This window comes from Paenibacillus lautus NBRC 15380, from assembly GCF_004000945.1.
GTDB classification, from domain to species: Bacteria; Bacillota; Bacilli; order Paenibacillales; family Paenibacillaceae; genus Paenibacillus_AQ; species Paenibacillus_AQ lautus.
In genome coordinates this window covers 1-57,671 of sequence record NZ_BIMF01000001.1, presented here as the reverse complement: position 1 = coordinate 57,671, position 57,671 = coordinate 1, and the positions used below count along the sequence as shown (strand labels likewise).

Annotated in this window: 51 protein-coding genes, 1 tRNA gene and 1 other annotated feature (1 of these 53 running past the window's edge); of the genes, 51 read left to right on the top strand and 1 reads right to left on the bottom strand. The window is 50.1% G+C overall.

The features are described 5' to 3' along the window. On the top strand, nucleotides 1-1,251 hold the 3' end of the coding sequence (locus PLA01S_RS00260; protein WP_246059256.1) for a DEAD/DEAH box helicase family protein. The gene continues 1,530 nt to the left of window position 1, outside the view; only the last 1,251 of its 2,781 coding nucleotides appear in the window; the start codon falls outside the window, past its left edge; the stop codon is at nucleotides 1,249-1,251. A gap of 561 nt (nucleotides 1,252-1,812) precedes the next feature. Here the strand turns inward: PLA01S_RS00260 and PLA01S_RS00255 are convergent. Continuing rightward, nucleotides 1,813-1,886 (bottom strand) — tRNA-Arg (locus PLA01S_RS00255). Nucleotides 1,887-2,247: 361 nt separating this feature from the next. Between PLA01S_RS00255 and PLA01S_RS00250 the strand changes: the two genes are divergently transcribed. From PLA01S_RS00250 to PLA01S_RS00005, 50 genes are all read left to right on the top strand, one after another. After that, nucleotides 2,248-3,090: a hypothetical protein gene (locus PLA01S_RS00250; RefSeq protein ID WP_127589533.1), complete on the top strand. Its 843-nt coding sequence runs from the start codon at nucleotides 2,248-2,250 to the stop codon at nucleotides 3,088-3,090. Between the two features lie 145 nt (nucleotides 3,091-3,235). Beyond that, nucleotides 3,236-4,558 (top strand): trigger factor, encoded by a 1,323-nt coding sequence (gene tig, locus PLA01S_RS00245; RefSeq protein ID WP_127589532.1) that lies wholly within the window; start codon nucleotides 3,236-3,238, stop codon nucleotides 4,556-4,558. 275 nt (nucleotides 4,559-4,833) lie between these two features. After that, the gene (clpP, locus tag PLA01S_RS00240; protein WP_006208779.1) at nucleotides 4,834-5,424 is read left to right on the top strand and encodes an ATP-dependent Clp endopeptidase proteolytic subunit ClpP; all 591 of its coding nucleotides are present in this window, start codon (nucleotides 4,834-4,836) and stop codon (nucleotides 5,422-5,424) included. Between the two features lie 14 nt (nucleotides 5,425-5,438). Further along, nucleotides 5,439-6,704 carry an ATP-dependent protease ATP-binding subunit ClpX gene (gene clpX, locus PLA01S_RS00235; RefSeq protein ID WP_100540795.1) on the top strand — a complete coding sequence of 422 codons (1,266 nt, stop codon included), beginning with the start codon at nucleotides 5,439-5,441 and terminating at the stop codon, nucleotides 6,702-6,704. A gap of 113 nt (nucleotides 6,705-6,817) precedes the next feature. Then, on the top strand, nucleotides 6,818-7,927 hold the full coding sequence (gene ispG, locus PLA01S_RS00230) for a flavodoxin-dependent (E)-4-hydroxy-3-methylbut-2-enyl-diphosphate synthase (protein WP_071223433.1): 1,110 nt from the start codon (nucleotides 6,818-6,820) through the stop codon (nucleotides 7,925-7,927). Nucleotides 7,928-8,547: 620 nt separating this feature from the next. After that, entirely contained in the window at nucleotides 8,548-10,257 is a 1,710-nt protein-coding gene (gene lonB / locus PLA01S_RS00225; RefSeq protein WP_371860377.1) for an ATP-dependent protease LonB, read from the top strand. Nucleotides 10,258-10,341: 84 nt separating this feature from the next. Next, nucleotides 10,342-12,678 carry an endopeptidase La gene (gene lon, locus PLA01S_RS00220; protein ID WP_127589530.1) on the top strand — a complete coding sequence of 779 codons (2,337 nt, stop codon included), beginning with the start codon at nucleotides 10,342-10,344 and terminating at the stop codon, nucleotides 12,676-12,678. A gap of 17 nt (nucleotides 12,679-12,695) precedes the next feature. Then, a complete protein-coding gene (yihA, locus tag PLA01S_RS00215) occupies nucleotides 12,696-13,340 on the top strand; it encodes a ribosome biogenesis GTP-binding protein YihA/YsxC (RefSeq protein ID WP_127589529.1) in 645 nt (214 codons plus the stop codon). Nucleotides 13,341-13,554: 214 nt separating this feature from the next. After that, nucleotides 13,555-14,145 carry a hypothetical protein gene (locus PLA01S_RS00210; protein ID WP_015734002.1) on the top strand — a complete coding sequence of 197 codons (591 nt, stop codon included), beginning with the start codon at nucleotides 13,555-13,557 and terminating at the stop codon, nucleotides 14,143-14,145. 290 nt (nucleotides 14,146-14,435) lie between these two features. After that, nucleotides 14,436-14,834: an adenosylmethionine decarboxylase gene (gene speD / locus PLA01S_RS00205; protein WP_006208786.1), complete on the top strand. Its 399-nt coding sequence runs from the start codon at nucleotides 14,436-14,438 to the stop codon at nucleotides 14,832-14,834. A gap of 339 nt (nucleotides 14,835-15,173) precedes the next feature. Beyond that, nucleotides 15,174-16,580 (top strand): glutamyl-tRNA reductase, encoded by a 1,407-nt coding sequence (hemA, locus tag PLA01S_RS00200; protein WP_127589528.1) that lies wholly within the window; start codon nucleotides 15,174-15,176, stop codon nucleotides 16,578-16,580. An 18-nt stretch (nucleotides 16,581-16,598) separates the two neighbouring features. Continuing rightward, nucleotides 16,599-17,429, top strand: a complete 831-nt coding sequence (gene ccsA / locus PLA01S_RS00195; RefSeq protein WP_127589527.1) for a cytochrome c biogenesis protein CcsA — start codon at nucleotides 16,599-16,601, stop codon at nucleotides 17,427-17,429. Nucleotides 17,430-17,435: 6 nt separating this feature from the next. After that, entirely contained in the window at nucleotides 17,436-18,095 is a 660-nt protein-coding gene (locus PLA01S_RS00190; protein WP_100540802.1) for a precorrin-2 dehydrogenase/sirohydrochlorin ferrochelatase family protein, read from the top strand. A gap of 3 nt (nucleotides 18,096-18,098) precedes the next feature. Then, complete coding sequence (hemC, locus tag PLA01S_RS00185) at nucleotides 18,099-19,055, top strand: hydroxymethylbilane synthase (protein ID WP_100540803.1); 957 nt, start codon at nucleotides 18,099-18,101, stop codon at nucleotides 19,053-19,055. A 4-nt stretch (nucleotides 19,056-19,059) separates the two neighbouring features. Further along, entirely contained in the window at nucleotides 19,060-20,616 is a 1,557-nt protein-coding gene (cobA, locus tag PLA01S_RS00180; protein ID WP_127589526.1) for a uroporphyrinogen-III C-methyltransferase, read from the top strand. Between the two features lie 55 nt (nucleotides 20,617-20,671). Continuing rightward, a complete protein-coding gene (gene hemB / locus PLA01S_RS00175) occupies nucleotides 20,672-21,670 on the top strand; it encodes a porphobilinogen synthase (RefSeq protein WP_127589525.1) in 999 nt (332 codons plus the stop codon). Between the two features lie 36 nt (nucleotides 21,671-21,706). Beyond that, nucleotides 21,707-23,002 carry a glutamate-1-semialdehyde 2,1-aminomutase gene (gene hemL / locus PLA01S_RS00170; RefSeq protein ID WP_127589524.1) on the top strand — a complete coding sequence of 432 codons (1,296 nt, stop codon included), beginning with the start codon at nucleotides 21,707-21,709 and terminating at the stop codon, nucleotides 23,000-23,002. Beyond that, the gene (locus PLA01S_RS00165; protein ID WP_127589523.1) at nucleotides 22,999-23,931 is read left to right on the top strand and encodes an RluA family pseudouridine synthase; all 933 of its coding nucleotides are present in this window, start codon (nucleotides 22,999-23,001) and stop codon (nucleotides 23,929-23,931) included. The genes hemL and PLA01S_RS00165 overlap by 4 nt, the downstream gene beginning before the upstream one ends. A gap of 139 nt (nucleotides 23,932-24,070) precedes the next feature. Then, entirely contained in the window at nucleotides 24,071-25,429 is a 1,359-nt protein-coding gene (locus tag PLA01S_RS00160) for a LysM peptidoglycan-binding domain-containing protein (RefSeq protein WP_127589522.1), read from the top strand. A gap of 250 nt (nucleotides 25,430-25,679) precedes the next feature. Next, nucleotides 25,680-25,979, top strand: a binding site (T-box leader). 112 nt (nucleotides 25,980-26,091) lie between these two features. Next, the gene (locus tag PLA01S_RS00155) at nucleotides 26,092-28,761 is read left to right on the top strand and encodes a valine--tRNA ligase (RefSeq protein WP_127589521.1); all 2,670 of its coding nucleotides are present in this window, start codon (nucleotides 26,092-26,094) and stop codon (nucleotides 28,759-28,761) included. A gap of 7 nt (nucleotides 28,762-28,768) precedes the next feature. Then, nucleotides 28,769-30,166, top strand: a complete 1,398-nt coding sequence (locus PLA01S_RS00150) for a bifunctional folylpolyglutamate synthase/dihydrofolate synthase (RefSeq protein ID WP_127589520.1) — start codon at nucleotides 28,769-28,771, stop codon at nucleotides 30,164-30,166. A 6-nt stretch (nucleotides 30,167-30,172) separates the two neighbouring features. After that, the gene (gene murC / locus PLA01S_RS00145; protein ID WP_127589519.1) at nucleotides 30,173-31,549 is read left to right on the top strand and encodes a UDP-N-acetylmuramate--L-alanine ligase; all 1,377 of its coding nucleotides are present in this window, start codon (nucleotides 30,173-30,175) and stop codon (nucleotides 31,547-31,549) included. A 216-nt stretch (nucleotides 31,550-31,765) separates the two neighbouring features. Further along, nucleotides 31,766-33,157, top strand: coding sequence for an SPOR domain-containing protein (locus PLA01S_RS00140; protein WP_127589518.1), 1,392 nt, complete (start codon nucleotides 31,766-31,768; stop codon nucleotides 33,155-33,157). A 127-nt stretch (nucleotides 33,158-33,284) separates the two neighbouring features. After that, nucleotides 33,285-33,527 carry a DUF4321 domain-containing protein gene (locus PLA01S_RS00135; protein ID WP_076323127.1) on the top strand — a complete coding sequence of 81 codons (243 nt, stop codon included), beginning with the start codon at nucleotides 33,285-33,287 and terminating at the stop codon, nucleotides 33,525-33,527. 25 nt (nucleotides 33,528-33,552) lie between these two features. Then, nucleotides 33,553-34,164: a Maf family protein gene (locus PLA01S_RS00130; protein WP_127589517.1), complete on the top strand. Its 612-nt coding sequence runs from the start codon at nucleotides 33,553-33,555 to the stop codon at nucleotides 34,162-34,164. An 85-nt stretch (nucleotides 34,165-34,249) separates the two neighbouring features. Continuing rightward, complete coding sequence (radC, locus tag PLA01S_RS00125; protein ID WP_100540813.1) at nucleotides 34,250-34,939, top strand: RadC family protein; 690 nt, start codon at nucleotides 34,250-34,252, stop codon at nucleotides 34,937-34,939. 38 nt (nucleotides 34,940-34,977) lie between these two features. Next, nucleotides 34,978-36,012: a rod shape-determining protein gene (locus PLA01S_RS00120; protein ID WP_009593998.1), complete on the top strand. Its 1,035-nt coding sequence runs from the start codon at nucleotides 34,978-34,980 to the stop codon at nucleotides 36,010-36,012. 56 nt (nucleotides 36,013-36,068) lie between these two features. Next, entirely contained in the window at nucleotides 36,069-36,944 is an 876-nt protein-coding gene (gene mreC / locus PLA01S_RS00115; RefSeq protein ID WP_127589516.1) for a rod shape-determining protein MreC, read from the top strand. A 1-nt stretch (nucleotide 36,945) separates the two neighbouring features. Further along, on the top strand, nucleotides 36,946-37,470 hold the full coding sequence (mreD, locus tag PLA01S_RS00110; RefSeq protein WP_127589515.1) for a rod shape-determining protein MreD: 525 nt from the start codon (nucleotides 36,946-36,948) through the stop codon (nucleotides 37,468-37,470). A gap of 83 nt (nucleotides 37,471-37,553) precedes the next feature. After that, a complete protein-coding gene (locus PLA01S_RS00105; protein WP_127589514.1) occupies nucleotides 37,554-38,216 on the top strand; it encodes a septum site-determining protein MinC in 663 nt (220 codons plus the stop codon). Nucleotides 38,217-38,219: 3 nt separating this feature from the next. After that, nucleotides 38,220-39,014 (top strand): septum site-determining protein MinD, encoded by a 795-nt coding sequence (gene minD / locus PLA01S_RS00100; RefSeq protein ID WP_009594006.1) that lies wholly within the window; start codon nucleotides 38,220-38,222, stop codon nucleotides 39,012-39,014. Between the two features lie 170 nt (nucleotides 39,015-39,184). Continuing rightward, nucleotides 39,185-40,093 carry a M23 family metallopeptidase gene (locus tag PLA01S_RS00095; RefSeq protein WP_127589513.1) on the top strand — a complete coding sequence of 303 codons (909 nt, stop codon included), beginning with the start codon at nucleotides 39,185-39,187 and terminating at the stop codon, nucleotides 40,091-40,093. Further along, on the top strand, nucleotides 40,086-40,949 hold the full coding sequence (locus tag PLA01S_RS00090; RefSeq protein WP_100540817.1) for a M50 family metallopeptidase: 864 nt from the start codon (nucleotides 40,086-40,088) through the stop codon (nucleotides 40,947-40,949). The genes PLA01S_RS00095 and PLA01S_RS00090 overlap by 8 nt, the downstream gene beginning before the upstream one ends. A 118-nt stretch (nucleotides 40,950-41,067) precedes the next feature. After that, on the top strand, nucleotides 41,068-42,303 hold the full coding sequence (locus PLA01S_RS00085; RefSeq protein WP_127589512.1) for an Rne/Rng family ribonuclease: 1,236 nt from the start codon (nucleotides 41,068-41,070) through the stop codon (nucleotides 42,301-42,303). A 161-nt stretch (nucleotides 42,304-42,464) separates the two neighbouring features. After that, a complete protein-coding gene (gene rplU / locus PLA01S_RS00080; protein WP_006208810.1) occupies nucleotides 42,465-42,776 on the top strand; it encodes a 50S ribosomal protein L21 in 312 nt (103 codons plus the stop codon). A 13-nt stretch (nucleotides 42,777-42,789) separates the two neighbouring features. Next, entirely contained in the window at nucleotides 42,790-43,122 is a 333-nt protein-coding gene (locus PLA01S_RS00075) for a ribosomal-processing cysteine protease Prp (protein WP_076323135.1), read from the top strand. A gap of 17 nt (nucleotides 43,123-43,139) precedes the next feature. Next, nucleotides 43,140-43,451, top strand: coding sequence for a 50S ribosomal protein L27 (rpmA, locus tag PLA01S_RS00070; protein ID WP_015734021.1), 312 nt, complete (start codon nucleotides 43,140-43,142; stop codon nucleotides 43,449-43,451). A gap of 169 nt (nucleotides 43,452-43,620) precedes the next feature. Next, nucleotides 43,621-44,361 (top strand): Spo0B domain-containing protein, encoded by a 741-nt coding sequence (locus PLA01S_RS32325; RefSeq protein WP_246059255.1) that lies wholly within the window; start codon nucleotides 43,621-43,623, stop codon nucleotides 44,359-44,361. A gap of 13 nt (nucleotides 44,362-44,374) precedes the next feature. Then, nucleotides 44,375-45,685 (top strand): GTPase ObgE, encoded by a 1,311-nt coding sequence (obgE, locus tag PLA01S_RS00060; protein WP_127589511.1) that lies wholly within the window; start codon nucleotides 44,375-44,377, stop codon nucleotides 45,683-45,685. Between the two features lie 289 nt (nucleotides 45,686-45,974). Continuing rightward, entirely contained in the window at nucleotides 45,975-47,282 is a 1,308-nt protein-coding gene (locus PLA01S_RS00055; protein WP_127589510.1) for an SPFH domain-containing protein, read from the top strand. Between the two features lie 20 nt (nucleotides 47,283-47,302). Beyond that, nucleotides 47,303-48,061, top strand: a complete 759-nt coding sequence (locus PLA01S_RS00050) for a hypothetical protein (RefSeq protein ID WP_127589509.1) — start codon at nucleotides 47,303-47,305, stop codon at nucleotides 48,059-48,061. Between the two features lie 24 nt (nucleotides 48,062-48,085). After that, nucleotides 48,086-48,838, top strand: a complete 753-nt coding sequence (locus tag PLA01S_RS00045) for a hypothetical protein (RefSeq protein WP_127589508.1) — start codon at nucleotides 48,086-48,088, stop codon at nucleotides 48,836-48,838. A 45-nt stretch (nucleotides 48,839-48,883) separates the two neighbouring features. Next, nucleotides 48,884-49,537: a hypothetical protein gene (locus PLA01S_RS00040; protein WP_127589507.1), complete on the top strand. Its 654-nt coding sequence runs from the start codon at nucleotides 48,884-48,886 to the stop codon at nucleotides 49,535-49,537. A 276-nt stretch (nucleotides 49,538-49,813) separates the two neighbouring features. Further along, on the top strand, nucleotides 49,814-50,251 hold the full coding sequence (gene thrR, locus PLA01S_RS00035) for a transcriptional regulator ThrR (protein ID WP_009594028.1): 438 nt from the start codon (nucleotides 49,814-49,816) through the stop codon (nucleotides 50,249-50,251). Between the two features lie 54 nt (nucleotides 50,252-50,305). Further along, nucleotides 50,306-51,592, top strand: coding sequence for a homoserine dehydrogenase (locus PLA01S_RS00030; RefSeq protein WP_100540825.1), 1,287 nt, complete (start codon nucleotides 50,306-50,308; stop codon nucleotides 51,590-51,592). A gap of 62 nt (nucleotides 51,593-51,654) precedes the next feature. Then, on the top strand, nucleotides 51,655-52,728 hold the full coding sequence (gene thrC / locus PLA01S_RS00025) for a threonine synthase (RefSeq protein ID WP_076323143.1): 1,074 nt from the start codon (nucleotides 51,655-51,657) through the stop codon (nucleotides 52,726-52,728). Next, entirely contained in the window at nucleotides 52,725-53,693 is a 969-nt protein-coding gene (gene thrB / locus PLA01S_RS00020; protein ID WP_127589506.1) for a homoserine kinase, read from the top strand. The genes thrC and thrB overlap by 4 nt, the downstream gene beginning before the upstream one ends. After that, nucleotides 53,690-54,577, top strand: coding sequence for a prephenate dehydratase (gene pheA / locus PLA01S_RS00015; RefSeq protein ID WP_127589505.1), 888 nt, complete (start codon nucleotides 53,690-53,692; stop codon nucleotides 54,575-54,577). Before thrB ends, pheA begins: the two co-directional genes overlap by 4 nt. Next, on the top strand, nucleotides 54,578-55,462 hold the full coding sequence (gene ilvE / locus PLA01S_RS00010) for a branched-chain-amino-acid transaminase (RefSeq protein WP_127589504.1): 885 nt from the start codon (nucleotides 54,578-54,580) through the stop codon (nucleotides 55,460-55,462). A 163-nt stretch (nucleotides 55,463-55,625) separates the two neighbouring features. Next, nucleotides 55,626-57,359, top strand: coding sequence for a LysM peptidoglycan-binding domain-containing protein (locus PLA01S_RS00005; RefSeq protein ID WP_127589503.1), 1,734 nt, complete (start codon nucleotides 55,626-55,628; stop codon nucleotides 57,357-57,359). Nucleotides 57,360-57,671 lie beyond the last annotated feature (312 nt).

The window sequence follows — 57,671 nt, the reverse complement described above, 5'->3', positions numbered from 1 at the left end:
TTATCGGAGCGTCCCCTTGAACACGACAGCCGCTATGTAACGGTTGAGGTTCGTGATACGAATCGTTCGGCTATTGTCGCAATCATAACGGAAGTGTTTTCCGAGGGAGAAATCAAGGTGCTGATCGGTACGGCGGCTCTTCTGGGTGAGGGTTGGGATGCTCCCGGAATCAATTCCTTGATCATGGCATCGTATGTAGGCTCGTTCATGCTATCTAATCAGATGAGGGGACGGGCGATTCGCGCCCAGCGCGGGAACCCGGATAAGACCGGAGCGATTTGGCATCTGGCATGCGTAGATACAGCCAAGATCGATGGCGGCGAAGATTTGAGCTCGCTTGGGCGAAGATTTCGTTCTCTCGTCGGTTTATCGATCTCGCACCAGACTATAGAGTCGGGCATGGAGCGCATGGGGCTTGATCTTCGGAAAGGGCAAACCACAGGAAGCATTAACGACTATAACCGCGACACATGGGAGCGAGCGAGGCAGCGGCATCTTCTGAAGGAACGTTGGGATTCGGCGATTGCCCTTCACAGCTCCATGACGGAAGAACTGACGGCGGATCGAGAGAGTATCCCTAGGCCTGTAGTGTTTGCTCATACGGTGAAAGCCGTCCTCATTTTTGCCGTTGGTTTGGGGCTTGGTACCTTCACCGAGGCGATGACGTCACCGCGTTTGCTTCAATCGGACGCGCCGGTCTGGTTCAACATGCTAATCCCAGTTGCCGTTGCCTTGCTCGTATCAAGTCCTTGGATATATAAAGCCATCAAAATGCTGGTGCGGCATCAGTCGCTGGAGCGGAGTATCCGGGAGGTTGCTCTTGTCGTTTATACGACCCTGTTCGATATGAAGCTGGTCGAATCCGAGCCAAGCATTCACCGGTTGAAAGCGGAGGAAGAGGGGGGGACCGTTGTGTGTTGGCTGAAAGACGGAACCACGCAGGAGAAAACACTCTTTCTGAATTCGCTGCAGCAGGTGCTGGACCCGATCGAGAACCCGCGTTACCTTTTATACCGTGAATCGCGCCGCTGGTTTGTGATCAAACGGGATTACCATGCCGTGCCGGAGGAAATCGGTCGTCGAAAAGAGCATGCCGAGCAGTTTGCCCAATTGTGGCGTAAGCATATCGGTCCGGCCGAACTGGTTTACACCCGTACCCCCGAAGGAAGGAAAATACTTCTGACCGCGCGAGCGAAAGCGTTGTCCTCTATTTTCGTGAAGAAATCGGATCGGGTTAGTGCTTGGCGGTAGTACACCGACTGTTTGCAGAAGATGTAGAGCAAGTGGTGAGGGCTGCGTTGCCTTAACGGACTCAGGAGCCGTTAATTGGGGGAAAAACACTCCTACAGATATGGTAGCGGACCTGAAGGCCGTTATTTACGAAAAAAGAGGGTAATTTGCCTGTGAATTAGCTAAATAACGGCTGTGGTGTCCGTTAAATTCTAAATTGGACCGTTTTTTCTGAAATAACGATCCTATGGTCCGTTAGAGTTTGTGGTGGGATGTTGGGGCACTGCTATGGAGTCATATGCCCGACTGTACCTCAGAAGGGATACGGCCTTGCAGGCCGACTGCGAAGTAGTCCTAACGAAGCGTAGGCTCCGACGAACCCCTACCAGGGGTTCTCATCCCCATGGACGCAAAAACACCGCCCCTAAGAGGCGGTGCCTTTTTACGTCCCAGAAGGGATACGGCCTTACAGGCCGACTGCGCAGCAATCCTTCCGAAGCATAGGCTCCGACGCCCCCCCTACCAGGGGTTCTCATCCCCATGGACGCAAAAACACCGCCCCTAAGAGGCGGTGCCTTTTTACGTCCCAGAAGGGATTCGAACCCCTGACCGACGGCTTAGAAGGCCGTTGCTCTATCCAGCTGAGCTACTGGGACATAGAAATTTTTCAAGCAAAAAATATATTATCACATACGTCGGAGAAATTCAATCATTATTTTAAGATGCAAAGATTTTTGGATTTGCGAGATTATTCGAGTATCATATCGGGTTATATTGATAAAATATACGCAAAAAATGAATGGGAATCGTCGTCTTTATGTTGCCAGGTGCTTGAAAGACGCAGGCCGTGCGTCCTTTTTTAAACTTGGCAGTACATATGCTATAATCAACGAATACGAAAAACAGGACTAGAAAGGAGGTGTCCTTATCAAGGACTCTTACTCCCAAGAACAAGAGGACAAGAACATCATCCTGTTTCCGAAGACGCTGGATTATTACCAGATTCAGCTTACGGTTATGCTCGAGAATGAACGTTACGGTGAAGCGATGGAGGTTCTGCGCTTTCTGCAGAAATGCGGCGGACAGAATGAACGGCATTATGAAGAGTGGAATTCGCTCCTCGACTGGCTTGAAGCTGCATTTCCGGAACAGGCTGTACCCCGTTCGGATGATTCCGAAGCAGAGCCCGAGGAGGATGATCCGGACGAAGCGGAAATGGCGAGGCAGATGGTTAGGGACAAAGTTGCCCAGGATGCCGGATATGCCGACAAGCTGCTGGCTTCGGTCATGAACGGACCGCTGACGGAGCAGACCATTTTGGCGCTGGAACAGCTTGCTTATTTGGACCGTCCGGAGATCGACGCTATTTTGGTCGAGTGGCTGCATGATACGCCGCTTCATCCGCTGCTGCAATTTCGGGTGCTGCAAACGCTCCGGAGAAGAGGAATGGAAGGGCATGTGAGCCTTCATCGCGGGCAGGAAGCCGTCGAGATTGAGATCGATACGGTTCCCCTGGATCCGGGAAGTTTCCCGGACGCCATTACAAAAATTTTGGAGCGTGTTGCCGATCAGACTGAGGTGCATGAGCCGACACTGTTTTATTTTGCACAGGAATTATGGTCTCAGTTCATCATGGCGATTTACGGCACCGAAGATTACCATTCCATGCTGGATGAAGAAGAATCCACGCTTGACATATGGGCGGCTGCGCTGCATGACATTGTATCGGAGAGTCTGAAAGGGTTTCGCAATGAGGAGGAAATCCGCCCGCTCTACGGCATCACGGACACCATGCGGTTCCGATATGAGGGAGCCTACCGATCTCTGAAGCAATTTGTTGCTGCTGGTGTGGAAGATTAGCCAGAGTTGGAAAACGTTTACGGTATCGTAGCATAAGGGTTCGCCCTTGAAAAAGAATTTAATGTTGTTTATACTATAGTGGTTATTCGGTACGTGATACATTATTGCGTCGACCACGTGAATTATTTTGGAGGGGAAAGCATAAATGAAAGCAACTTGGGAAAAAATAGAGAAGAACCTTGGCGTTCTTGACGTTGAGGTTGATGCGGAGCGCGTTGCATCCGCCCTCGACAAAGCTTTTAATAAAGTAGCTAAAAAAGCAAATGTACCTGGATTCCGTAAAGGTAAAGTACCTCGCTCAATCTTCGAAGCTCGCTTTGGCGTTGAGAGCTTGTACCAGGATGCAATCGACATCCTTCTTCCAGAAGTATACAGCGAAGCTGTAGAACAAGCGGATATCTTCCCTGTGGATCGTCCGGAAGTGGACATCGAGCAATTCGCTAAAGGCGAAACTTTCAAGTTCAAAGCAAGAGTAACTGTGAAACCAGAAGTTAAACTTGGCGAATACAAAGGTATCGAAGTTGCTGCAGTAGCTGCAGAAGTTTCCGACGAGGAACTGAGCGAAGAGCTCGTGCGTCTGCAACAACGTCATGCTGAGCTTACCGTTATCGACGAAGGTACTTCCCAGTCTGGCGATATCGTTGTGATTGATTTTGACGGTTCCGTTGACGGCGTTCCTTTCGAAGGTGGACAAGCTGAGCGTTATTCCCTTGAGCTTGGAAGCAACACATTCATTCCAGGCTTTGAAGACCAAGTGATCGGAATGGCTACTGGAGACTTCAAAGACGTGGAAGTGACATTCCCTGAAACTTACCATGCTGAAGAATTGGCTAACAAACAAGCGATCTTCAAAGTGAAAGTTCACGAAATCAAACGCAAACAGCTTCCTGAGCTGGATGATGAATTCGCTAAAGACGTAAGTGAATTCGACACGCTTGATGAGTACAAGGAAGATCTGAAGAAACAATTGCTGACTCGCAAGGAGCAAGAAGCACAAGGCGTTCGTGAGAACGAAGCCGTTGAAAAAGCAGCAGCCAACGCTGAAGTTGAAATTCCTGACGCTATGATTCAATCCGAAGTTCAAAACATGATGCGCGATTTCGACAACCGTCTTCGCCAGCAAGGCATGAACCTGGAAATGTTCCTTAGCTTCTCCGGCCAAACGAATGCCGATCTGGAAGGTCAAATGAAAGACGATGCTGCAAAACGCGTTCGCAACAACCTCGTGCTTGAGCAAATCGCAAAAGAAGAAAAACTCGAAGTATCTGAAGAGGAAATCAACAAAGAGCTGGAAAACATGGCTGACACGTACAAACGTCCTGCCGATGAAATCCGCAGCATCCTGGGTGCTAACGGTTCCCTTGACAGCCTTCGTGAAGAACTGCTTCTTCGCAAAACAATCGACTTCTTGCTGGAAAACAGCGTAGAAGGCGCTCCTGTTGAGAAGAAAGAAGCAACTGAAGAATAATAAATAGGCAGCTGCGAAAAGCTGCCCTCACATTAGATAAGGCACGTACATTTCATGCGTGCCTTATTTTTAACTAAGAATAGCCAATTTACTACTAATTGTGACATGAATTGGTTATTAATTTCGACATACATAATGAGACAAGTTGGCAGGATATAATTCTTGGCAAGTTCATAGAATGTAAGCAGGGTTAAAAAATGACATCGTGCTGTGAACATGTTAGAATAACTTTTGTAACGCTGTAGTATATTTTTCAAGGAAAAGAGGTTGGTCGCATGAGTCTTGTACCTATGGTTGTGGAACAAACCAGTCGAGGCGAAAGATCTTACGATATCTACTCAAGATTACTGAAGGATCGCATAATATTCCTCAGCAGTGCGATCGATGACGATGTTGCCAATCTTGTCATTGCCCAGCTTCTGTTTCTAGCTGCGGAAGATCCGGAAAAAGACATCTCTTTGTACATCAATTCCCCTGGCGGTTCGGTTACAGCCGGGATGGGTATATATGATACGATGCAGTTGATCAAGCCTGATGTGTCCACGATTTGCGTTGGTATGGCTGCCAGCATGGGATCACTGTTGCTTACTGCAGGAGCGCCAGGCAAACGCTATGCTCTCGAGAACAGTGAAGTGATGATTCATCAGCCGCTCGGAGGTATTCAAGGCCAGGCATCCGATATCCAAATCCATGCAGATTGGATCATCAAGACCAGACATAAGCTGAATCAAATCTATGTGGAGCGCACGGGTCAGCCCCTTGAAAAAATCGAACGCGATACGGACCGCGACTTTTTCATGAGCGCGGAGGAAGCGAAGGCGTACGGTATAATTGATGATGTTCTGTCTTCACCGACCAAATCTTAAGGGGTGGTAAAAGCATGTTTAAATTTAACGATGACAAAGGGCAGCTGAAGTGCTCCTTCTGCGGAAAATCGCAGGAGCAGGTCCGCAAGCTGGTTGCGGGGCCCGGTGTTTATATATGTGACGAGTGCATTGACTTGTGTTCAGAGATCGTTGAGGAAGAACTCGGCCATGAGGAAGAAGTGGATCTGAAGGATATTCCGAAACCACGTGATATTCGTGACATTCTGGATCAATATGTAATCGGTCAGGATCAAGCGAAGAAATCCCTTTCCGTCGCCGTGTATAACCACTATAAACGTATCAACACCCAGAGCAAAATTGAGGATGTTGAATTGCAAAAGAGTAATATTTTGCTGCTCGGACCTACAGGTTCCGGTAAAACATTGCTCGCGCAAACCATGGCCAAAATTCTCAACGTGCCGTTTGCTATCGCCGATGCAACTTCACTGACCGAAGCTGGTTACGTAGGTGAGGATGTTGAGAACATTCTGCTGAAGCTGATTCAAGCAGCGGATTATGATGTGGAAAAAGCGGAACGCGGCATTATCTATATTGATGAGATCGATAAAGTGGCTCGTAAATCGGAGAATCCGTCCATTACTCGTGACGTTTCCGGTGAAGGGGTTCAGCAGGCCCTGCTGAAAATTCTTGAAGGCACCGTTGCTTCCGTGCCTCCGCAAGGTGGACGCAAGCATCCGCATCAGGAATTCATCCAAATCGATACTACGAACATCCTGTTTATTTGCGGCGGAGCATTTGACGGGCTGGAGCAGTATATTAAACGCCGGATCGGTAAAAAGGTCATCGGCTTTAATGCATCCGGAGAAAACCAGAAGGATCTTAAGCCAGGTGAATACCTGACGATGGTTCTGCCGGAAGATCTGCTGAAATTCGGCTTGATTCCGGAGTTCGTCGGTCGTCTGCCTGTTGTGTCTACGCTCGAACCGCTGGATGAGGCAACATTGGTACGAATTCTGTCCGAGCCGAAAAACGCGCTGACGAAGCAGTACCAAAAGCTGCTTGAATTTGACAACGTAAACCTCAAATTTGAGCCAGGCGCGTTAGAAGAGATTGCCCGCGAAGCTATTAAGCGCAATACCGGTGCGCGCGGACTGCGTTCCATCATTGAAAGCATCATGCTGGACGTGATGTACGAAGTGCCGTCCAGAGATGACATTAAGGATTGCGTCATTACGGAGCAGGTCGTTCGTGATAAAGTGATTCCTGAACTGCAAGCCAAAAGTAACGAAGACGACAAGAAACAAGAAGAAAGCGCCTAATGTGCTCTAGTACATTAGACGTGGAATAAATCTACGTTGATTCTCCACTTCCAATTATACCCAGTCGGGTTGATTGGAGTGGAGCTTTGGCGTTATATGGGAGAGATCGTACCATGTTTTTGAGACAAGACACACGGCCCGTCAAGGTGGGGAATCTTACCATTGGGGGAAAGAACGAAGTCATTATTCAAAGCATGTGCACCACCAAAACAGCAGATGTAGAGGCGACCGTTGCCGAGATACTCCGTCTGGAAGAAGCGGGATGTCAGATCGTTCGGGTAACGGTGAACAATGAGGAAGCAGCTGCGGCCATTAAGGAAATCAAGAAACGCATTCATATTCCGCTTGTGGCGGACATTCATTTTAACTACAAACTTGCCCTGATGGCGATCGAGAACGGTATCGATAAAGTCCGGATCAATCCAGGTAACATCGGTAAGCGTGAAAAGGTCGAAGCTGTCGTGAAAGCATGCAAAGAGAAGGGGATTCCGATTCGGATCGGGGTTAACGCCGGTTCCTTGGAGAATCATCTCCTTGAAAAATACGGGTACCCGACACCGGAAGCCATGGTCGAGAGCGCTTTGTATCATATCGGAATCCTGGAAGAACTGGATTTCCATGATATCATCGTTTCGCTTAAAGCGTCTGATGTACCGATGGCGATTGCAGCTTACACTAAGGCTGCAGAAGTGATTCCGTACCCGCTTCACCTGGGCATTACCGAAGCAGGTACCCTGTTCTCGGGTACCGTCAAGAGTGCCGCCGGACTTGGCGCGCTGTTGTCCCTTGGAATCGGCAGCACGATGCGTATTTCCTTGAGTGCCGATCCTGTGGAAGAGATCAAGGTCGGCCGGGAGCTGCTAAAATCCTTCGGTCTGATCTCGGATGCGGCAACCTTGGTATCTTGCCCGACCTGCGGACGGCTGGATATCGATTTGTTCTCCATTGCCAATGAGGTAGAGGAGTACATCTCGAAGATTAAAGTCCCGATCAAGGTTTCCGTTCTCGGCTGTGCCGTAAACGGTCCCGGAGAGGCCAGAGAAGCCGACATCGGTATTGCCGGCGCTCGGGGTGAAGGTTTGCTGTTCCGATACGGAGAGATGATCCGTAAGGTACCGGAAGAGACCATGGTTGAAGAGCTTAAGAAAGAAATCGATCATATCGTGAAGGTGTACGAGGAAACGGGCGAAATCCCGGGCCGAAAGCACAAATCCACGGTCTGAGCTGGATAACTAAGTTGTAAGAATATCTCGGCTTATATAAAAACGGCAGTCTCTGGATTCAAGAGACTGCTGTTTTGTTGTTTTTAAGAGTTTAAGTAGTCCAAGGCGTGGCTTTAAACGGATTAAAGTACAACAGAACCAAATAAAGTAATCCATTGATTTCTGACAGAAGTAAGATTTTTTAGGGTCTGTTCACAGTATTTTGCAGTCCCTTGTCTTTTGATCTTAAATCGAGCTTCTTTGTTATGAAGCTCAGCCCTCACACTTCCCCACCCTCATGATTTAGAAGGATGCCATGCGCCGCACCAGCGGAGCGGACGAATCGATTCCGGAGAAGCGGATGCGTTCGCCTTTGTTTCCGAATTTCTACATTGGTACTCGTCATTCATGAAATTTGGAAACAACAGCGATCGGAGGAACGATACGTACGGGGAGCGTCTCACCATCGCTTTTTACGGCTTCGTCAATGTATCCTAATCTAATCATCCCCTCTTTTACAATTTGTTCCCCCTCCAGCGTTTTACCATCCGAGGAATCGGCAATACTACCATGTATTAACGTTTGGATGAAGACATAATGGAGTACAGGAGGAATGACTTGTGAATTTAAGTATCGTGATTATGCTGGTGCAGCTGTTTTTTGCGGTCATCATCGGCATTTATTTTTGGAATTTATTGCGCGGGCAGAAGACAAGCAAAACAGCGGTGGATCGGGAATCGCGCAAGGAGCTCGATAAACTCCGCAAACTCCGGTCGATATCGCTAACGAAACCGCTCGCTGAGAAAACAAGGCCGCAAACGATGGATGACATCGTGGGGCAAAAGGACGGCTTGCGCGCCTTAAAGGCAGCGCTATGCAGCGCAAATCCCCAGCACGTGATTGTATATGGCCCGCCGGGAGTCGGTAAGACGGCTGCTGCCCGCGTGGTGATGGAGGAAGCCAAGAAGAACCCGCAATCACCTTTTAAATATGACGCGAAGTTCACGGAGATTGACGCCACGACGGCCCGCTTCGACGAGCGCGGGATTGCCGATCCGCTCATCGGGTCTGTTCATGATCCGATTTATCAAGGTGCCGGTGCCATGGGGGTAGCGGGCATTCCTCAGCCGAAGCCGGGAGCGGTGACCAAGGCCCATGGGGGGATCCTGTTTATTGATGAAATTGGGGAATTGCATCCGATTCAGATGAATAAGCTTTTAAAAGTGCTGGAGGACCGCAAGGTGCTGCTCGAAAGTGCATATTATAATTCGGAGGATGCCAATACACCTGCCTATATACACGATATTTTTCAAAATGGCCTTCCAGCAGACTTTCGTCTGGTGGGTGCTACGACACGTTCGCCCGAAGAGATTGCTCCTGCGCTTCGTTCACGCTGCATGGAGATTTTTTTCCGTCCGCTTTTGCCTGAAGAAATTGGAAGGATTGCAGAGGATGCCATTCAGAAAATTGGTTTGAATGCAGCGCCTGAAGCGGTTGAAGTTGTGAAGCAGTACTGCTCTAACGGACGGGAAGCGGTCAATATGATTCAATTGGCAGCCGGTCTTGCATTGACGGAGAAGCGAGATTCGCTGCGAGCGGCGGATGTGGAATGGGTAGCCAGCAGCAGCCAGCTTCAGCCAAGGCCCGACCGGAAAATACCGGAGAAGCCTCAGATTGGCGTAGTCAACGGATTGGCCGTATATGGCCCGAATATGGGGGCACTGCTTGAAATTGAAGTATCTGCGGTTCCTGTCGAGAAGGGCCGGGGTACCTACAATATCACCGGGGTTGTCGATGAAGAGGAATTTGGCGGAGGCTCGCGCAAGCTGCGCCGCAAGAGCATGGCTAAAGGCTCGATCGAGAATGTCCTAACCGTGCTGGGGTCGATGGGCTTTACGCCTAAAAACTATGAACTGCATATCAATTTCCCCGGAGGAACACCGATTGACGGTCCTTCCGCCGGTATTGCAATGGCCACGGCAATCGTATCCGCCATGAAAGGAATTGAAGTCGATAACAAGGTCGCCATGACCGGCGAGATGAGCATTCATGGAAAAGTAAAACCGATAGGCGGGGTCATCGCTAAAGTGGAGGCGGCATTTCAAGCAGGTGCTACCCGCGTGATCATCCCTAAAGACAACTGGCAGACGCTGTTCCAGGATTTGAGCGGCGGTTTGAGAGTAATTCCGGTAGAATCGGTGGATGAAGTATTCGGCCATATTTTTGGCGGATCATTCGCTCCGGAGGTTGTACAGCTCCCTGCAAACGAGGTTTTTCCATCCTCTTCCGCTTCATTGCTGCAGGCGACGCCACCGCGAAATGGTAAAATAACGGACGCCGGAGGATGTTAAGCTTCGTTTGGTTGGTTTTTTATACGCAGATTTGATAAAATAGGAATAGTGTCAACATTGAGAGCCATTGGAGGTGCGAAAGCGATGGGACCCAGTAAATCTAAAGGTCGTCGTTTTCCTTTACTGCCTTTGAGAGGTCTTTTGGTTTATCCAAGCATGGTGCTTCACTTGGATGTAGGCCGGGAGAAATCGGTAAAGGCTTTAGAAAAGGCGATGGTTGAAGACAATTTGATTCTCCTATGTTCTCAATCGGAAGTGAACATTGAAGAACCGATGCAGGATGATATTTTTCGGATTGGCACAGTAGCGAATGTACGCCAGATGCTTAAGCTTCCAAACGGTACCATACGTGTGCTAGTGGAGGGTATGGAACGGGCGGAAGTTATTGAATATACGGATCAAGAGGAATACTATGAGGTCATTGCTCGGGAACTTCCCGAAGAAGAGAATCATGACCCTGAAGTTTCCGCATTAATGCGAACCGTACTGTCTCAGTTTGAGAATTATATCAATCTGTCGAAGAAGGTGACACCAGAGACACTGGCGGCCGTTTCCGATATTGATGAGCCGGGCCGACTTGCAGACGTCATCACGAGTCACTTGTCACTGAAGATCAAGGATAAGCAAGAAATTCTCGAAACAATTGATGTTCGCAAACGGCTCGAGAAACTTCTAGATATACTGAATAACGAGCGTGAAGTGCTGGAGCTGGAGCGCAAGATCAACCAGCGGGTCAAGAAGCAAATGGAGAAGACCCAGAAGGAATACTATTTGCGCGAACAGATGAAGGCCATCCAGAAAGAGCTTGGCGACAAGGAAGGCCGTGCCGGGGAAGTAGAGGAACTCCGAAGTCAGCTTCAGGAGCTTGAACTGCCGGAGCGCGTACATGAGAAGGTAGAGAAGGAAATCGACCGACTCGAGAAAATGCCGGCGAGCTCTGCGGAGGGCGGCGTGATTCGAAACTATGTCGATTGGCTGTTGGCGCTGCCGTGGACTAACAAGACCGAGGATGATCTGGACATCGTCAAAGCGGAGCAAGTGCTGGACGAGGATCATTACGGTCTTGAGAAGCCGAAGGAACGCGTGCTGGAATATCTGGCGGTCCAAAAGCTGGTGAAGAAGATGAAGGGGCCTATTCTATGTTTGGTTGGTCCTCCAGGGGTCGGTAAAACATCACTGGCCCGGTCCATTGCTCGATCTTTGGAACGCAAGTTCGTTCGTGTTTCATTAGGCGGGGTAAGAGACGAGGCGGAAATCCGCGGTCACCGACGCACTTATGTTGGGGCTATGCCGGGACGGATCATTCAAGGCATGAAAACGGCGGGTTCGATGAATCCTGTGTTCCTGCTGGATGAAATCGATAAGATGGCATCCGACTTCCGCGGCGACCCGTCTTCCGCACTGCTTGAGGTACTTGACCCTGAGCAAAACAATACGTTCAGCGATCATTTCGTGGAAATTCCTTTTGATCTGTCCAACGTCATGTTTGTAACGACGGCGAACGTGCTTCACAACATTCCAAGACCGCTCCTGGACCGGATGGAAGTGCTGTACATTCCAGGCTATACGGAGCTGGAGAAACTGCAGATCGCCAATCGTTATTTGCTGCCCAAGCAGAAGAGTGAGCATGGGCTTACGCCGGAGCAGTTGATTCTGGACGAGGAAGCGCTCATGAAGGTGATCCGGGAGTATACCCGTGAATCCGGGGTGCGGAATCTGGAGCAGCAAGTGGCTGCGCTGTGCCGCAAAGCCGCCAAACAGATCGTCACCAATCAATCGGAATCCATTGAGATTAAGGCAGACGATATTAAGGAATATCTCGGTATTCCGAAGTTTCGCTATGGCATGGCCGAGCTTGAAGATCAAGTCGGCACGGTAACAGGACTTGCATGGACGGAAGTGGGCGGCGAGACGCTGACCATTGAGGTTACCGTGGTGCCTGGTACCGGCAAGCTGACCTTGACAGGTAAACTGGGTGATGTGATGAAGGAATCGGCTCAAGCCGCCTTCAGTTTTACCCGCTCGAAAGCGGTAGAACTGGGCATTGATCCGGATTTCCACGAGAAGCTTGATGTCCATATCCATATCCCGGAGGGAGCCATTCCGAAGGACGGCCCTTCAGCCGGCATTACGATTGCGACGGCTCTTATTTCATCTTTAACCAAACGGCATGTAGCCCGTGATGTGGCCATGACGGGGGAGATTACACTTCGGGGACGCGTTCTTCCGATTGGTGGCTTGAAAGAAAAATCCCTGGCAGCCCACCGTGCCGGCTACAAAAAAATATTACTCCCTAAGGATAACGAACGTGACCTGCGTGATATTCCTGACAGCGTGAAGAACGACGTTGAGTTCGTTCCGGTATCCCATATGGATCAGGTTCTGGAGCATGCGCTCGTTGAACAAGCGGGAGTGCACTAGAGAGGAAAGTCTAAATTATGAAAGTTACGAAAGCCGAGTTTGTCATCAGTGCTGTCGTACCTGCTCAATATCCTGAAGACGCCTTGCCGGAAATTGCTCTGGCAGGGCGTTCCAATGTGGGCAAGTCATCACTGATTAACCGTATGATATCCCGTAAGAACCTGGCCCGTACCAGTGCAACACCAGGGAAAACCCAGCAGCTCAACTATTATCGGGTGAACGACGACCTGTATCTGGTCGATTTTCCCGGCTATGGTTATGCAAAGGTATCCAAGACCCAGCGTGCGGCATTTGGCGAAATGATTGAGAGATATTTGCTCAGCCGGGAAGAACTGAAGCTTGTATTACTAATTGTGGACATGCGTCACCCGCCTTCAAAAGACGATATCAGCATGTATGAATGGCTGCAGCATTATAACCGGCCGGTATGCGTGGTCGCGACCAAGGCGGATAAAATTCCGAAAACACGCCGCCAGAAGCACGTCAAGATCGTGAAGGAAACACTCGGCTTCAAACCCTATCATTCCTTTGTCATGTTTTCATCCGAGCTCGGTCTGGGTAAAGATGAGTTATGGGCAATTATGGAGTCCCACATGGGGACTAAGAATGACGAGGAAGAGACATATCTGGATTCGGAAACGGATGGCTATGATCAAGCTTGATCCGGTTGATTTGGTGATATTTTTTTCAAGGGTAATATAGGGAATCGGTGTATTCTTTATAGGAAAGTGAGCATCTTGCGGGAAATATCGCTCTGATTCCGGCTAATTCCGTTTTTTTATGAAATATGATGGATATTCTCATTCGAACGGCAGGAAAGACCGCTTGGATCTGCTGTATAATGGTAGTAAGTTAAAAGAATTGAGGGAGATTTTTATGGCTCAGCGGTTAGCCACAGAATATGTTAATGCCACAATGCAAATGACGGATATTCAAATGGATCAATTTCTGCAGTATACCCAAGCTTTCCGGGTTACTAACCGGGTAAAAGTCATGGATAGCGGAGAGCAGGAGTTCGTGCTCGAAGATGAGAGCGGGGAAGAAGTTCATTTGCCCTTTGAACGCAAGAATGGCTTGTACGTCTGTGAGCTGTCGTGCCGATTGGTTACTCCCCATCTGACAAATGCCGTACGTAAACTGTTTGCGGCTTTTAAGGGATCAGGTAAAGTGAATCGGATTTATCGCGGCTTTACGATGAGCTACGACTACCATGCGGGAACGGTGCACAGAATTACGCAAGTCGCCGGGAACGACAGCATTGTCATTTATGAGTACAAGAATACGGCAGGAGAGCTGCAGCGACTCTTCAACAGCAATGAGGCAGAGAAAGAGATCGAATCCATCCAGCATCATATTAACGTGCTTCTGGACCAGCGGATTGCAGCAGGGAATGATAAACTTATTACGAAGACAATAGATGAGCGGCTGCGACGGTTTAATCAACGCCTATTCGTGCTAGAAGCCTAAGGAGGCTGCCCTGTAAAAGGGCGGCTTTTTTTATTCATGGATCCATGACACCAAGCAGTTCAGACGAACATATATTGAGCTGTAAAATATTTATGGGTTATTTTCGAAAAAGGTGTTGCATTTAAGCGTCATAGATGTTATTTTTAATCTCGTTGAAAAGAATATAGGAACCAGGATTCACTCAGGACATGTAATGTTGCGAGAGATTATTCCCTCGGGAAGTGAATGACGTAGGTCCTAGCGGATGAAATTTTCAAACATTTTATTCCTAGGAAGGGGGAAACCGGAAGATGGAATACTCAACTTTCGGAAGACACGTTGCTGTTGATACTTGGGGAGTCGATTTTGAACTATTGAACAGTGCAGAATTTTTACAAGCTCAGATGGTGGAAGCCGCTGAGGCATGTGGAGCAACGGTATTGTCCGTCCAATCCAAGCAGTTTGAACCACAAGGTGCGACTGTGCTGGTGTTGCTGTCGGAAAGCCATCTCTCGATTCACACTTACCCTGAGAGAGGTTTTGCTGCGATTGACTGTTATACCTGCGGGGAGACAGTAGATCCGCAGTTGGCTATTGACTATCTGGTATCCGCTTTGAAACCTGAAAAATGCTATGCCAAGAAACTCGTGCGCGGACTCGGTGAAATGACCGTGGAAACGCCTGAGATGAAACAGGCTGAACTCGTTTAATCCAGCCTTCTAAAAAAACGCTTATACTGATAACCATGGATTTTTCCATGGTTATTTATTTTGAGGACATGAGAAGATCGGCGAAATTCCAGGCATTCGTTCTCTGAAATGAGATTTCGTAGTAAATAACACGTATATCTACAGTGTTCTATATCCACAATAGTAAGGTGCGGTCTACAGGTAGAAATCTTCATGAATGGAATGAAGAAGTATGGGGATTTCATAAACATTTCATAAAATAGACAAGGCTGTTCAGCATACTGTGATATAATGAACAAGGTCAAGGAAGTCCGTTGTGAACGGCAAAACTACTCGGAGAAATAGGCAGGTGAACATGCAATGCACATCGTCGTTGTTGGGTTGAACTATCGCACGGCGCCTGTGGAAGTCAGAGAACGCTTTACCTTCTCGGAAGAAGACATGCCAAAGGCGTTAGAGCAGCTTAATTCGACCAAGAGCGTATTGGAGGGCGTCATTGTCGCTACCTGCAACCGAACTGAGATTTATGTTGTGGTAGACCGCCTTCATATGTGCGGCTACTTTATCCGCAGTTTTATGGAACAGTGGTTCGGCATTAATCGTGAAGAATTTACACAGCACCTCTATATATATGAAGATGAACAAGCCATTTCCCATCTGTTTAAGGTTACCTGCGGTTTGGATTCCATGGTCATTGGAGAGACGCAGATCCTGGGACAGGTGCGCAATGCTTTTTTGATGTCGCAGCAGCAGAATGCGACCGGTACTTGGTTTAATATGTTGTTTAAGCAGGCCGTTACGCTCGGCAAGCGGGCTCATTCCGAGACATCGATCGGGGAGAGTGCCGTTTCTGTCAGCTATGCTGCGGTGGAACTGGGTAAACGGATTTTCGGTACGTTTAACGACAAAAAAGTAATGATTCTCGGTGCAGGCAAGATGAGTGAACTTACCGTGAAGCACCTTTATGCCAACGGTGCTGCGGAAGTGATAGTGGCTAACCGTACGCTTGGCCGTGCGGAGGAACTTGCGCGCAAGTTCAAAGGAACGCCGTGCACCATTGCCGAAGCCAAGAACTTGCTGAATGAAGTCGATATCATTATTAGCTCCACGGGCTCGAATGAATATGTTCTGAATGCGGAGCGGGTTAAAGAGAGCATGAAGAAACGTCAGTCCCGCCCGTTGTTCATGATTGATATTGCTGTGCCACGGGACATTGATCCGGCGGTTGGGGAACTCTCCAACGTGTTCTTGTACGATATTGATGATCTGGAAGGTATCGTAGAGACCAACATGGAAATGCGCCGGGTGGAAGCAGCGAAGATTGAAGTGATGATTCAAGAAGAGATGGATGCATTCCACACATGGCTGAAGACACTCGGTGTCAGACCGGCGATTCGTGCCTTGCAGGAGAAGTCGAATGCCATTCATGAAGAAACGATGGAAAGCTTGTTCAACAAGCTTCCGGAACTCGATGAACGCCAGCGAAAAGTCATTCGTCGTTTGACCAAGAGCATCGTTAACCAGATGATGCACGATCCCATTAACCGGATTAAGGAAATGACGGGCGGCAAGCAGGGCAATGAAGCACTGGATTATTTTTCACAAATCTTTGCGCTGGAAAGCTTGATCCATGAGAATGAGCAGGAAGCCCGCAGCCGCAACAAAAAAGCAACTGCACCCGTTAAAGCTGAACGGACGAAGAATGCTGTAGATCAGCAGGCAGAAGAGAAGCCGCTTAAGGTGTCTCTGGCCCCAGCCACCCTTTGAGGAGGGTGAGTACAACCCATGCTGTTAAACTTAATTTATATCACCGGCATTTGTATCTATGCCCTGAGCCTTCTGTTTTATATCTCGGATTGCATTTCACGCAATTCGGTGGCGAAGCGGATAGGCACAGGGCTTCTTGTTATTACTGCGCTGTTACAATTCACCGGAATCGGCATCAGAGCGATGGAGGGCGGGCATTTCCACTTTCCGGTATTTACGCTGTTTGATTTCCTGTTCCTGTTGGCGTTCTGCATAACGATCACTTCGATTGCCCTGGCGTATATGAAGCGGTCGGAATTTGCCGTCTTGTTGATGAACCTCGTCGGGTTTAGCGTCATGCTGGTCAATCGGTTATGGTTCACAGCCGGAGACAATGCATTGTACAGCTGGGAGACGGAACATCGTCTCTTGCTCATTCATATTGCCCTGGCGAGTGTCAGTTTCGCCGCTTTGACCGTCGGGGCTGTATTTGCGGCGATTTATATGTTCCTGCACAGGAAGCTGAAGCACAAGCAATGGAATGATATGATCCGCAGGCTGCCAAGTCTGGAGAAGCTTGATGTTTATTCTTATAAAGCACTGATGGCCGGGACGATTATTCTGGTCATGTCACTCATCTTGGCCGTGATGTCGGTGGCTATGGCTGGACGGTGGACCCTGTTTTTGGATATCAAAGTATTGTCCACCCTGACGGCGCTTGCGATGTATATGGTTTATTTCATCAAACGCCGCTTGTGGAGAAGATCTGGCAGGGAAGCAGCCATATGGGCTTTAATCGGGTATGGATTCATCATTTTGAATTTCTTTCTCAATACGTGGTCCGCTTTCCATAGTTGGTCAGGAGTGTGATGGCAGATGGCGTATGATGATCATTATGTGCCCGTCCTGCTGAATTGCAGGGGACGTATATGCTTGATTGTCGGCGGCGGCAAGGTGGCGGAACGTAAAGCCGTCACTCTGCTGAATGCCGGGGCAAGCGTACATATTGTTAGTCCCATATTACGAAGCGAAATGCTTCAACGTTTGGCGAATGAGAATGCTCTTCGCTGGACGAAGCGGAAGTATCAATCAGACGATCTGACAGGCGCTTTTATGGTCCACGCGGCAACGGATGACAGCAAGCTGAATCTGAAGATAGCGGAGGATGCCGATCGTCTTGGCGTGTTGGTTAACGTGGCCAGTAACGGCGAGGCCGGGACGTTTATCAACCCGACGGTTCTCCGGCGAGGGAGGCTTACGCTGGCTGTATCCACATCAGGAGCAGGGCCGATGGCCGCACGCGATATACGCGACGAGCTCGAAGAACAGTTCGGGCCTGAGTATGAGGACTACTTGGATTTTTTATATAGAATGCGTTCGATGATCAGGGAAGAGGTGGAGTCCGCTGACGCACGCAGGCGGCTTTTGCACAAGGCATACCGCATGGATATGCTCGGAGAGATTCGCCGCGGAGGTTATGTGCCCTGGAGTGAGGACAAAATCAAGCAGTGGATTGCGAATAATCAGGAGGAATGAAAGATGCGCACAATCGTAGTTGGCAGTAGACAAAGTGCTCTGGCACTGACACAGACAGGACAGGTTATCGATGATTTAAAGCGTTTAGCCAAGGAGCACGGTCTGGACTATGACTTCACCGTCAAAAAAATCGTCACCAAGGGCGACCGTATATTGGATGTGACTCTCTCCAAAGTAGGCGGCAAAGGATTGTTTGTCAAAGAAATCGAGCAGGCGATGATGGACGGGGAGATTGATATGGCGGTTCATAGCATGAAGGACATGCCTTCTGTTCTGCCCGAAGGTTTGGTGTCCGGCGCGGTGCCGGCAAGAAAGGATCCTCGGGATTGCTTGATCTCCAAAGAAGGGACAACGCTCGATGACCTTCCTGCGGGTGCCAAGGTGGGGACAAGCAGTCTGCGCCGGTCCAGTCAGCTCAAGGCCTACCGGCCGGATCTGCAGATCGAGTGGATTAGGGGGAACATCGATTCACGAATTCGCAAAATGGAAGACGGTGAATTTCAGGCCATCATTCTGGCGACCGCCGGTCTTCAGCGCATGGGCTGGGAAGACCGGATCACGTCGTACTTGCCGATTGAAATTAGCCTTCCTGCCGTTGGCCAAGGTGCACTCGGTATTGAATGCCGCGAAAACGATGCAGAGCTGCTGCATTTGCTCTCTCTTTATAATGATGAGGTTACTGCACGAACCGTTGCGGCTGAACGCAAGTTTTTAAGCGAGCTGAACGGAGGATGCCAGGTGCCGATCGGGGCTTACGCTGTCCTGAAGAATGTGGATGCCGGAGATTCCCGCGGAGAACAAAACGTTATACAATTAACAGGAATGGTAGGCTCTCCTGATGGCGAAATCGTATTGAAGGAAAGCGCCGAAGGAACCGACCCTGAATCGCTCGGAGTGGAAGTGGCTGCAAAGCTGAAGGCTAAAGGAGCGGAGAAGATACTGGCACAAGTTAGGGGTTGAGGGGATGGCAGGCAAGGTTTATTTGGTGGGAGCAGGACCGGGCGATGCACGCCTGATTACGATTAAAGGCAAGGAATGCATTGAAAAAGCGGATGTCGTGGTGTATGACCGATTAGCCAGCCCTCGGCTGCTGCGGTGGATGAAGTCCGGAGCCGAGAAGGTCTATGTAGGCAAGCTCCCGGATCGGCATACGATGAAACAGGAGCAGATCAATCAGCTGCTGGTTGATTATGCTTTGGAAGACAAGACGGTCGTCCGTTTAAAGGGCGGCGATCCAACCATCTTCGGTAGAGTGGGCGAAGAAGCGGAGCTGTTGTATCGTCATGGCATCATGTACGAGATTGTGCCGGGGATCACCTCGGCGATCAGTGTTCCCGCTTATGCCGGGATTCCGGTGACGCATCGTGACCATGCTTCGTCTTTATCTATAATTACCGGCCATGAAAGTCCTGAAAAGCTGGATCGGATGATTCAATGGGATAAGGTGACCAATGCAACGGGAACTTTGATTTTTATGATGGGTGTGGCCAAGATCGGCTATATCAGTCGTCAACTGATCAAGCATGGCAGACCGCCGGAAACCCCGGTGGCTCTTATTCGATGGGGAACCCGGGCGGAGCAGGATACGCTGACGGGAACGCTGGCGGATATCGAGGACAGAGTCAAGGCAGCTGATTTTCAGCCGCCTGCCGTTATCGTAGTCGGACAGGTGGTGCTTCAGCGGGAGCACCTGAAGTGGGCAGAGCGGCTGCCTCTGTTCGGTAAACGGATTCTGGTCACGAGGGCCCGAAGCCAGGCCAGTGCATTGGTATCCCAAATCGAGGAGCTGGGCGGAGAGCCATATGAGTTTCCTGTCATCGAAACCGTCATGCCTTCGAAGGAGGAGATGCTTGCCGGAATTCAACAAGCGCTGGACAAGCTGAGTACGTATGACTGGGTGTTCTTCACCAGCGTGAACGGAGTCGAATTCTTTTTCCGCCACCTGAAGGAGAGTGGGCACGATATTCGCTCCTTGGCCTCGGCCCGCATCGTCGCGGTCGGCCCCGCAACAGCCGATGCTCTTGGTAATTACGGTATATCCGCCGAGGCTATTAAGGAGCGTTACCAGGCGGAAGGCCTTATCGATGCTTACGGTTCAGAGCTCCAGCCGGGCCAGCGCGTGCTGCTGCCTCGCGGCGATCTGGCACGCAAGTGGCTGCCGGAGAAGCTGACGGAAATGGGACTGCACGTGACGGAAGCCGTGATCTATGAGAACGTGCTGTGCGGCGAGGATGATGATGAGCTGCTGAAGCTGCTTCAAGATGGCGGCATTCACGCGGTTACGTTTACCAGTTCCTCTACCGTTACGAATCTGCTGAAGGTGCTGAAGGGGATGGGCGTGGCAGATCCAGCCGAACTGTTGAAAGGATCGACGATTGCTTGCATCGGACCTTTGACCGCGCAGACGGCTGAGGAAGCCGGTCTGCACGTATCTCTCCTCGCCGAGGAATCGACGGTCGACAGTCTGGTGAAGGCCTTGTGCATTTGGAATGAGAACGATCCACGCCGTGTTGCGCCATAATATCCTTATCTTTTAAATACATGATCAAAAATGACATCATCTGGAGGTACACGTCATGAGTTTTCCAATCGTACGCCATCGTCGGCTGCGTCAAAATGCCGGCATTCGCAGCATGGTCCGCGAGACCGTGCTTCATACGGAGGATCTGGTTCAGCCGATCTTCGTTACCTATGGCAGTGGTGTGAAATCCGAAATTTCCTCCATGCCGGGCGTCTATCACTTTTCGCTCGACACCTTGAAAGAGGAAGTAGACGAAATCGTAAGTCTAGGCATTCCAGCTGTGCTCCTGTTCGGAATTCCTGAGACCAAAGACAGCGTGGGCACATCCGGTTTTGCCGATGACGGGATTGTTCAAGAGGCTACCCGTCTCATCAAGTCGTGGCATCCCGATCTTCTGGCGATTGCTGATACGTGCCTGTGCGAATTTACCGACCACGGCCACTGCGGCATGGTGCATACCTTCGAGCGCGACGGTCACACCTGCGGCGACGTCTTGAACGACGAGTCGCTGGAGCTGCTCGTTCGCACGGCGGTATCCCAGGCGAAAGCGGGAGCCGATATCATCGCACCTTCCAATATGATGGACGGTTTTGTCCAAGCCATTCGTTCTGGACTGGATGAAGCCGGGTTTTATAACGTGCCGATTATGTCTTACTCGGTCAAGTACGCTTCGGCCTTTTACGGACCCTTCCGTGAAGCTGCCGATTCTGCTCCGCAGTTCGGTGACCGTAAAACCTATCAGATGGATCCAGCCAATGTGAGAGAGGCGCTTCGCGAGGCGGAGACGGACGTGCTGGAAGGCGCCGATATGCTGATGGTGAAACCGGCGATGGCTTACCTGGACGTTGTCCGTTTGCTGAGAGACCAGTTTGATCTTCCGATTGTTGCATACAACGTGAGTGGTGAGTATTCCATGATTAAAGCGGCTGCTCAGCAGGGATGGATCAGTGAGCAGGCGATTGTGATGGAGCTGCTGACCGGGATGAAGCGTGCCGGTGCTGACATTATCATTACGTATTTCTCGAAGGACGCAGCACGCTGGATGCGCGGCTAGTAACCATTAACGATGAAAGAGTTAGGAGTGCATACGATGAGCCAAGATTTGCGAAAAGAAGATTTGTCGCGTTCTGCTTTTGAAGAAGCGAAGTTATATATTCCCGGCGGCGTTAACAGCCCGGTACGTGCGTTTAAATCCGTGGGACTAACCCCGATTTATATCGATCGCGGAGAAGGCAGCCGGGTGTATGATATCGATGGCAACAGCTTTATCGATTACGTAGGTTCCTGGGGACCGCTAATTATGGGCCACGCGCACCCTGAGGTCGTTGAAGCGCTTCAGGAGACGGCTGCCAAGGGGACCAGCTTCGGCGCGCCAACCCTATTGGAAACGAAGATGGCGAAGCTCGTCTGCGAGCGCGTACCGTCGATCGAGGTCGTGCGGATGGTGAATTCCGGCACGGAAGCTACCATGAGCGCTATCCGCCTCGCGCGCGGTTATACCGGACGCAGCAAAATCATCAAATTCGAGGGCTCCTATCACGGTCACGCCGACAGCCTTCTGATCAAGGCGGGATCGGGGATCGCAACGCTTGGGCTTCCCGATAGTCCGGGTGTCCCTGAAAGCGTGGCTTCCAACACCATTGCGGTTCCTTATAACGACCTGGAGTCGGTACAGCTTGCCTTCGAGCGGTTCGGCGAAGAAATTGCAGCGGTAATTGTTGAGCCCGTGGCAGGCAATATGGGCGTGGTTCCGCCGCAGCCAGGATTCCTGGAAGGTCTTCGCAAGGTCACTTCTGATTATGGCAGCGTGCTTATTTTTGACGAGGTGATGACCGGATTCCGCGTTGACCTGAACTGCGCGCAAGGACGTTATGGCGTTACGCCGGATTTGACATGCCTTGGCAAGGTGATCGGCGGTGGTCTGCCAGTCGGTGCTTATGGAGGCAAGCGTGAGCTGATGGATCAGATTGCTCCGGCAGGGCCGATCTATCAAGCAGGAACGTTAAGCGGAAATCCGCTCGCCATGGCGGCCGGCTACACCACCCTGAAGCTGTTGACGCCTGCCGTTTATGAACAGCTGGAGGAACGGGGAGCCCGCCTTCAGGCGGGATTTGAGCGTAACGCTCAAGAATTCGGTATCCCGCTTACGATCAATCGGATCGGGTCCATGGTATGTCCTTTCTTCACGAATACGCCGGTCGTCAATTTCGATACGGCCAAGACTAGTGATCTGGATCGTTTCCGTCGATATTTTGCAGCGATGGTTCAAGAGGGAGTCAGCGTACCTCCTTCCCAGTTCGAGGGCATGTTCATCTCGGGAGCTCATACGGTGGAAGATATCGATGCTACCATCGAAGCCAACTACAACGCCTTCAAGAGCCTATGAGCTACGGGGGCAATTGGAGCAAACGCGGCGAATGGCTGGAGATGACGCCGGGCAAGGCGCTGCTTAGTCAGCCGGATCGGAACGAGGCCGCTGCCAAGTGGCTTATGGAAACGGTCGGTATGCCCGAGAAGCTGTATCGCAAGCTTCATCATGAACAGGGGATACAATGGAGAGGGGACCGGCTTCGGCTGGTCCTTTTTCCTTATCGGGATTACGGCATTGAACCGAGATGGCAGGAGCTTGATGTATTGTACGAGGACGATTTCTGCCTGGTCGTGAACAAACCGGCCGGCATGGCGGTCCATCCGGACAACGAGAGCCGGGAGACGACACTGAATCATGTGGTAGCCGCATATTACGAAGCCGAAGGAATTCATACGGCAGTCCGGCATATTCATCGGCTGGATAAGGATACAACCGGTCCCGTACTGTACGCCAAGAATGAATATGCGCAGCTCAAGCTTGACGAGGACATGCGGGAGAAGAAGATCGTCCGGATGTACGCGGCTATCGTTCAGGGAAGGGTCTCGCAGGATCTGAGGAGAATTGATCTGCCGATAGGCAAAGACCGCTATCATGCAAGCCGCCGGAGGGTTTCATTAACCGGGCAGGCTGCGATCACGCATATTCTCTCATCTGAGGTGTATCCCAAAGCCAGCCTGCTGCACATTCGCCTGGAAACCGGCCGTACGCATCAGATCCGGGTACATCTAAGTCATATGGGACATCCTCTTCTGGGAGATTCCTTGTACGGAGGACCAGGGGTGTTTCCGCGCCAAGCGCTGCATGGCGAGCGTCTGTTGTTTATTCATCCTCTCTCGGGTGAGAGGATTGAGGTGAATGCGCCTTGGCCTCAGGATATGATGGAGTTAAGAGAGCGGATCATAGAGGCTCTGACCGATAAGAAATACTTGCAAAATCCTGAATGAACCTGTAACTTTCACGCACAAATCGCAAAAAAGTCATGCTCTCCTATTTTCGGCATATAGATAAATTGAGTGGCAAAACTTAGGCTCATGCCGTGATAACAGATCACGGATAGTATATGCCAAAAAGGAGGACATTCCCGTGTTTGACCAGTCCTACGGATTGCGGTTCGATATTTACGAGCGTATTAATTTAACGGAAGATTTGCCGGGAATCGAAGAATTGGAAGAGGCGGAGTTGATCCCGCATATTCAGGTGATCAGCCAGCAGGACCAGGCCACGCTTCGGGGTCATCTGCTTCTTGCAGGCCTGTATAAAGGTGACACCGAAGCAGGAGAGACGGAGCCGCTCGAACACTGGATTCCGGTCGAAATCACGGTCCCGCTGAACCGGGTATCATCATTGGATGACATCGCCGTCGAGATCGAGAATTTTGACGTGGATTTGTTATCCAAGCGCAGCTTGAACATTACAGGGGTTCTGTCGCTCAAAGGAATTCAGGCGGCAGCTCCGGGAGCCCGTGACCAAGTATGGGCCAATGAGGAATTCACAGTGGTACATGCTCCTGAAGCGAATGATTTTTATTCGAACGGAGAGCAGCAGTTCGCAGCCAACCCGTATGACCAGCTTCATGGCGGCGGAGTTCATGCAGATGCTAACTCGGCTTCACCTTCTTTCTTCAACGAGGCTCAGCCCAAAGCCCAAGAGTCGGAGACGGATGCGCGCACGCAGCAGTATCTGGCATCCTGGGCACAGTACGAGAACCAAACACGGGATTCACAGGACTCCGACAGCACCATAAGCATATCAAGTGCGCCTGAAGCCCGGGATACGGTCGAATATGCCTTACATAACGAGACGGAAGCTCAGACAGTTGAGCCGTCGATTCCAAGTGTATGGCAATTCGAACGGGCAGCCGCCCAGCCGGATCCGGAACCGGAAGATCCAGCAGCCGGTTTCCCGGGTGTCATTGAGCGTAAGGGCGAAGAAGTTGAAGCCGTACCGGTACTGGAATCATCGGAAACGGAGGAGATCCAGCCTGTTTTTGCTGAGGAAGCAGTGCCTTCGGAGAATATTGATGATATAACGGAGGAGGTTTCCGTTAAAGCCGAAGAGGTTCCGACCAAGCCGGAGTTAAAGGTGGCCTTCAACACGAAGAACAGCAGCACAAACAGCACATCGGGTGTAGGCTTCTCTTCTTTGCTTCAATCGAGCAGAACGGTTCAGGATCAGGATCAAGCTGCTCGAGACGAGGAAGAGGCAATCGAAGAATCGGTGGATTCCGCATCGGCCGAGGATGTGGAATGGAAGAGTCTGTTCCTGGGCAACCGCCGCGAGGAAACGCCGTTCCGCAAGGTACGGATGTGCATTGTTCAGCGTGAGGAGACACTTGACGTGATAGCCGAGCGTTATCAACTGACGCCGCGAGAGCTTTTGTTATACAACCGCATGTCCGAGCAGAATGTGGAAGAAGGCCAGGTATTATACATTCCCCAGTAATCGGTGGGGGGAGCCATCGCGTAAGAACAAGCAGGTCAAGGTAGGAAATCCTTGGCCTGCTTTTTGTTTGGCGGGGATTTGGTTAGGAGAAGAGAGGGATGGGACGAGCTGGGGCTTCTTTTCACAACGTATAAGATTTATTTGGATCGACAGGTATGATGTCTAAATCGTTCGGAAACACTCGAAATATTGACTATATGCAACAACCACGGTATATTTGAATAGAATATGTACAGGTATTTCATAAGCTAGAACAACGTTGAACGGGAAGAGTAGGAAGGTATGGCCTTCAGAGAGCGGAATTGCTATCAAAGCGCTGTGAGATTCCGCAGGAACCAGCTTGCCGAAGTCGCCCCGGAGTTGCGGACTTGAGACAGAGTAGGGATCAATTGCTACCCTGGTTAGAGTTCGCCGGCCGCAGCCGTTATCTGCGTAAAGTGTCGTGCTTGATCGTAAGCCTTTCATGTTCTTCATGGGAGGACACGATGGATGAATCATGTAAGCACGAAACAAAGGTGGTACCGCGAGAGAACAGTCTTTCGTCCTTTGAGGACGAAGGGCTTTTTTTGTTTCATGCCAAACATGGATATCCATGGCCACGCCCGGAGGCTAAAACATTTCGGGTTGGCAAAACTGATTAACAGTATCGGAGGTACGAAAATATGGATCAAAAACAAAACCAATCCCAGTTAGAAATGCCGACGACGTATGATCCGAAGGCAGCCGAACAAAAATGGTATCCGTACTGGAAGGAAGGCGGCTTTTTTGAAGCTGGCAAACGACCGGACGCGGAGCCGTACACGATTGTTATTCCTCCACCAAACGTTACGGGAATGCTTCATATCGGCCATGCCCTTGACTTTACGCTGCAGGATATCCTGATCCGCGTAAAGCGGATGCAGGGCTATGATGCGCTGTGGCTGCCGGGCTCTGACCATGCGGGCATCGCCACGCAAACCAAGGTCGAACAGAAACTTCGCGAAGAAGGCGTTACCCGATACGATCTGGGACGTGAAAAATTCCTGGAGAAAGTGTGGGAATGGAAAGATCTATATGCGAATACGATTCGTGACCAATGGTCCAAGATCGGCCTGTCCCTCGATTACTCCAGAGAACGTTTCACGCTCGACGAGGGGTTGTCGGAAGCGGTTCGGGAAGTATTCGTCAAGCTCTACGATAAAGGGCTCATATATCGCGGAAAACGCATCATCAACTGGGACCCGGCTGCTCGTACGGCGTTGTCCGATATTGAAGTGGAGTACAAAGAGGTCAACGGCCATTTGTATCACTTGCAATACCCGCTGAAAGACGGCAGCGGCTCCATAACTGTAGCAACCACCCGTCCGGAGACCATGCTTGGCGATACGGCGGTAGCCGTTCATCCGGAAGATGAACGCTATAAAGACATGATCGGCAAGACATTGGTCCTGCCTATTGTCGGCCGCGAGATTCCGGTAATTGCCGATGAGTATGTGGAGAAGGATTTCGGCAGCGGAGCGGTTAAAATTACGCCGGCGCATGATCCGAATGACTTTGAGATGGGTCTGAGACATGATCTGCCGCAAATCACCGTGATGGATGAATCCGGAACGATGAATGAGTTTGCCGGCAAATACCAGGGTCTTGACCGCGCAGAATGCCGCAAGCAGATCGTAAACGATATGAAGGAATCTGGCGTACTGCTCCGCATCGAAGATCATGTCCATCAGGTTGGCCATAGCGAAAGATCCGGCGCAGTGGTCGAGCCTTATCTGTCCACGCAATGGTTCGTTAAGATGCAGCCGCTTGCGGAAGCAGCCGTGGATGCGCAGAAATCCGGCAAGGGCGTTAACTTCGTGCCTGACCGGTTCGAGAGAACCTACCTGCACTGGATGGAGAATGTCCGCGATTGGTGTATTTCCCGTCAATTGTGGTGGGGCCACCGGATTCCGGCCTGGTATTCCGAATCCACGGGCGAAGTGGTTGTTGCCATGAATGAAGAGGAAGCGCGCGCGAAGCTGGGCAAGGACGATCTGAGACAAGATGAGGATGTGCTGGATACTTGGTTCAGCTCCGCATTGTGGCCGTTCTCGACCATGGGCTGGCCGAATCTGGACAGCGAGGATTTCAAACGTTATTATCCGACAAGCGTTCTCGTAACGGGTTATGATATTATTCCGTTCTGGGTATCGCGGATGATTTTCCAAGGGCTTGAATTTACGGATCAAATGCCGTTCAAAGATACGCTTATCCATGGTCTGGTCCGGGATAGCGAAGGCCGCAAGATGTCCAAGTCGCTCGGCAACGGCATCGACCCGCTTGAGGTTATTGAACAGTATGGCGCAGATGCCATGCGGTATATGATATCGACCGGCAGTACGCCGGGCCAGGATCTTCGTTTCCGCTGGGAACGCGTGGAGCAAGCGCGTAACTTCGCAAACAAGATCTGGAATGCATCACGCTTTGCGCTCATGAACCTGGAGGGCTTCACGGCGGCGGATATCGACATTTCCGGAGAGCTGGGAACGGCCGACCGGTGGATTTTGCATCGTCTGAACGAAACTTCCCGCGACATTACGCGTCTAATTGATGCCTACGAATTTGGCGAAACCGGTCGACTGCTCTACAATTTTATCTGGGATGATCTGTGTGACTGGTATATTGAGTTTGCCAAGCTGTCCCTGTATGGCGAGGATCAAGCGGCCAAGAAAAAGACGCAGTCGGTGCTTGCCTATGTACTGGACCGCACGATGCGTTTGATCCATCCGTTCATGCCGTTCATCTCCGAAGAGATCTGGCAGCATTTGCCGCATGAAGGCGAGACGGTGATGTTGGCTTCATGGCCGACCTATGACGAGGAATTTGAGAATACGGAAGCCGTTACCGAAATGAACCTGCTGATGGATGTCATCCGAGCTGTACGAAACATCCGGGCGGAAGTAAACGTACCGATGAGCAAAAAAGTGGAACTGCAATTGAAGCCGGTAAGCGGGCAAATTGCCGGCATTATCAATCGCAATGCGGATTATATTCGCCGCTTCTGCAACACGTCGGAGTATCAGTCCTCCCTTGCGCTTGAGGCGCCGGATAAGGCGATGACCGCTGTGGTTACAGGTGTTGAAATGTATCTGCCGCTTGCCGGGTTGATCGATATCGCTCAGGAGATCACACGTCTGGAGAAGGAAATTCAGCACTTGAACAGCGAAGTCGAGCGTGTGGAGAAGAAGCTGAACAATCCTGGTTTCGTATCGAAAGCACCGGAAAAGGTGATTGAAGAAGAACGGGCGAAGCTTGCGGATTACTCGGACAAACGCAGTAAAGTGATCGCGCGCATCGAAGAATTGAGAGGCTGAGGGCAAGATGAATCTGGACCAGAAGGTGAGAATGATGGTTGATCATTCGGCAGCTGCAGCTCCGTTCCATACCTATGAAGAAGCGGTAGCTTGGATCAACGGGCTGATTCCGTTTGGAATCCGCCCCGGCATGGATAGAATTCAGCGATTGATGGAGCTGCTGGGCCATCCGGAACGGCGGTTGAAATTTATTCACGTGGCCGGAACGAATGGAAAAGGCTCCACATGCGCTTTTTTAACAAAGGTTCTGCTTCAAGGGGGATTCACGGTTGGCACCTACACGTCCCCCTATATTACGAAGTTTACCAATCGGTTTCAGTATAACGGCGAAGACATACCGGAAGAGACGCTGCTGGCGCTCGCGAATCGCTTAGAACCGCTTGTTGCCGAAGTTGCGAGCTCCGGGCTCGGATCACCAACGATGTTTGAGGTGTCCACCGCCCTTGCGATCCTGTATTATGGCGAGGTATCTTATCCGGACGTGGTGGTGTGGGAGACGGGACTTGGCGGTCGTCTTGACGTGACCAATATCGTTCATCCCATCATTTCGGTGATCACGAATATCGGAATGGACCATACCGACGTTCTGGGTGATACCATTCAGGAGATCGCCACGGAGAAGGCCGGCATTATCAAGCCCGGAGTCCCTGTAGTGAGCACGGTAACTCAGCCTGAGGCTGTCGAAATTCTGAAACAAACGGTAGAAAAAAACCGTACAAGTTTGTATCTCGTAGATGAACAATTCTCCTATGAGCGGTTGCGTGGGGACGAAGAAAGCCAGACTTTCCGTTTTAAGGGTCCTTTCCGGGACATGGATCTGGACATCTCAATGCAGGGCGAGCACCAATGTGCCAATGCCGCGCTTGCCATGATGACGCTGGAAGTGCTTCGCCAGTACATGGCTTTTATCGTGGATGAAGAAGAATTGCGTACAGGGTTTAAGGATACTTTCTGGGCGGGAAGACTGGAACAAGTGCAGTCCTCCCCTCGGATTGTTCTCGATGGTGCGCACAACCCCGAAGGGGCTGAAACCTTGGCCAAAAGTTTGCCGCAGATCTATAAGTATCGGAAACTGAACTTAATGATGGGAATGCTGGCAAATAAGCATCATGAATCGTATTTGCAGCATATACTGCCAATAGTGGATACGCTTATCCTGACTGAACCGGATTTCCGGAAGAAACTGGACGCCAAGGCGCTTGGTGACATCGTAGAGCAGGTAAGGGAGAAATACGCCAAACATACACTGCAAATCATCATAGAACCAAATTGGAAAAACGCACTTGAAGAGTTGAAGTCACGGACGGAAGCGGAGGATCTTGGGGTGGTGTCGGGCACGTTGTACCTGATTGCCGACGTGCGTTCCAACCTCCTGGGCCTTTCCGATTCTGAAAAAGGTTGGTGATATCTGTTGAATACATCGGAACATGTTCATTTTATAGGAATTGGCGGCTACGGGATGAGCGCCATTGCAAGAGTTATGCTGGAGATGGGTTATAAAGTCACGGGTTCTGACGTGGCATCGCAAGAATTGACAGAAAAGCTGGCGGCCAAGGGCGCCAAAATATACATCGGACATACTGCCGAGCAAGTCAAGGGCGCTGACCTTGTGGTTTACTCCACGGCATTGTCCAAAGACAACGTGGAGCGGGTCGAAGCAGAGAAGCTGAACATTCCTGTCCTTCACCGTGCGCAGATGCTGGCACGTCTTTTGAACGAACGCAAAGGCGTCGCCGTAGCGGGTGCGCACGGCAAGACAACCACTTCATCCATGATTGCGCTCGTGATGGAAGAATGCGGCGTCGATCCGACATTTATCATCGGCGGGGAAATTATGAACGTTGGCACGAATGCCAAAGCCGGTGAAGGTGAGCATGTGGTGGCCGAAGCCGACGAGAGCGACGGCTCATTCCTGCAATACCATCCATGGCTGGGCGTTGTTCTGAATATCGAAGCCGATCACTTGGAGAATTACGAAGGGGATTTCAATCGTCTTAAGGCGGCCTACGTACAATTCCTCAGCCAGATCAAGGCAGACGGTACGGCCGTGGTTTGCGCGGACGATAACAACATCCAGGCTATTTTGCCTGACCTAAAATGCAGTGTGACCACATACGGCATTCATGCGGATGCGGAGTATACGGCAACGAATCTGGTGCTCGGCGACCGTCACGTCAGCTTTAAGATGCTTCATAACGGCATGGAGCTGGGCACCGTGGAACTGTCCGTACCGGGTAAACACAATGTCTACAACGCCATGGCTACGGTGATATGCTGCTTGAAAGGCGGAATCTCGTTTGAAGCGATTGTCGAGGCCATTGTCAAGTTCAACGGAGCTAAGCGCCGCTTCCAGGTGCTGGGCGAAGCAGAAGGCATTCTGGTCATTGACGACTATGCGCATCATCCGACGGAGATCGAGGCTACGATCAGTGCCGCTAAAGCTACAGGCAAACGGATTATCGCCGTATTCCAGCCGCAGCGGTATTCGAGAACCTTTTTCCTTCTAGATGCGTTTAGCCGCGCGTTCGGGGAAGCGGATGAGGTGATCATCACCGATATTTATTCGCCTGCCGGCGAGAAGCAGATCGAGGGTATCAGTTCCGGTAAGCTGGTGGAGCTGATTGTCCAGAACAGCAATGCCGGTGCCCGCTATTTGCCTACCAAAGAAGATGTCCTGAACGATCTCAAGGGTCGTGTAAAAGAAGGCGATCTGGTCCTCACGATGGGGGCGGGCGATATTTGGAAAGTCGGCGCTGCTTTAGCAGAGTCTATTAAAGGCAAGAAGTAAATGGATTGCGCGCATGCTTTGCTGCTTCGCTGCAGCAGGGGATCGCATGGGCTTTTGTCTTTCGGACGGAGGAAAAGCAAGCGGAATCGATAAGTATAAAACAGGCTGATCAAGATGCTTTCTTGATCAGCCTGTTTGTTTTGTTTTACGCACACTCATAAGTTGCCAAGCTTGATCATATAGCTAGGTGTAGAAGGACAAGTGAGGTGTGTGGATATGAATAAAGCAAGGATGACGATTCGTTTCGATCATGATCCGCCGAAAGACAGTCGCAAGGATCGTCTGCGTGAGGAACGGGATTCGCATCAAAAAGATCCGGCAAAGCACAATGGCCAAGTCGATGACCGCAATCTCGTATTCGACGAGTTTGACACAACGGCAGATCGGTTTACCGATGCGGGCACTTCGTTCGAGCATAGGAGCAGCATGCAACATGATCATCTGCGCGTCGTTCCTCCGCTCCGGGATGAGGGGGACACCCGGGATGTGAACGGTCATGAGTGGGGAACATCGCGTCAAAACCGGTCCAAGGGGCGATTAGCTGAGGAAAGACGGCGTCTGGATCATGTCCACAATGACGGGGCGTTCGGTGACGGGCTTGATCATACCGATACATATGACGATTTACGTGAGCGTGAGGATCTTTACGATCTTCATGATGACGGGTATTCCGGAAAAATGGACCCCGAAGCGAATGACTCCAACTGGAATCTCGGCCCCGGGTCGGATCTATATGAATCATCTGCTGATGATTACAGTTATTATCGCTCTCGCAAACCTACCTCCTTCTGGAAAATGGCTGTGTCCGTGACAGCGGCTGTTGTTACGGGGTTGCTGTTTGGGTATATGGTGCTGTCTATGTTTAACGGCGGTAATGCAGGTGAGGATCCTGCATCGGGGCAGCTTGAAAGCCATGATGCAGTTAATCAAGCACCGGCTGATTCATCCGGAGGAACGGGAGCATCACTCGCACCCGATTTAACTGAATCGACAGTACGCATTCCGGGTCAAGTCTTTTATATGCTTCAGTACGGTGTGTTCAGCACGCCGGAACGGGCAGAACAGGCCAAAGGGGAGCTGCTGCAGTCCGGTATTGCCGCCGGCGGAGATTTGGATGAGGAGAACCGGGTGTATGCGGGCATATCACCGGATCGCGAGCAGGCCAAGCTGCTCAGCAATCAGTTAAAGGCCGAAGGCGTCGAATTATACGTAAGAGAAATCGCGCTGCCTGATATAGAGTCAGCTGTCTTTGCGGGCGAGGAGCAGACGCTGACGGACTATTTTACGATAAGCGGGCAGCTTGTATCAGAGTTGAGTACGCTGTCGGCATCGCTGCTGGGGAAGCAGGAGGCGGGCGCGGTGGCGTCAGAGAGTATGACTACGATCACAAATCTGCACCAGCAGTGGATCCAATCGATGAAGCTGCTGTCCGCCGGCTTGGGTCCGGAGACCGGGGCTTTGCTTCCGGCGATGGAGCAATCCATGAACAGTTCAATCACAGCGCTCTCCGAATATAACAAAAATCAATCCAAGGGGCATTTGTGGGAGATTCAAACGGGCATGATGAACTATGTCATGGGCCAAAAGAAACTCCTGGATGGCCTATAAATTCAAATTTACGTCAAATCCGGCTCGGAACTGGAAATAGTTCCCCCTGCCGGATTTCTGTTTGTATTGCTTATCGATTCACCGTATAATAATTAGGGTGTCAAAATATGGCGAGGGAAGAGGATGCATGAAGAAAAACAAAGGAATGCTCATCTTGTTTTTGCTGCTGGGGTGGCTGACGGGAACATGGCTGGCCAAGGCGCTTCAACCTGTTAAGGCTTTGTCGTTTTTAACGTCTACTACACCGATTAAGTGGTCGCCTCGAGCTGATTTTGACATTATTCGTTATGACATTAACCTTGAACTTAACTTTTGCCTGCTCAGTCTGCTTGGCATTATAGCAGCGCTTTGGTTATACCGCAGGCTCTAAGACATGACAAAGGAGATTATCCCCTTTGAATGAGAAGAGAAACCGCCGTATCATATTGGCCTCCACCTCTCCTCGGCGTCAGGAATTGATTGCCTCCCTTCGTATCCCATTCGAGATTATGCCTAGTGAAGCTGACGAGGACACCCCGCAAGGGTGGTCGCCAGAGCGAATTGTGGAGTCACTGGCACTACGTAAAGCGGAAGCGGTTCGCCGAAAGCTGACGGATGATCCGGGAGATGGTATCATTGTGGGAAGCGACACGATTGTGGTCGTAGATGATCATGTCCTCGGGAAACCGGAGGATCATGCTGACGCGGCAAGGATGTTGTCCATGCTTCAAGGACGGGCTCACCTCGTGTACACGGGCGTGGCTTGTGTCGACCGGGAATCTGGTCGTACCAAGGTCGCTCACCGTGTGACAACCGTAAAGATGAAATCGTTAAGTGATGATGCGATCGCGGCTTATGTAAAGAGCGGGGAACCTGCTGACAAAGCAGGCTCGTATGCGATTCAAGGCTTGGGTGCAACCATCGTGGAAGGAATCGAAGGCGACTATTTTAACGTTGTCGGCCTGCCGCTTTCTCTGCTGTCGGACATGCTGTCTGAAATGGGGATGGATGTACTCACCGATTCATAGATATAGAACAACGGCTTGCGAAATGTAGGGGTATCCTGAAGTTTCGGTGACCTGCTGATTTAAATCTTAGAAAAGAGGGGAATATATGGAGTCGCCAACGCTATTGCTGCGCGACATCCCCCATGATGAACGACCAAGAGAGCGCATGATGCAATATGGGGCGAGCGCTTTAAGCCATGCAGAATTGCTGGCGATATTGCTTCGGACCGGAACCCGCCAGGAATCTGCCGTACATATAGCCCAGCGGCTGCTGGGGGAAGCAGGCGGCATCCGGCAGCTCGTTGATCTTAGCATTGAGGAAATTACGAAAATCAAAGGAATTGGAACCGCTAAGGCTGTTCAGCTGAAGGCTGGCATCGAGCTTGGACGGCGCTTAGCCGCATCGAGACATGTAGAGCCGGTTATTATTCGCAGTCCGCATGACGCGGCAGAACTGCTCAGTGAACAGATGCGCTATTTACAGAAAGAGCATTTTGTCTGTGTATTTTTAAATACGAAAAATCATGTCATTGCCCAGGAAACGTTATCGATGGGAAGCCTTAATGCTTCTATCGTTCATCCCCGCGAGGTGTTCAGAGCGGCCATCAAATGCAGCAGTGCATCCCTGGTGTGCGCGCATAACCATCCTAGCGGAGATCCGACGCCCAGCCCGGAAGACATATCGCTGACTGCACGTTTAGTGGAGGCAGGACAGATTGTCGGGATCGACGTGCTGGATCATCTGATCATCGGGGACGGATCGTTTGTAAGTTTGAAGGAACGGGGCTTGATGTAATATAATAGTTCAGATTGACGAAGAAAGGGAGATACATCATGTTAGGTGGTTTTACGAAAGATTTGGGAATCGATTTGGGGACGGCAAATACGCTGGTTTATGTTCGTGGGAAAGGAATTGTCGTAAGAGAGCCTTCCGTGGTTGCTCTGCGTACAGATACGAAGAGCATTGAAGCTGTCGGAGAATCGGCTAAGAAAATGATTGGACGCACACCAGGCAATATTCGTGCCATTCGTCCGATGAAAGACGGCGTCATCGCTGATTTTGATACAACAGCTACGATGATTAAATACTTTATTCGTCAGGCACAGAAGCAGCGTTCCATATTCCCCCGTCATCCGAACGTGATGGTATGCGTGCCTTCCGGCATTACGGCGGTAGAGCAGCGTGCGGTGGAAGATGCTACCAAGCAAGCGGGAGCACGCGAAGCTTACACGATCGAGGAGCCTTTTGCAGCTGCAATCGGTGCCGATTTGCCTGTGTGGGAACCTACGGGCAGCATGGTCGTTGACATCGGCGGAGGTACGACCGAGGTTGCGGTCATTTCGCTTGGCGGTATTGTAACCAGCCGCTCTGTACGCGTTGCAGGCGATGAGATGGATGAATCTATTATCTCCTATATCAAACGTCAATATAACTTGATGATCGGTGAGCGCACATCCGAGCTGCTTAAGATGGAAGTCGGCTCCGCCATGCCGCTGGAGACCGTGGAAACGATGGAAATTCGCGGCCGTGATTTGGTGACGGGTCTGCCGAAGACAATTACCATTACTTCGGATGAGATTAGCGAAGCGTTGGCAGATACCATTAATGCGATTGTTGAAGCCGTTAAGGTTACGCTTGAGAAATGTCCTCCGGAGCTTGCTGCGGATATTATGGACCGGGGCATCGTGCTTACGGGAGGCGGCGCATTGCTTCGCAACCTGGACAAGCTGCTTGCTGAGGAGACCGGCATGCCGGTGATCGTTGCGGAGAATCCGCTGGATTGCGTAGCCATTGGCACAGGTAAAGCGCTCGAGAACATTCATTTGTTTAAATCCCGGAGCAGCTCTGCCGTCCGTTCCAAACGGTAGAAATCGAATAGAAGTGTAAACCCCTAATGTTGGGAGAGAAAACAGTAAGTTAGAGGGTGTTGCAACTGTTTAAGCTGCTAGGCAATAAGCGTTTGTTTATTATGCTCATCGGGCTGGTAGCGTTTATCGCTATTATGGGATTTACGCTCGGCCCGAGAGCTTCTTTATCTTGGCCTGAAAAATTTGTCAAAGATACGGTCGGTTTTGTGCAAAGTGTGTTTTATAAGCCCGCTGCCTATATAGCGGGTTTCTTTGAAGATGTACGGAACATGAAGGAGATCTATGAAGAAAATGAGGAGCTGCGGAGAGCCGTAGCCCAATACTCCCGAGAGAGCGCTAATTACAATAACATGAAAGCAAATTACGAGAAGCTTCAAGATTTACAGGGCTTTACAGAGAACCAGAAAAATCGTTACAAATACGAATACCGTACTGCCCAGGTGCTAAGTGTCAACTCGGACCCGAATAACCGGACACTTGTCGTCGATCTGGGCGAGCGCGATGGGGTTCGCCCCAATATGTCGGTCACGACAGTGGACGGCATGGTCGGCATCATTAGCAGCGTAAGTAATTTCACCTCCACGGTGAAGCTGTTGACAACGATGGACGCCCAGGATCCGAATCCGCAGCCGATTTCGGTAACGGCCATCGGGAAAGAGGATAAAACGTTTGGCGTCGTCGAGAGCTACGATGAGAAGACCAACACGCTGCTCATGACGCGGATTTCGGAAGATGATCCGATTAAGAAAGAAGATAAGATCGTTTCATCAGGTGATGGAGGCGTTATTCCTCAAGGCATGATCATCGGTGAAGTCATAAGCGTTCAAACAAGCCAATACGGCCAGAGCAGAACAGCTACGATTAGACCAGCGGCCAAGTTTGATGACTGGAAATATCTGATCATCGTCTTTACGCCTGAGGAGCCGGAATAAGATGGCACGTAAACAGATTCTGGTCCTGTTGCTGTTCGTGCTGTTTATCCTGCAGGGCACGGTGGTCTTCTGGTTAACGCCAAGCTCGCTGCAGCTTCAGATTTATCCCAATTTTGTATTGGTCTGCTTGTTTTTTGTATCGATTTATTATCATCGCCACACGGGGCTGGTGCTCGGACTTATATTCGGCATGCTTCACGATATCGTGTATTACGGCGAGATGATTGGCACTTATTCGTTTGCTATGGGCGTATCCGCATATTTGGTGGGGCTTGTCTTCAAGTCCCCGCGGGCGCCGCTGCCCATGATGATGACCATTGTCATTCTGGGGAGCTTGTTGTTTGACAGTACGCTTTTTGGCATATATAAGGTGTTTCGACTCAATCCGACTTCTTATAATTGGTCACTGCTTCATCATATGCTACCCAATCTCCTTGTTCATTTTGCCTTTGCTCTGGCGATTTACGTTCCTCTTCGCAAGCAGATTGAGTTGGTTACGAAGAATCAGAGAAGGAAGGCATCTTGAACCCTCCAATATGACATTTTACTAGACTAGCAGGAACTTGAAGGTTTGAGCGCGAAATGTATAGGGATGGGAGGGACAGGCTTATGGCTGTAAAATCCAATCATGTGACGATTAAGGGCATCAAAGATGGCCTGGTATTCCTGCTTGATGACCAGTGTGAGCTGGAAGAGTTGCTCAGCGAGCTGCGCTATAAGCTGGAGCACAGTCATCAGAATATATTGACCGGCCCCATCATTCATGTGGATGTGAAGCTGGGTTCCCGGAAAATTTCCGAAGAAGAGAAGCAGACGATTCTTGACATATTGAAGCAAAAGGGCAACCTGCTGATACGTACTGTGGAATCGCCGCCGCTTGAGTCCGAGCTCATACCAGAGGAGAAGCTTACGCTTAAGACGGGGATGGTGCGTTCCGGACAGGTGCTGCATCATGACGGCGATCTCTTGTTCCTCGGCGATGTGAATCCCGGCGGGACCATAACGTGCACCGGCGATATCTACATATTGGGAGCTCTGCGCGGAACCGCGCACGCCGGTGTAGAGGGCAACGAGGAAGCGATTATAGCGGCTTCGTATTTTGCCCCTACCCAGCTCCGTATCTCCCAGATGATCAGCAGACCGCCGGATGAATGGGAGACGCGGGAAACGGTCATGGAGTTTGCGTATTTGAAGGACGGAAGCATGGAGATCGATAAGATCAGCAACATCTCACGTTTGGGTCGGGATTTTAATGTGTTTAAAGGGGTGTAGAACATGGGAGAGGCAATCGTCGTAACTTCAGGTAAAGGCGGAGTCGGTAAAACGACGACATCGGCGAACATCGGCACAGCTTTGGCACTGCTCGGAAAAAAAGTGTGTCTGGTTGATACGGACATCGGTCTTCGTAATTTGGATGTCGTGATGGGCCTGGAAAACCGGATTATATACGATTTGTGCGACGTTGCAGAAGGGCGATGCCGACTTAACCAGGCGCTGATCAAGGACAAGCGCTTCGATGAGCTGTATATGCTTCCTGCAGCCCAGACCAAGGACAAGAATGCCGTTTCTCCGGAGCAGGTCAAAGATATCGTGCTTGAATTGAAAAAGGAATTCGAATACGTCATTATCGATTGTCCGGCTGGAATCGAGCAAGGATTTAAGAATGCCATTGCCGGTGCAGATAAAGCGATTGTGGTTACAACGCCCGAGAATGCGGCCGTGCGGGATGCGGATCGGATTATTGGCTTGCTGGAAAGCTCTCATGTAGAGTCTCCGAAGCTCGTGGTAAACCGGATTCGCCCGAACATGGTAAAATCCGGCGACATGCTGGAGATTGAAGATGTGCTGCAGGTGCTGAATATTGATCTGATCGGTATCGTGCCAGATGATGAAATGGTCATTAAAGCGGCCAACATTGGGGAGCCTACGGTGATGAATCCAGACTCTCAGGCAGCCATCGCCTATAGAAACATCGCCCGTCGTATCCTGGGTGATACCGTTCCTCTGATGCAAATCCATCAGAAAAAAGGAATGTTCACCAAATTCAAAAAGTTTTTTGGAATGGGTTAAAGGCTTTTAACAAAGAACCGGTGCCGGTAGGCATCGGTTCTTTTTACACTTACTCAACGCTGTTCTGATCTGCATACATTCTGTTCGCCTCTTCAATAGGGCTTGTTCTAAATATCTTTCATCTCCTCATAGGATAGAGTAAGAAAACAAGCCCCAAGGGGGAAAGAACAATGGACATCAAAACTTCAGTCAAGAACCGAAGAGAAGCCCGTATTCGCGAGCTGCTGGAAGGGGAACAATCACCGGCGCCGCATGATAAAACGTCATGGGTGCCCGTTCCCGAGAGAAAGCCTGCCCATCTCAATCTGCAAAAGACAGGCTTCATACAGGATCACAGAGCGAACCCATCCCCGCGTCTTGCAGAGAGTGAACCGGATCCCGAGCGGCTTTGGAAGCAAGGCCACCGCGGTTGGTATGGTACGCTGGATCCCGATGATCCAGGGGAACCGCCAAGAAAAGCCTCGTTCCTGTCGGGCTTGGTGCGCCGCATCATCGTCAGCGCGCTGGTGTTTGGATTGGCATGGGGAGTATTTTCGTTTCAGCAGCCGTGGGCTCTTCGTACGCAAGCTTTTATTGTTGAAGGGTTGAGCCACGAGATGGATTTCCAGGCAGCCCAGGTATGGTACGAGGAGCATTTTGGAAGCGCGCCTTCCTTTATTCCGATTTTTGGACAAACTGACGAGCACTCGACGAAGGTGAATGCCGGGACTTCTTTAGTGCCTCCGCTTTCCGGGAAGGTCGTCCAATCCTTTGCCGTGGATCTTAAAGGCATCGTTTTGGAAGCCGGAGGGGGTTCTTTAGCAGACCGAGCGGTTAAGAGTATAGAGACCGGACGCGTGCTTGAGGTTAAAGAACATCCTGAGAATGGGATCACCATTCTCATACAGCATACAGGAGAGAGAACGGCGATATACAGCAGGCTGGCAGAAACGGGACTTAAGGTAAACGATTGGGTTCAAGGTGGAGATATTATCGGCACATTGGCATCTTCAGGCACAGGCAGCCCGCCTTCCCTTTATTTCGAACTGAAAGAGGGGGATCGAGGTGTCGATCCGGCGGAAGTGATTCCGTTTGATTAAGTTTAAGGGAACGGTATTGTCGCTGCATCCTCTCTTTGTTATTGTCATGCTGGCCTCTGTATTCACCGGTCGCTTTTTAGAATTGCTGACCCTGTTTATTATCGTGTTTATTCATGAATTGGGACACGCCGCCGCAGCGGCAGCGATGGGGTTCAAGGTACGAGCCATTCAGATGCTGCCGTTCGGCGGCGTTGCTGTCATTGAAGATGACGGCAGGATGACCGCGATGAAGGAAATCATCATTGCGCTTGCGGGTCCGCTGCAAAATGTCATCATGATTGGCATTACTCTGGCGTGCAGATGGGCGGGGTGGGGAGACGAGCAGCTGTTATCTTATATCATTCAGGGGAATCTCGTCATTGCACTGTTTAACCTTCTTCCGATTCTGCCGCTGGACGGCGGCAAAGTGCTGCAGGCCGTCATCAGCCTGCTCGCCCCTTATCATGCGACCTTGCTGTGGGCTTCCCGTGCAGGCATTTTGTGCAGTTTGATCATGATCGGGTATGGCTTGCAGCCGTTATTCTCCGGCGGCGGTATTCGTTTAAATGTGCTGATGATCGGCCTCTTTTTAGCGTATTCCAATTTTGAAGACTACCGGAATGTGCATTACCGATTCTTAAGATTTTTGGTCAATCGGAGCGAGATTTATGAACGGAATTTGGATGGACTCGGTCCTGCCCAGCCAATCGTTGCAGATTCTTCGAAACCTTTGGATGATATCATGCGTCTATTTAAACGAGAGAAGTATCATCTGATTTATGTCATGAGCGGACGAGGCAGCCTGCTTGCCGTCGTTCCGGAGCAGCATGTGATTTCTTCTTATTTTGCATCAAATGGTCCGCCCTGGTATGCGTAAATCGTAGACACCATGAGGAAGACGCAGGGCGGGCCATGATTCTTTATCCATTCATATCATCTGAGATTGTGTTAGGATAAAAAAATAGAATATCGTCTTCCATTTGAGGGGTGAAGCCATGAGGCAAATGATAGTTCATTGTGAGCATGAGACCATTCAGATGGCCCTCATCGAAGATGGGAGGTTAGCAGAATTCGCCGTTGAGCGTAGTCGTGAGCAAAGTGTAGTCGGTAGTTTTTATAAGGGCAGGGTTGTTAATGTGCTGCCGGGGATGCAGGCGGCTTTTGTAGATATCGGGCTGAAAAAGAATGCATTTTTATATATTGATGATGTTCTCCATCCTCATTTAGAGAAGCAGCCCAAGCAGAAGCCGTCCATCTCGGTGCTGCTAACGGTAGGCCAGGAACTGATCGTGCAAGTGATGAAGGAACCGAGAGGCGGCAAGGGGGCACGGGTCACTACCCATTTCTCGCTTCCTGGCAGATGCATGGTGTACATGCCGACTGCGGATTATGTTGCCGTCTCCAAGAAAATCGGACGTGATGCGGAAAGAGCAAGGCTGAAGAGTATCGGCGAGCAGCTCCGCACAGACGAAGAGGGAATCATTATCCGAACCGTATCGGAGGACGAGCCTCTAGAATTCCTTAAGGGAGATCTTGAGTATCTGCGAAAAGAGTGGGCACGAATTCTCGACAAGGCCGAATCTTCTTCTGCTCCGACGCTTCTTCATCGCGATTTAGGTCTGCTGCAGCGATTTCTCCGCGATGCCTTTGATCCGCTCCATGACGAACTTGTGATCGACAGCAAGCTTAAAGGCGAGGAAACCAAGAGCTATCTGAAGGAAACCGTTCCTGGTATGGAGCCAAAGGTTACATATTACTTGGAAGGAAGTCCGATTTTTCAAGCTTACGGGTTGGACGAGCAGATGAGAGCCGGCTTTGCAAGGAAAATCACGCTTCCCGAGGGTGTAACCATCGTTGTAGATCAGACGGAAGCCATGACCGTCATGGATGTGAACACAGCCAAATATATCGGTGGGGATAATTTCGAGGAAACGGTACTGAGGACAAACCTTCTGGCGGCGCAGCAGATTGCAAGAATCCTGCGGCTCTGGGATATCGGAGGCATTATCATCGTGGATTTCATCGATATGGATCGTGAAGAGCACCGGGAGCAGGTTGTTTCTGCCATGGAGACTGTGATGCGCAAGGACCGCACCAAGAGCTTTGTGGTGGGTTGGACCAAGCTGGGACTGCTTGAAATGACCCGCAAAAAAGCCAGAGAGAGCTCTTCGCTCCCATTTGCCAAGCCTTGCAGAGCTTGCGGGGGCAGAGGCATTGCTATCGAACAATAATGTTGACGATGAACATGGAATATGATATTATCATTAGGTATGTGTCTAGTGAAGGTTTGCTGCACATGCTGTAACCGCTCCGGTTGGGTTAGCAAGGACGTTCCTGTTCGGGACGGACACCTTGAACTAGGCGAGTCTGAGACATAGGGAGGTGCAAGCAAATGTACGCTATTATCGAAACAGGTGGTAAACAATACAAAGTTCAAGAGGGCGACGTATTGTTCATCGAGAAGCTGACTGCAGGTGACGGCGAGAGCGTGACTTTCGACCGTGTACTGGCCGTATCCAAAGAGGACGGGTTGGTAGCAGGTACGCCGGTTGTTTCCGGTGCGACTGTAACTGCAAAGGTAGAGAAGCACGGTAAAGGCCGTAAGGTCGTTGTATACAAATACAAGCCGAAGAAGAACTACCACAAGAAGCAAGGTCATCGTCAACCTTACACTAAAGTAACCATCGAGAAAATCCAAGCGTAAGTAGGTGCGGTAATTGATTACTGTACAAGTTTTGCGCGGGGGAGATGGACGGATCCATAGCTTCAAGGTAACGGGACACGCGGGATATGCCAATCCTGGAGAAGATATTGTATGTGCTGGAGTTTCCAGCATTACAGTGGGAACGGTCAATTCCATCGAAGCGTTAACCGGAACCGTTATGGAGACCCGGATGAAGGGCGGCTTTCTTAGCGCGAATCTTCCGCCTACGGCAGACGATTCCGTCTCGGGACAAGTTCAATTGCTTCTCGAATCCATGGTTGTTATGTTACAGGGAATTGCTGATTCATACGGCAAGTATATAAGAATACAAGAATTGACTACTTGAAGAAGGAGGTAGACAACATGTTGAAATTGGATCTTCAGTTATTCGCATCGAAAAAAGGTGTAGGTTCCACAAAGAACGGTCGCGATAGCGAATCGAAACGTCTTGGTGTGAAACGTGCAGACGGTCAAGCAGTGACTGGCGGCAGCATCTTGGTTCGCCAACGCGGAACGAAAATTCATCCAGGCACGAACGTAGGTATCGGTAAAGACGATACTTTGTTTGCGAAAGTTGACGGCGTTGTGAAATTTGAACGTTGGGGTCGTGATCGCAAGAAAGTGAGCGTCTACCCGGTTGATGTCGCTCCAGTAGCGGCTGCAGTAGAAGCTTAATCGTTTCTTATGCTGCATACAGAAGAAGCCTTTCGGCATCGTTGCCGGGGCTTCTTTTTTTGTAAAATGCGCAAAGATCATCATCCAGGGGATGAACCGTCCTGAAAGTCTATGATATACTGGGATTTGGTGAATGTAACCAATTGCTGTTGAAAGACGAGGAGAAGCGATGAAATCCTGGAAATGGATAGCGGCTGGGGCGGGGTTAACCTCCGTAATACCCGTAGCATGGATGGTATGGAAACCGACTTTGGCTGCAGGAGCAGTGTTAACGGTTTGGGCTGTCGCTGCGTCTGCCTGCGGTGCATGGCTTGTCCGAAAATCGGAGGAGCGCAGGCAGCAAGCCATCATTCGGAATGTGGAGCAGAGGGCGATTCAGATGCTGAATCACCATCGTCATGATTGGATGAATGAGCTTCAAATTTTGTACGGCTACATTCAACTTGGAAAGCTTGATAAAACAGTGGGTTCTGTGGAAAGAATAAAGGACAGGATGGCGACGGAGAGCAGAATCTCGAAGCTGGGCATTCCTTCGCTGGTTTTTTATTTACATTCATACCGCACGTACAGCAACAATCTGCAGCTCGACGTTGAAGTTGTGGACCAGGTGCAACTGGAAGACAAAGTATCGCCACAAACGGCGGATTCTTTTACCGAAGCCATCATTCAAACGGTGAGAGCCTTTCAATTGAGCGGAAAAGCGTCCTGGGGGGATACCCGGCAATTAACATTAACATTTATGCAGCAAGAACAAGAGCTGATGGTATGGGCACAAGGAGAAGGATCCTTTGGAGACCCGGACAGCTTGAAGCTTCAGATTGAACAATCCGTAAAAGGCGAAGGCATTCGGGTGGAGCAGACGGAGCCGGGGGAGACCTCGTATCGTTTGTATTTGCCGTTTGTGACTTGAGGAAGGTGATTTCATGTTTGTAGATAAGGCAAAAGTATATGTAAAAGGCGGAGACGGCGGCGATGGTCTCATTGCGTTCCGTCGAGAGAAATACGTTCCTGAAGGCGGACCTGCCGGCGGTGACGGCGGTAAGGGCGGCGACGTGATTTTCCGGGTGGACGAAGGACTGCGCACGTTGATGGATTTCCGTTACCAGAAGCATTTTAAAGCCAAGCGCGGGGAAAAAGGCCGCAATAAAAGTCAGCATGGCGCCAATGCGGATAGCATGATTGTCCGTATCCCGCCGGGTACCGTCTTAACGGATGATGATACCGGTGAGGTGATTGGCGATTTGACCCGGCACGGTCAACAGGTTGTTGTTGCCAGAGGAGGCCGTGGAGGACGCGGAAATATCCGCTTTGCCACGCCGAACAATCCGGCGCCTGAACTTGCCGAGAACGGCGAGGAAGGCGAAGAGCGTTACGTAACCATGGAACTTAAAGTGATGGCTGATGTAGGTCTCGTCGGGTTTCCAAGCGTAGGCAAATCAACCTTGTTGTCCGTTGTATCTGCAGCTCAGCCGAAGATCGGCGCGTACCACTTTACGACCATAACGCCGAATTTGGGAGTGGTTGAGGTTGGAGACGGGCGCAGTTTCGTCATGGCTGACTTGCCTGGTCTGATTGAGGGTGCTCATGAAGGCGTGGGACTTGGTCACGAATTCCTCCGGCACGTGGAAAGAACACGCGTCATTGTCCATGTTGTGGATATGGCAGGCACGGAAGGAAGAGATCCGTTTGAGGACTGGGAAAAAATCAATGATGAAATCAGGCTTTACAACCCGGTTCTAGTCGAACGGCCGCAAATCGTAGCCGCCAATAAAATGGACATGCCGGAGGCCGAAGAGTATTTAGCAGCCTTCAAAGAGAAGGTGAAAGAGATTCGTCCGGACATCGAGGTGATGCCGATTTCCTCCCTGACTCGACAGGGTATCCAGGAACTTCTTTACCGCACGATCGATGTGCTCGAAAGCATTCCGGATGAGCCTGCCATTGAAGAAGTATCCGAGGTTTCCGAGCGTAAGGTTTATAAATTCAAAGCACAAAACGACAACTCCTTCACCGTCACTAGGGATAATGAGATGTATGTGGTGCATAGCGAGCGAATTGAGCGGATGCTGAAACGGATGCAGATGAATTCGCATGATGCTATTCTGAAGCTTGCAAGAACGATGCGTCATATGGGCGTCGATGAAGAGCTTCGGAAACGGGGCGCGACAGAAGGCACCATTGTACGGATTGGCGATTTCGAATTTGAATTTGTTGAAGGCAGCAGCTACTATTGATGCGCAAAAGAAATACATTTTGAAGAAAAATACCGCAAGGTCTGTATAACAGCAGGCTTGGCGGTATTTTTTTTCGTGAATGCAGTTGTATCCCCGTGAATCGATATCACGTAAATATGCGCAGTGGTTTATGGAAGCTGTTGTGAAGTTGTTCCGATATGCCTTTTTCCATTTAGGTTTCCAAATTTTGCATCCACATATCGGGTAAATCGTATACAATAGTAGTACAATAGTCCTTTTCCCTAGACCATCAGGATGGAAGGAACGGCGTAAAAAGGAGTGTAGAACTATGGCTATTATTGAAGTTGTAAAATATGAAGGGCCGCCGGATGTGTTTGCTTGGCGTTATCCGAATCAGGAGTTAGGCACTTGGACTCAGCTTATTGTTCATGAGACACAGGAGGCAATCCTGTATAAGGGCGGTCAGGCCCTGGACTCCTTCTCGGCTGGGAGACATACACTGAGTACGGCGAATATACCGATTTTATCCAATGTGATCAATCTTCCATTCGGCGGGAAGTCTCCCTTTACGGCAGAAGTCTGGTTTGTGAACAAACTTCGTTCACTGGACGTGAAATGGGGGACGAGCTCTCCGATCCAGCTGCAAGATCCGAAATACAATATCATCGTATCGGTCCGGGCTTTTGGCCAATTCGGCGTACAGATCAGCGATCCGCGAAAATTTCTGGCAACCATGGTCGGTACGCTGCCGACTTTTGACCAGGGCACACTGATTAAATATTATCGCGGCGTACTGATGTCCAATATTACGGAAATCATATCCTCCTATATCGTTCGCAAAAAAATCAGCGTTGTGGAGATCAATGCTTACATAGCGGAAATATCGAAGCATATCATGGAAGCGATTGCGCCTTCATTTGATGAGATGGGGATCACCCTGCTGAATTTCTATGTGGATTCCATCAACATACCGGAGAATGACCCTGCAGCCGTTCGAATCAAGGAAGCGTTGGCAAAGAAAGCGGAGATGGACATCATCGGATATACCTATCATCAGGAAAGAACCTTTAATACGCTTGAGGGAGCGGCAAAGAATCCCGGCAGCCCGGCAGCGGTCATCGGAACCGGACTGGGCATGGGACTTGGGATGGTCGGGCCGATGTATGAGACCGCCCGGCATATGTTTGAGAGTTCGGAGGCTCAAGAGAAGAACGATATGCAAATTAAACAGAAGGCATGTACTAAGTGCGGAACACGGAACGGGGAAGAAGCCCGATTCTGTTCGGGATGCGGCCAGTCGCTTCCGGCACAAGCGGAGCACGAACCGGCGAGAACCGTCCAGTGCAACGATTGCGGGCAGCCTCTGCCTTCGAATGCCAAGTTTTGCCTTCACTGCGGAGACCCTTACCATGCATGTCCTAAGTGTGGCCATGACCACCCGCCAGGTGCTGTCGAGTGTCCGGATTGTGGTGCACTGCTGCCTATGCCTTGCCGGGCATGCGGTGAGTTGGTGGATGCGGAAGCCAAGTTTTGTCCGCACTGCGGTTCAAGCCACGCGCTTACATGTCCTGGATGTCAACATGAGGTCAAACCGGGCCAGAAGTTTTGCATGGAGTGCGGTCATAAATTGATGTGAAGTGAAAGCGGGGGAATAGAGTGAATACAAGAACCACAAGTCGAAACGGATTATGGCTGGCTGCCGTTGTGCTTCCGGTCGTAACCATCCTTCTGTTCGGATTGATCGGTGGGATGGATCAGCTGAATTCTTGGATATCGGGCATTGCCCTCGGATGCGCGGAAGCGGCCATTCTCGTCTTTATCGGTTTTATCATTCACGTGCGTAAAGCGGCTTCGTCAGGAGCTCCTTTTTATATTGCTTCAGGCGTCATTATAGTAATCTATGCAGTCTCCGTTTTGCTGGAGGTCATTCTGCTGGGATATTTATTTAAGCTGCCTGAATCTTCGTATTTTATGATTCATCTCATAACCTTTCTGGGGTTTTCGGTTGTTTTGGGATTGGTAGCTCTGGCGGGAAAATATGCAGGAGCTCATGAACGGAAGGAAAGTGATCATCTGGCGGTTAAGAAAGATACGGTGGCCTGGATCGGGGGGATCCGGAGAAAACTAGGTGAGATGCCCGGTGAGAACCTTCATTCGTTAGACCGGCAGATGGCCGAGCTTGAGGAAACGCTTCGTTATAGTGATCCTATCACACACACCTCTTTATATGAAGTGGAGCATATGATCCAGCAAAAGATCGCGATGTTGGAGGACCAAGTGGCGCTGATCGGGGAGACGCAATCGGAACAACGTGATGAGCTGGTAGAGCAAACCGTTCACATCATCCGCGACATCCTTAGAACGGTACAGGATCGCAACACGGAACTTCTGAGAGCAAAAGCGGGATCAACCTAATGCAGATGATAAAGGGGATAGAAAATGAGAGCGTCTGATCTGAAGCGCTTTAAACAGAAATTCACAACAATGGATTATTCCATTATCGCGCTGGCGGTTCTGTTTTTTCCGCTGGCCATTGTGCTGGCGGCTGTTCGGGTCCTTGTCACCCATCGCCATAATCACTGTAAGGGAAGAAACAACCGGCTCTTCGGGTGGGTTCTGGTCATAACCTATGGAATCTTTGAATTGCTTATGATCCTCGCGACTATTGATGATAAAGATGTCGACGGCCTCTATTCGGCTTCCATCGTGTGGGGCGTTATTATACTGGTTCCAGCCATCATCATGCTGTTGATTGCCAAAAAAGAAGATAAGAAATTCAACAGTTTGCTGCAATTTTATTCGAATGCCATTCTGCAAAGAGGACTCGTCCAGATTGAACATATCGCTCGAGAGGCAAGACAAACGCCGGCACATGCCGTCCGGGATATCACGTTCATGTTTGAACGGCGTATGCTGCCAAGCGGAAAGCTGGACAACGGTGTTGTCATCATCCCGTCCTTGAAGAGGAGATCCCATTCCCCATTGCAAGGGGAATTTGTTTCGCGCAGCGGCCAGCGAGTGCAGTATTCACTAGGTGATGTTGCGGCTGAACCAACGCCAATAACCCGAAACGAAGCGGCGCCCGATCCTGGTCCGAAATCTGTGGAATGCCCGGGCTGCGGGGCGAGATCAGTCGTAACGCATTTGGAGAAAAAAGAATGTGAGTATTGCGGTTCGGTGATTGTGGCTTAACCTTATTCATGCGTCTGATTAAGAAACAAATGAGGAGATCTTGGTATGAGCGTTCCAGCGAAGCCTTTTAAATCGCAATTTTCAAAATTCGATTATTTTATTATTGGTCTGACGTATGTGTTTTTTCCATTAGCTTTGATCATTGCTGCATTTCGGATATTACCTACGCAACAACATCATAGTTTCAGGGGGAGAAATGCAAGGCTGATCGGATGGGTATTGTTCGGTACGTACATTATGACCTCACTGATCATGTCACTGGGGAGCGAAACCCGCGAGGAATTCTTAAACGGCAATTTAGCGATGGCATTGTGCCTATTAGTTCCTGCCATGCTGTTGCTTGTTGCTGCTGATCTAGCAGACAAGAAATTCCGAAAGCTGTTGAAAGTTTACGCAGAGGCCGTTTTGCAGCGGCGTCTGATTTACATCGATCATATTGCGATTGTAGCGAATCAAACCCAGGCCCATGTGATCCGGGATTTGAACTTTATGATCAAGGAGCGCATGCTTCCTCCTGGGAAGATTGAGAATGGTGTGCTGATGATCACTTCATTGCACAGAGGGTCAGTGGAACCTGCTGAGACTCAACAGGATATTGGATCGAAGTCTGTGGAATGTTCCGGCTGCGGTGCAAGAACCGTGATTTCACACCAAGAGGAAAAAGAGTGCGAGTACTGCGGCACGATCATTGTTGCTTAGATTTTACCGCGGAGCGTTTGAATTCAAATCGAAAGCATGATTGTTTCATTGGCAGTCTCCACATACCGGAGACTGCTTTTTCTTGCGCATCATTTACAATTTTGATGTTTATACCGATGTGTTCCGATTCGAATTGCGATATAGTATAGGCTATAGCGTTGACATAGGAAATATCGGGATATCTAAAAAACTGGACACTTATGTATTGCCCTTACTTGGTATATCCAGTATAATGTCCACTATACGAATACAGTAGTCTTTGAGGAGAGGACGTTTGTGAAGGAACGCTACTATTTGGTCCGGGAAGACATCCTTCCCGAGGCTGTGGTTAAGACGATGCAAGTGAAAAAATTGCTGGCGTCGGGAGACGTTAGGACGGTCCATGAAGCTGTTGAGCAGGTTGGGCTTAGCCGAAGCGCTTTTTATAAGTACAAGGATGGAATCCACCCCATCAATCAACTGGAACGTGATGAAATCGTAACGATTTCTATCGATATGGAACATCGCTCCGGGATGCTGTCCGAAGTTCTGGGGCTGGTAGCGGGTGAAGGCGGGAATGTGTTAACCATTCATCAGAGCATTCCGCTGCAGGGCATCGCCAATGTCGTGATTTCCGTCGAAGTTTCCCGGCTGAATGAGGAGCTGGATGATCTACTCGACGGATTGAGGCGAATAGCTGGAGTTAGAAGAGTGCAGATGATAGGCCAAGGTTAAGTTATGACGAATAAATAGATATCTATGTGATGGGATACAGGAGGTAGTGTATTAATGAAACCGGTCAAAGTAGGACTTTTGGGATTAGGAACCGTAGGAACAGGGGTTGTCCGCATCGTAGAGGGACACCAGGAGGATTTGAGCAGCCAGGTCGGTTCGCCGATTACGATAGAACGCATCGCTGTCAAACATTTGGAGAAGTACCGCAGTGTCAATGTGGATCAGAATAAATTGACGGAAGATCCATGGGCAGTCATCCGTGATCCGGAGATTGATGTCATCGTTGAAGTGATGGGCGGGATCGAGCAGACGAAAACCTATATCCTCGAAGCGCTTGAGCGCGGCAAGCATATCGTCACCGCAAATAAGGATCTGATGGCTCTCCACGGTGCCGAAATATTAGCCAAGGCGCAAGAGAAGCAGTGCGACGTGTTTTACGAGGCAAGCGTTGCTGGCGGCATTCCCATTATCCGAACGCTGATTGAAGGCTTCTCCTCGGATCGTATCATGAAAATTATGGGGATCGTGAACGGTACAACCAACTTCATTCTGACCAAGATGAGCCAAGAAGGCGCATCGTATGAGGATGTCCTGGCCGAAGCTCAGGAACTGGGTTATGCAGAAGCCGATCCGACCTCCGATGTGGAAGGATTGGACGCGGCCCGCAAAATGGCGATTCTCGGCACACTCGGCTTCCGAACGAACGTCGAGCTCCAGGATGTAACCGTTAAGGGAATCTCGCAAGTGACCAAAGAAGATATCGCCTATGCGAAGCGTTTGGGCTACGAGATGAAGCTTCTGGGTATAGCGGAGCGTCAGGACGATGAGTTCAGCATCACGGTTCAGCCTACGATGGTTCGCAATGGACATCCTATCGCCGCCGTGAATGGGGTATTTAACGCGGTTTATGTATACGGAGAAGCCGTAGGCGAAACGATGTTTTACGGCGCTGGCGCCGGCGAGATGCCAACCGCTACATCCGTTGTTGCCGACCTGGTTGCCGTCATCAAGAATCTGAAGCTCGGCGTCAACGGCCTCAAGGCCATCGTTCCTTACAAACCGAAGAAACTCAAAACCGATGAGCAGATCATGTACAAGAATTTCATTTTGCTGCATGTGGACGATAAGGCAGGTGTGCTTGCCCAGATTACGCAAGTGTTCGCTGAATATAACGTCAGCCTGGAATCCGTTGTCCAGCAGCCGAACGAGCATAATCCGGACGCTGAGATTATCATCGTCACGCACAATGCGAGCAAAGCCAATATGGATGAAGTGTTGAATCATTTCGAAGGCCTGGAAGTCATTCGCCGGATAAAAAGTGTTTACCGTGTTGAAGGATAAGGGATTAGAATCCATTCAATAACCCGAACTAATTTTTTCATAAGAAAAGGAGAACATGAGAGATGCCGTATGAAGGATTGCTTCAAACCTACAGAGAATATTTGCCGGTGAATGAGCGTACTCCGCTTCTAACGCTTAAGGAAGGGAACACCCCCTTGATCAAAGCTGTGAATCTATCCGAAGAGCTCGGAATTGATCTGCATTTCAAATTTGAAGGACTTAATCCAACGGGTTCATTTAAAGACCGCGGAATGGTGATGGCCGTAGCGAAAGCAATGGAAGAGGGAAGCCGTACCATTATGTGCGCTTCAACGGGTAATACTTCTGCAGCAGCAGCTGCTTATGCCGCTCGTGGCGGATTAAATTGTATCGTTATCATTCCGAACAATAATATTGCGCTCGGCAAGCTCGCCCAGGCGATGATCTACGGAGCGAAGGTCATTGCGATCGAGGGCAATTTTGACCGCGCACTGGAAATCGTACGCGAGATTACGGCGAAGCATCCGATTGCGCTTGTGAACTCCGTGAATCCCTATCGAATCGAAGGCCAGAAGACGGCTGCATTCGAAGTCGTTGACCAGTTGGGGAAAGCTCCGGACGTGCTGGCGATTCCGGTCGGCAATGCGGGGAACATCTCCGCTTACTGGAAAGGATTTAAAGAGTACCATGCTGCGGGCAAATCATCTTCACTTCCGAAAATGCTTGGATTTGAAGCGGAAGGTGCTATGGCGATCGTGAAGGGAGAGCCTATCGCGAATCCGGAAACGGTAGCGACTGCCATCCGTATCGGGAACCCGGCCAGCTGGAAAACCGCGGTTGCCGCCGCAGAGGAATCCGGTGGACAGATTAACTACGTGACGGATGAAGAAATTTTGGAAGCATACCGCAAAATCGCATCGCGTGAGGGCATTTTTGCCGAGCCAGGATCGGCTGCCTCCATCGCAGGCGTTTATAAAATGAAGCGCGAAGGATACTTTAAAGGTGGAGAGTCCGTTGTCTGTGTGCTGACAGGGCATGGGCTCAAGGATCCGAATATCGCCATTTCTACGGTGAACGCCGAACCGCTCGTCGTATCAGATACGGAATCAGCTGTAATGGATGCCATTGCTAAGCTTGAAGGAGCTGCACGGGTATGAGTTTGTCCCAAGGTGTCCGGGTGAGGGTTCCGGCCAGTACGGCTAATTTGGGACCCGGATTCGATACACTCGGCATGGCATTGTCTCTGTATTCCTGGATCGAGATGAAGGCGTCGGAGCGGACCGCATTCCATCTTCATGGTGATGAGATGGGCGGTCTGCCGACCGATAAGAGCAACCTGATCTACAAGGTGGCTCAGATGGTTTTCGAAGAGGCGGGACAGGCTGTTCCTGATCTTGAGATTTCCATGTATTCCGAAATTCCGCTTACCCGCGGCCTTGGCAGCAGTGCATCGGCCATTGTAGGGGCGCTGGCGGCTGCTAATGGGCTGATCGGTTCGCCGCTGCCCGATTCCAAGCTTTTTGACATGGCGACGGATCTTGAGAAGCACCCGGATAATGTAGGGGCTTCTTTATTTGGAGGGATTATTACGGCTGTATGGGACGGAGCCCATGCGGATTATATCCGCATTGAACCTCCAGCCGACCTCGGAACGCTCGTGGTTATTCCCGATTTCGAGTTGGCTACATCCAAAGCAAGGGAAGCGCTGCCCGCCCAGGTCAGTTTAGCGGATGCTGTATATAATATTAGTCGATCCTCCTTAATGACCGCGGCTCTTTCTGCAGGCAGACTGGACTTGATTCGTGCTGCTATGCAAGACCGGATTCACCAGCCCTATCGGGTGCCGCTTGTGCCAGGGATGACCAAGATTTTGACCGAAGCGACAAGCCACGGAGCGCTCGGTGTTGCGCTAAGCGGAGCGGGCCCGACGATGATTGCGTTGGTGGATCGGAACGATTCGCGGGTAGAAGAATTGAGCGCGTATTTAATGGAGACGATGAAGGCGGAAGGAATCTCGTCTTCGTGCTACCAATTGAATCCAGTTGCGGAAGGCGTCCAGCTCTTGGATGATATAAACAATAGATCCTTTTTGGATATGATTAGAGGGGAAGTTACCGCATGAAAAAAATAGCCTTGTTGCCCTCAGGATCGGTATCTCATGAAGCGATACTTTATCTCCTTAACGGTGAGCCGGTGGAGTTTGTCCACCATAAACTGATCTCTGATGTATTTATGTCTACAGTAGAAGGAAAAAGCGATTACAGCGTGATCCCGATTGAGAATACCATCGAAGGCTCCGTGAGCCTTCATATGGATTGGTTGGTCAATGAAGTGGATCTGCCGATGCAGGTGGAGTGGGTCTATCCATCCATTCAAAACCTGATCGGAAATGCTGCCGAGTTCCAATCAATTGACGGTACGATGGATTACAGTAAAATCAAAAAAATTTGGTCTCACCAAGTTGCAACGGCCCAGTGCCGTCAGTTCCTCGCGAAGGCTGCACCACAGGCTGAGTTGGAGCAAGTAGGCAGCACCTCGGAAGGGGTTAAGATCGTAAAGGAAAATCCCGGCCAGGGATGGGCGGCGATCGGCACTTCACTAGGCGCAGCCACTCACGAATTAAACGTGCTTGCCGAGCGTATTACCGACCATGATAACAATTACACCCGGTTTGTATTGATTGGACGCGAACCGATTTCAGTCAACCGTTCGCCGGAGCATATCAAGACCAGCATTCTTGTGACTCTCCCAGAGGATGTGCCGGGAGCGCTGCATCAGGTGCTTTCCGCTTTTGCATGGCGGCGCCTGAACCTGTCGCGCATCGAATCCCGTCCGACGAAGAAGAAGCTCGGTAATTACTATTTTTATATCGATGTCATGGCCGCAGCGGATTCCGTGCTATTACTCGCCGCCATGGGAGAGATTGAAGCGCTGGGATGTTTGGTTCGTGTGCTGGGTACTTACCCGGGCTATGCGTACGAGAGTGAGAAAATGGAGGTTAAGTAAATGTCAGAGCAATGGATCTATCTGGATGGAGAATTCGTCACAAAAGAGAATGCGAAAGTATCCGTTTTTGACCATGGATTTTTGTACGGAGACGGCATATTCGAAGGCATTCGGATATATAACGGCAACATCTTTAAGTGCAAGGAGCACTTGGATCGGCTGTACGATTCCGCCAAGTCCATCGATTTAGTCATCCCCCTGGCATATGATGAGCTCCTGGAAGCTATGGCTGAAACGATTCGACGCAACGATATGCGAAACGGGTACATCCGTATCGTCGTATCCCGAGGTGCAGGCAATCTGGGTCTGGATCCGCGTCGCTGCCCTAAACCAACGGTGTTAATCATTGTGGAGCAGCTGGCAATCTACTCTGAAGAAGCTTATCTCAATGGTTTGAAGGCCGTATCTGTAGCCCAGCGCCGTAACATACCGGATGCGCTCAATCCGAAAATCAAGTCTCTGAACTATTTGAACAATATTCTTGTGAAGATCCAATCCAACTTTGCGGGAGCGGATGAAGCGATCATGATGAATGCACAAGGATATGTGACGGAAGGCTCCGGGGATAATATTTTTATCGTGAAAAACGGCGTGGTCACCACGCCACCGTGCTACCTTGGTGCGCTTGAAGGCATTACCCGTCAGGCGATTATTGATCTATGCGATAAACTCGCCATTAAATTGAAGGAAGAGCCTTTCAGCATGCATGACGTATATATTGCAGACGAAGTCTTTTTTACAGGAACCGCCGCTGAGGTCATCGCCGCTCGTGAAATTGACGGACGGATGATCGGAAAAGGGCAGGCTGGTCCAATTACGCTTCAATTGCTCGAGGAATTCCGCAAAATTGTGGATCAAGACGGCTATAAAGTGTGGGAATCCTAATATTTAAGGACAGCTAAATAAACGACTTAAACAATCCTTTCATGTCGATGAAAGGATTTTTTTTGCCCAGAGGGATGTCAATCGCCTATTCCGTGCATAGGATGTAGTAACGAAAGCGGGCGAATTACATGACGCCTAGAAGAGTGTAGGAGGTTTTAGCGGCGTGAAGATACACATCGTCAAGGAAGGCGACACCCTATATGAGCTGTCCCAAAAATACGACGTTCCTTTAGCGAAAATCATCGATGCCAATCCACAGCTGGTGGATCCGAATAAGCTCGATGTCGGTACCAAAATCAAAGTACCGACAGAGCCTGTTCCGGTACCAGGCGGCAGCCAACCCATTATCCATAAGCATACGGTAAAGCAGGGGGACTCCCTCTGGAAATTGTCGAAGGCATGGGGAGTAACATTGAAGGAAATCATTGATGCCAATCCGCAGCTTAAAAATCCGAATGCCCTGCTGGTGGGAGAAGTCGTGAACATCCCTTCATCAGGCGTATATGCGGAGTCTGGCGCAGATGACGGGGTTTCAATGAGCAGTGGTAGTGGCAGTGGCAGTGGTTCTACCCCGGGCAAGAAGAAGCCGGGCAGCAAGGATTACACCGGAGTAAAGGAAGAAATCACAGCGCCGATCGAGCAGCCTCCGGTTGTTCCTGAAGTTAAGGAGCCCGAGCCGCCGATTTTGCCGAAACTTCCTGAGATTTCGCCTTTTCCCGAGGAGCCTAAGAAATTCGAACCGGAGTACAAACCGGAGATTTTACCTGAAATCAAGAAGCCGATCGTTCTACCGGAAGTCAAGAAACCAGAGATCCTGCCAGAAGTAAAGAAACCGGATGTCATGCCGGATTTTAAAAAGCCCGTAATCATGCCTGATTTCAAACCGGAATTTAAACCGGAATTTAAACCTGAATTCAAACCGGAATTCAAACCAGAGTACAACCCGCCATATAAACCAATAGAGCCGGAGTTTATGTACCCTGTCAAAACCATGCCGTTACCTCACCCAATCCATTCCATGGCCGAACCATGTCCGCCTTTTGCGGAGATGCCACTTCATATGATGCCGCATCCGTGTCCGGAATTTCCTTTTAAAGAAGCGCCTGCATTTATGATGCCTCCATACGGCGGGTTTCATGAAGAACCATGTGGTTGCCATGAACCTAAACATTGGCATGGTGCCGATTACGGCACAGCCATCCATCCGTACCACCATATACCGCAGGAAGCGATGCCTGTTTCCTACAATGAAGGCTGGGGAAATGTAGTTTCAGGATATCCGGGTGTTTCTGAACAGCCCATGAGCTTGGAATATTCCCAGTTCTCGATCACGGAATCATATACAGGGAATATGGGTTCCGATTACCATCCATATCCTGAGCATCATCATACAGCGGCGACATACGGTTATGTTCCATCTCCTTGCGGGTGCCACGGGGGAGAAGTGAGTCCGCACTATAACATGCCGCAGCACGGGCATTATCAGTATGCACCAGACATGGCGGTACCGTATCAACCGTGGCAGGGTGGAATGGACTACAATGCTGGGGCATACGGCTATCCGTCCGCACACATGGGAACTCAAGGAGCATATCCTCCATTTGTAAATCCATATGAACAAAACTGGAATGATCGGCAAAATGACCAGCAGTTCGATTCGGCATTCAATCCGTCGGCTTCATTCGAAGTGAAGCAATCCAATATGTCGGTCAGCAGTGAAGTTGAGAACGATACGGAACCTTCCGCATCCAGAGATACCACCATTGAAGAGAATGCCAAGGAGCGGGCCAAAGTCCATCGTCAGCAAGCTAATAAAACAAGAACGGCAGCCAAGAAATCACGCAAGCCTCAAGCCTCACCAAAAGGCAAGCGCCACAATCCCTGGATCAAGGGTTAAGACATCATCAATGAAAGCCTGGTTATAGCTAAACAAAAGGGACCTCATCTTGGTCCCTTTTGTATGCTCGCCTGACATACTGTCTATGAATCTACTGTAATGTAATACTGCTAACCGCCATTTATAAAAGAAACACCATTTGGAAGAAATTATGTATTGCTATCGAATCGAGAAATATGATACATTATAAATCCAGTCGCGATAAGCAAGATGCGATGGGATAGAGGTAAACCGAAAGTAATGAAGAACTTAAGAAGAACTTAAAAAACTTTCTAAAAAAACCTCTTGCATTATCGAAATAAACATGATATA

Excerpts from the sequence above, each read along its gene's own strand:
- PLA01S_RS00250 (WP_127589533.1), top strand. The coding sequence starts at position 2,248 with ATGCTCGAGAATGAACGTTACGGTGAAGCGATGGAGGTTCTGCGCTTT.
- tig (WP_127589532.1), top strand. The coding sequence starts at position 3,236 with ATGAAAGCAACTTGGGAAAAAATAGAGAAGAACCTTGGCGTTCTTGAC.
- clpP (WP_006208779.1), top strand. The coding sequence starts at position 4,834 with ATGAGTCTTGTACCTATGGTTGTGGAACAAACCAGTCGAGGCGAAAGA.
- clpX (WP_100540795.1), top strand. The coding sequence starts at position 5,439 with ATGTTTAAATTTAACGATGACAAAGGGCAGCTGAAGTGCTCCTTCTGC.
- ispG (WP_071223433.1), top strand. The coding sequence starts at position 6,818 with ATGTTTTTGAGACAAGACACACGGCCCGTCAAGGTGGGGAATCTTACC.
- lonB (WP_371860377.1), top strand. The coding sequence starts at position 8,548 with ATGCTGGTGCAGCTGTTTTTTGCGGTCATCATCGGCATTTATTTTTGG.
- lon (WP_127589530.1), top strand. The coding sequence starts at position 10,342 with ATGGGACCCAGTAAATCTAAAGGTCGTCGTTTTCCTTTACTGCCTTTG.
- yihA (WP_127589529.1), top strand. The coding sequence starts at position 12,696 with ATGAAAGTTACGAAAGCCGAGTTTGTCATCAGTGCTGTCGTACCTGCT.
- PLA01S_RS00210 (WP_015734002.1), top strand. The coding sequence starts at position 13,555 with ATGGCTCAGCGGTTAGCCACAGAATATGTTAATGCCACAATGCAAATG.
- speD (WP_006208786.1), top strand. The coding sequence starts at position 14,436 with ATGGAATACTCAACTTTCGGAAGACACGTTGCTGTTGATACTTGGGGA.
- hemA (WP_127589528.1), top strand. The coding sequence starts at position 15,174 with ATGCACATCGTCGTTGTTGGGTTGAACTATCGCACGGCGCCTGTGGAA.
- ccsA (WP_127589527.1), top strand. The coding sequence starts at position 16,599 with ATGCTGTTAAACTTAATTTATATCACCGGCATTTGTATCTATGCCCTG.
- PLA01S_RS00190 (WP_100540802.1), top strand. The coding sequence starts at position 17,436 with ATGGCGTATGATGATCATTATGTGCCCGTCCTGCTGAATTGCAGGGGA.
- hemC (WP_100540803.1), top strand. The coding sequence starts at position 18,099 with ATGCGCACAATCGTAGTTGGCAGTAGACAAAGTGCTCTGGCACTGACA.
- cobA (WP_127589526.1), top strand. The coding sequence starts at position 19,060 with ATGGCAGGCAAGGTTTATTTGGTGGGAGCAGGACCGGGCGATGCACGC.
- hemB (WP_127589525.1), top strand. The coding sequence starts at position 20,672 with ATGAGTTTTCCAATCGTACGCCATCGTCGGCTGCGTCAAAATGCCGGC.
- hemL (WP_127589524.1), top strand. The coding sequence starts at position 21,707 with ATGAGCCAAGATTTGCGAAAAGAAGATTTGTCGCGTTCTGCTTTTGAA.
- PLA01S_RS00165 (WP_127589523.1), top strand. The coding sequence starts at position 22,999 with ATGAGCTACGGGGGCAATTGGAGCAAACGCGGCGAATGGCTGGAGATG.
- PLA01S_RS00155 (WP_127589521.1), top strand. The coding sequence starts at position 26,092 with ATGGATCAAAAACAAAACCAATCCCAGTTAGAAATGCCGACGACGTAT.
- PLA01S_RS00150 (WP_127589520.1), top strand. The coding sequence starts at position 28,769 with ATGAATCTGGACCAGAAGGTGAGAATGATGGTTGATCATTCGGCAGCT.
- PLA01S_RS00140 (WP_127589518.1), top strand. The coding sequence starts at position 31,766 with ATGAATAAAGCAAGGATGACGATTCGTTTCGATCATGATCCGCCGAAA.
- PLA01S_RS00135 (WP_076323127.1), top strand. The coding sequence starts at position 33,285 with ATGAAGAAAAACAAAGGAATGCTCATCTTGTTTTTGCTGCTGGGGTGG.
- radC (WP_100540813.1), top strand. The coding sequence starts at position 34,250 with ATGGAGTCGCCAACGCTATTGCTGCGCGACATCCCCCATGATGAACGA.
- PLA01S_RS00120 (WP_009593998.1), top strand. The coding sequence starts at position 34,978 with ATGTTAGGTGGTTTTACGAAAGATTTGGGAATCGATTTGGGGACGGCA.
- mreD (WP_127589515.1), top strand. The coding sequence starts at position 36,946 with ATGGCACGTAAACAGATTCTGGTCCTGTTGCTGTTCGTGCTGTTTATC.
- PLA01S_RS00105 (WP_127589514.1), top strand. The coding sequence starts at position 37,554 with ATGGCTGTAAAATCCAATCATGTGACGATTAAGGGCATCAAAGATGGC.
- minD (WP_009594006.1), top strand. The coding sequence starts at position 38,220 with ATGGGAGAGGCAATCGTCGTAACTTCAGGTAAAGGCGGAGTCGGTAAA.
- PLA01S_RS00095 (WP_127589513.1), top strand. The coding sequence starts at position 39,185 with ATGGACATCAAAACTTCAGTCAAGAACCGAAGAGAAGCCCGTATTCGC.
- PLA01S_RS00085 (WP_127589512.1), top strand. The coding sequence starts at position 41,068 with ATGAGGCAAATGATAGTTCATTGTGAGCATGAGACCATTCAGATGGCC.
- rplU (WP_006208810.1), top strand. The coding sequence starts at position 42,465 with ATGTACGCTATTATCGAAACAGGTGGTAAACAATACAAAGTTCAAGAG.
- rpmA (WP_015734021.1), top strand. The coding sequence starts at position 43,140 with ATGTTGAAATTGGATCTTCAGTTATTCGCATCGAAAAAAGGTGTAGGT.
- PLA01S_RS32325 (WP_246059255.1), top strand. The coding sequence starts at position 43,621 with ATGAAATCCTGGAAATGGATAGCGGCTGGGGCGGGGTTAACCTCCGTA.
- obgE (WP_127589511.1), top strand. The coding sequence starts at position 44,375 with ATGTTTGTAGATAAGGCAAAAGTATATGTAAAAGGCGGAGACGGCGGC.
- PLA01S_RS00055 (WP_127589510.1), top strand. The coding sequence starts at position 45,975 with ATGGCTATTATTGAAGTTGTAAAATATGAAGGGCCGCCGGATGTGTTT.
- PLA01S_RS00045 (WP_127589508.1), top strand. The coding sequence starts at position 48,086 with ATGAGAGCGTCTGATCTGAAGCGCTTTAAACAGAAATTCACAACAATG.
- PLA01S_RS00040 (WP_127589507.1), top strand. The coding sequence starts at position 48,884 with ATGAGCGTTCCAGCGAAGCCTTTTAAATCGCAATTTTCAAAATTCGAT.
- PLA01S_RS00030 (WP_100540825.1), top strand. The coding sequence starts at position 50,306 with ATGAAACCGGTCAAAGTAGGACTTTTGGGATTAGGAACCGTAGGAACA.
- thrC (WP_076323143.1), top strand. The coding sequence starts at position 51,655 with ATGCCGTATGAAGGATTGCTTCAAACCTACAGAGAATATTTGCCGGTG.
- thrB (WP_127589506.1), top strand. The coding sequence starts at position 52,725 with ATGAGTTTGTCCCAAGGTGTCCGGGTGAGGGTTCCGGCCAGTACGGCT.
- pheA (WP_127589505.1), top strand. The coding sequence starts at position 53,690 with ATGAAAAAAATAGCCTTGTTGCCCTCAGGATCGGTATCTCATGAAGCG.
- ilvE (WP_127589504.1), top strand. The coding sequence starts at position 54,578 with ATGTCAGAGCAATGGATCTATCTGGATGGAGAATTCGTCACAAAAGAG.